Here is a 56,284-nt window from a genome sequence, read left to right on the forward strand (position 1 = left end):
CGACGCCCTCGCCGCCAGCATCTACCTGTGCTGCGGCGGCATCACCATCACGCTACCCACGGCAAGGTGAGGAGTAGCACACATGTTCGAACGGCACGCAACCTGGTGCTGGTGGAATTCGCCTGCAGCGCAAGGTGGTTCGTGGTTCTCCACAGGGAATTCCGGAGATGGTTGGCGCGAAGAAGCGGGCTGGGACTGAGCGCTCCGTCGACCGAAGCAGCAGGGCGACGGCGTGACACAAGTGACGGGGCGGCCACTCGACGGACGGCCGGGGGGCGGGACACAAGTGACGGGGCGGCCACTCGACGGAAAGCCGGGGGCGGGACGCGTCGGGAGAGTTCCGGTCGAGGAAGCACGCTGTCCCACGAGCCCAGCCACGAGGGTGCGTGACACGAGGGACAGGGCGCCCACTCGACCTTGGCGAGATGGCCGGCGGGGGACGGGGCGCAACGCTCGACGCTGGGGACGGGGCTGCCCGACCCCCGCGACGGCCGACCGCGCTCAGCGCTGGTCCCCCCTTTGGGGCAATTCACCAGCCCGGGGTGTGCACGGCACACAGCTGCGGCTTGGGCCGCACCGGGCGCCCGGCAACCGTGCGGGCGATGTGCCGCAGCCGGCGGCGCAGGATCAGCCCGGCGACGAGCAGCCAGCCGGCCAGCGCCCACGCCCGGGGTCCGGGTGGCTGGGCTGGGGCGGGTGGGTACCCACCCGCGGCAAGCCCAGCGGCCTGTTCGAAGTGGTTGAGCTCGTTGGGGTAGAGCGACTGGTCGACGACGTATGCCGTGGGGAGCAGGGTGATGCCGCCGAGCGCCGTCGCGACGGCCCACTGGTCGCTGTGGCGGGCCTCATGCCGGGCGAGCGCCGTCGTCTGGTCGTCGTTGAGGTTCGGCCGCGGGGGCGTGACGAACACGTCGCCGATGGTGCTGCCGGCTGTGGTCCGCGACGCCGGGATGAAGCTCATGGTGAGCGATGGATGGCGGATGTCGCACATGGTGCGGCCCTGCCAGTGGCCGAAGGCCATGGCGAGCCCACCGGCAGGGGCGTCGAGGGCGGCGTGGAGCGGGGCGGGCAGGGTGCCGCCGGCCGGTTGCCGGACGTCCTCGAACGAGGTGCCGGCAGACATCGAGGTGACGGGGCACTTCGGGATGGCCACCTCGTCCTGGGCGACGCGGACCGCGCCGCCGGCCAGGGTCAGGAGGGCAACGGCCACAGACACGGCCACCCAGACCTTCTGGCTGCGTCGGCACATGCCGCACGCCTGCGCCCTGCGACGCCGTGCTTGCCGAAAGAGTGGCGCCATCGCCACCAGACCGAACAGGCCGAAGGCGAGCCCGGCGAGCAGCACGATCGCGCCCGTGGCCACCGATCGTGCGCCACGTCGATCCGGGGCGTACGGACGGCGTGGGTCCGTTGGACTGGGGGTCTCGAGGGTGTCGAGCGCGTCGAGGGTGCGGGAGGGCGCTTCGGCCTCCAGCACCAGGGTGCGTGGGGCCATAAGCCCGTTCCTCCTGAGCACACTGTCGGTGATCCGCGATCTCGCGGCGTCGTTACCATTCCGTTACCCACGACGATCTGGGCCCAAACACGCGAGTTCGCGGGTCGGTCAGGAATCGAGAAGCCCAAGACTCACGAAGCACCTACCGTGGCGCGTATGGACAACCCCAGCCGTATGCCGGGACGACAGACGCTCGAGCGTCTCGTCCCCGCGGCATACCAGCCGGTGCTGGCGAACCGCACCTACCGGCGGCTCGCGCTGGGCTTCGCGGTCTCCTACTTCGGCGATGGGATGAGCTTTGTCGTCGTGGCGTGGCTCGCCATCCAGCTCGCGCCGGCCGCGACGGCGGGGCTCTGGGTGGCCGGTGCGGTCGCGGCATACACGCTCCCGGGCGTGGTCGGAGCGCTCGTCCTGGGACGCCGCCTGCGGCGGGAACCGGCCAAGCGGCTGCTGCTTGCCGACACGGCGGTGCGGGGAGTGTTCCTCGCCGCGATCCCGCTCGCCTGGCTGGCCGGGGCGCTGACGCCGCCGCTGTATGTCGTCCTGCTCGCGCTGTCGTCGCTGCTGCACGCCTGGGGCAGCGCCGGGCAGTACACGCTGGTCGCCGAGATCCTGCCGGAGGCGCAGCGGCTCCCCGGGAACACGCTCATCAGCTCGCTCAACTTCGCCGCGACGATTGCCGGGCCCGCGGTCGCGGGCGTGCTCGTGACGTTCGTCAGCCCCGCCCTCGTGATCGGCCTCGACGCCCTGACCTACGTCTTCCTCGCTGTCGTGGTCCTCACCACGAACCTGCCCGACGGGCAGCATGTGACGCCGGTCGACGGGCGGGCCGCGCGCGGCGGGCTGGCGGTGCTCCGGTCCTACCCGGTGCTGATCGGGCTGCTCCTGCTCACCTGGTTCTTCAACTTCTTCTACGGGCCCGTCGAGGTCGCACTCCCGCTCCACGTGTCCGACGACCTCGATGCCCCGGCGACTCTCCTTGGCCTCTACTGGATGCTGTTCGGCATCGGTGCGGTCGTCGGCGGCCTCACGGTCGGCGCGCTCCGACGCCTGCCGATCTGGCCGGTCACCATCGCGATCGTGGTCGGCTGGGGGATCATGCTGCTGCCCTTCGGTCTCGACGCCCCGCCGGCCGTGTCCGTGACGAGCTTCGCGCTCGGTGGGCTCATCTACGGTCCGTTCGTCGCCCTGTCGGTGACGCTGGTCCAGGGCGCCTCGCCTCCCCAGTACCTCGCCGCCGTTCTCGCGGCCCGGAGCGCGGTTCTGCTCACCGCCTCGCCGCTCGGGACCGCGCTCGGAGGTCCGTTGACGACCGCTTTCGGCCCGCGCGCGACGCTCGTCGGATCCGGGCTGGTCACCGTGGCCCTCGGGCTCGTTGCCGGTGCACTGTTGCTCGCGCGACGTCGCCGTGGAGGGGTCGCTCTCCGGGGCTCGCGGCGCGCCGCCGAGGCCCCACTCTGACCGGCCCGTATGCCGCATCTGCTGCCGCTCTGTCTCGATCTGGCGGCAGATGCGCCTGCACTGATGCGTAGAGGCCGATTCTGCGGCTAGAGTCGCGTCCGTGCCACTGTTTCGGATCAAGGAAGCCGCGTCCCTCCTCGGGGTCAGTGACGACACCCTGCGCCGCTGGGCCGACGACGGTCGGGTCGAGACGAGCACGGACGCCTCCGGCCGGCTCGTGATCGAGGGCGCCGAGCTGGCGCGGTTCGCCGAGGAGGCCGCACACGCGGCCATCTCGGTACCGATGGGCCCGGTCGTCGCCGCGTCCGTGCGCAACCGGTTCACCGGCCTGGTCACTCATGTCGTGCGCGACACCGTCATGGCCAAGGTCGACATTCAGGCGGGCCCGCACCGGTTCGTGTCGCTGCTGAGTCGGGAGGCGGCCGACGAGCTCGGCCTCGAGCCGGGTGTCCTGGCCGTCGCGGCCGTGAAGGCAACCAACGTCTCGGTCGAGCTGCCGAGCACCCGCTGATCTCGCGCCGGCGAGACCTGAGCAAGGAGAACTGATGCGTGCTAGCCGGCTCGCGTGGAGTGCTGCGGCGCTGTTCGTCGTGGCCCTCGCAGGGTGCGGATCGACCAGCGACAACCAGGGTCCTGGCGCGGGGTCGACCGGCGCGGGCTCGACCGCCGCGGGGGCGACAGCGACACAGGGCACGACGTCGGACGCGATGTCGGGCGACATCACGGTGTTCGCGGCCGCGTCGCTGACGGAGTCCTTCACGGAGCTGGGCAAGCAGTTCGAGGCGGCCCACCCGGGCACCACAGTGACGTTCAGCTTCGCGGCGAGCTCCGCGCTCGCGCAGCAGATCAACTCCGGTGCCCCCGCAGACGTGTTCGCCTCGGCGAGCCAGAAGAACATGGACCAGGTCGTCTCGGCGGGGGGTGCTTCGGACGCGAAGGTCTTCGCCAAGAACGTCATGGAGATCGCGACGCCGCCGAACAACCCGGCCGGCGTCATGTCCGTCAACGATCTCGCGAAGTCGTCGGTCAAGACCGCTCTCTGCCAGCCGCAGGTGCCGTGCGGCTCGGTCGCCGAGAAGGTGTTCTCCAACGCGAAGATCACGGTCAAGCCGGTCACGCTCGAGCCCGATGTGAAGTCGGTGCTGAGCAAGGTCCAGCTCGGAGAGGTGGATGCCGGGGTCGTCTACGTCACCGATGTCATGGCCGCCGGCGACAAGGTCAAGGGCGTCGAGATCCCCGCCGACGTCAACGCCTCGACCAGCTATCCGATCGCGGCTCTGACCAAGAGTGGAAACGCCTCAGTCGCAGCGGCATTCGTTGACTTCGTGCTATCGCCGGCCGGGCAGAGCGTGCTGTCCGGGGCCGGCTTCCAAGGGCCATGATCAGCCCGTGGCGGGCCTGTGTGACGGGTCCGGCGGTGGGGGTCCGATGGTGGGAGGTCCGGCCATGAGCGTTCCGGCATCGTCGACGCGGCTGAGTCCGCGCGAACGCGAACGCCGGGGCACCAAAGGGGGGGCCTCGCGATCAGTGCCGGCGCCGTTGCTGGCGCCGGCACTGATCGCGGTCGTGTTCCTGATCCTGCCCCTGATCGGGCTGATCCTGCGGGCGCCGTGGGGTGACCTGTGGTCGATTCTGCGCGGCTCCGCGGCGTCGCAGGCGCTGCAGCTGTCGTTGTGGACGGCGACCGTGGCGACGGCGGTGTCGCTGCTCATCGGGGTGCCACTGGCCTGGATCCTGGCGCGCACAGACTTCCCGGGCCTTCGGCTGCTTCGTGCACTGGTCACGCTCCCGCTGGTTCTTCCGCCGGTCGTCGGCGGCGTGGCGCTGCTGCTGGCGTTCGGCCGCAACGGGTTCGTCGGGCGCTACCTCGACCAGTGGTTCGGGATCACCATCCCGTTCACCTCGACCGCGGTCGTCATGGCCGAGACGTTCGTGGCCATGCCGTTCCTCGTCGTCACGGTCGAGGGGGCCCTGCGCTCCGCCAACCAGGGCTTCGAGGAGGCCGCCGCGACGCTCGGCGCGTCAAGGATGACGGTCTTCCGGCGGGTCACGGTCCCGCTCGTGGCGCCGTCTCTCGGGGCCGGCGCCGTGCTGTGCTGGGCGAGGGCGCTGGGGGAGTTCGGGGCGACGATCACGTTCGCCGGGAGCTATCCGGGCCGGACCCAGACGATGCCGATCGAGGTGTACTACGCCCTCGAGTCCGATCCCGATGCCGCCATCGTGCTCAGCCTGGTGCTTCTGCTGGTGTCCGTGATCGTGCTGGTTACGCTGCGTGACAAATGGCTGCGAGGCGGAACGACCCAGTGACGGCAACCGACGCGAGGCGACGCGCGGCGGCCTCAGCGTCGTCGGCGGCCGCGGCGTCGTCGCAGGCGTCGCCGGGGTCGGACGTCGGTGCGTCCGCTCCGGGTGTCGGCGACGGTCGGGGACTCGAGGTCGACGCGGAGGTCCGCCGGGGGGACTTCACCCTGCGCGTGGCGCTCACGGCCGCACCCGGGGAGGTCCTCGGCATACTCGGGCCGAACGGCTCCGGCAAGTCCACGCTGCTCAACACGGTGGCGGGGTTGATTCCTGTGTCCGGCGGCCAGATCCGGCTGGACGGCCGCGTCGTCGACGACGCCGCGAGCGGCGTCTTTGCCGAGGCTGCCGACCGCCCCGTCGGGTTCGTCTTCCAGAACTACCGGCTGTTTCCCCACCTGAGCGTGCTCGACAACGTCGCGTTCGGCCCCCGCGCGCGGGGAGTGAGCCGGCACGAGGCTCGAGCGACAGCGGAGGAGTGGCTGGCGCGGCTCGGGATCGCCGAGTTCGCGCCACGTCGGCCCTCGGACCTGTCGGGTGGGCAGGCGCAGCGCGTCGCGCTGGCGAGGGCGCTCGCCGGGGACCCGGCTCTGCTGCTGCTCGACGAGCCGCTGGCCGCGCTCGACGCGCGGACCCGGCTCGACGTCCAGACCGAGCTGAACCGCCACCTCTCCGAGTTCCCCGGGCCGTGTCTGCTCGTCACCCACGACCCGCTCGAAGCCCTCGTGCTCGCGAGCCGTCTGCTCGTCCTGGAGGACGGCCGGATCGTGCAGGAAGGCACGCCCGCGCAGGTCGCGCGGCGCCCAGCCACCGAGTACGTCGCCAAGCTCGTCGGCCTCAACCTCTATGCCGGCGAGGTGGACGGTCCCGCTGTGCGGCTGACGGGTGGAGGCACCTTCGTCGTGCCCGACCACGGGCAGCACGGGCACGTCCTCGTCGCGCTGCGCCCGTCGGCGGTGCTCGTCAGCACCGAACGCCCTCATACCAGTGCCCGGAACAGCTGGCCCGCAACGATCGTCGGGCTCACGCTGCTGACCGACCGCGTGCGGGTCGACCTCGACGGCGAGCCTGCGGCGATCGTCGACGTGACCCCCGCCGCGGTGGCCGAGCTCGGCCTGCAGGCTGGCCTCGAAGTGTGGCTCACGACGAAGGCGACCGACCTCGAGGTGTACAGCCAGCACGACGGCGGCGGACAGCGCTGAGGTCGCGCACGGCGCTGAGGTCCGGGACGGCGCTGAGGTCGCGGACGGCATACGGGCTCGGCACGACGTCTTCCGCGAGTGCTCGAGAACCCGTCTCGGACGCGCTCGCGCGCCAATAGAGTGCAAATGGCCTTCGAGGACGGGGTGGTGAGCATGACGGATGTGACTCTGGGCGTGACGGGTTCGACACCTGAGAGCGCGGGGATGTCTGCTGCGGAGGTCGCGGAGGAGTTCCAGCGGACGCGTGGGCAGCTGGAAGGACTGGTGGCCGCGCTGGCCAGCTCGGTCGACGGACGCCAGTTCACCTTCCACGCCTCACTGCAGAACCTGCAGCTGCAGACTGGCGGGTACGTCGTGCTCGAGGATGCCGGGAGCCGTCGGCTCGGGCAGGTGCTCACCCTCCAGTCGGACTACGCGAGCGCCAGCGACCTCGGCCTCGAAGTGCTCCGGGGCGGGGTGCGGATCAGGTTCGCGCGCGGCGAAGGCGTCGTCCTCGACGGGCCGGTCGAGCCGTTCCACGACGCGCGGGTCCGGCCGGCGGAGCCCGAGGAGGTGCGGGCGTGGCTGGCCCGTACCCAGCCTGACCGGTCGGCCTGCCGATCGGGGAGCTGCTGCTGGCGCCCGGGGTGCCGGCGACGCTCGACTCCGGCGGGTTCAACCGGCATACCTTCATGTGCGGTCAGTCGGGGTCCGGGAAGACCTACTCGCTGGGGCTCGTGCTCGAGCGACTTCTGCTCGACACCAGCCTCCGCATGGTCATCCTCGACCCCAACTCCGACTACGTCCGTCTCGGTGAGACCCGCGACGGCGCGGACGCTGAGCTGGCCGAGTCGTATGCCGCTGCCGCCAGGGACGTGGCCGTGTGGACGAACGACAAGAGCGCGCCACACCCTTTGGGCCTTCAGTTCATCGATGTCGACCCGGCCGCTCAGGCGGCGGTGTTCGGGCTGGACCCGATTCGTGACCGGGAGGAGTATGCCGCCTTGGCCGCGATTCTTGCGGTCAGCGAGAAAGGCCGTCCGATCATCAGCGGCCTCGATGCACTGGTGAGCTCCGAGAATCCCGACATTCGCCGGCTCGGGTTGCGAGCGGCGAACCTCGGCGTGCTCAACTGGTCCATCTGGAGCGGCGGGCAGAGCAGGTCCCTCGTCGACGAGCTCGAGGACCCGACGGCTCGCTGTCTTGTCGTCGACCTCGGTTCGCTCAACAGCCACCACGAGCAACGGCTCATTGCCGAGACGGTGCTGGGGACCTTGTGGCGCCACAGAGCGAAGCGCGAGCCGTGCCTGATCGTCATCGACGAGGCGCACAACGTGTGTCCGGCGCAGCCCTCTGATCCGGTGACCGCGATGGCCACGAACTACGCGACGCTGATCGCTGCGGAGGGGCGAAAGTTCGGGTTGTATCTGCTGACCTCGACGCAGCGGCCCCAGAAAGTGCATGACGAAGTGCTTTCGCAGTGCGACAACCTGCTTCTCATGCGAATGAACTCGGAGGCCGACCTCGTGCACCTGCGCGAGGTGTTCTCCTTTGTCCCGGAAGGGCTGATCCAGCGGGCCACGAGCTTCCGGCAAGGCGAGAGCCTCGTGGCAGGGAAGTTCGCCTCGCACCCGACCCTCGTCAGGTTTGGTCAGCGGCTGTCGCAAGAAGGCGGGGCCGACGTGCCTACTTCGTGGGCGGCCAGCCACCGCGCGTAAGCCGAGCACGGCGGGTGCTCCGGGGCTCGGCCGGGCTCTGCCGGGGCTCGGGGCGCCGTCCTGGGTGCCGCGGGGATCTCAGCGGCACCGAGGACGCCGCTTGGTCAGGGTGTAGCGCCGTCGAGCGCGGCTTTGGCCCCAGCCTTGGCTGCTGCCTCGATCTGCGCGACCGTGATGTCCGGCTGGGCCACCAGTGCCTCGAGAGCCGACTTGAGGCCGGCAACCTCGGCGAGCGCCTTCTCGGCGGTGTGCATCGCCTTGCCGGCCTTGACGTTGGCGTTGACGAGCCACGACTGAGCCGTGAACTGCGTCCCGTCGGTCGGCGACTGCATCTGGAACTCCCAGATTTCCTTCGGGGTTGGCATGTCTTCCTCCTCGATTCGTTTGATCTCGCCCTCAGCCCAGGTGATGCCTTCCTCCCAGGTGCGGCGAACGCGTGGTTTGCGATGCGGGTCGCGGCCCCCTTTGCCCGCTGCGCCAAGGCCGTTGAAACCGGCGGCCTGGGCTTCGACCTGGTAGCGCGCGGGTTCGTTGTGCTCGCACTTGTTGAGCACGCCATGCGTGTGGGTGGTGTCGAACGCCGGGCCTTTGAGCCTGATCCACGTCGCAGGTGCCCCCATTTCCCGGGCAACGGCGACGTGCTCGGGCTCTGTCTGGAAGATGTCGAACGCGCCGCCCCAGCGATGGGTGCAGGCCGACGCCGGGGCGTTACCGGTGAGCTGCAGGATGTCGATGTTCGACTTGATGAGGCCGCGGGCGAGCAGCAGCCTCTCGTAGACGGGGAGCCATTTGGCGAGGCAGGTGCACGCAGTCTCCCCCCTGAATGTCGTGAATCCCTCCTTGTCCGGAGTGGCCCTCGGGAAGCCGGGGCAATCGTCGTTTGCCATATGGCGCCTCCTCGTTGATCGTGTGTCAGTGACCGGGCACGGACGTGCCCGTCTCACCGACGGCGCCCACGTGGCTGGTGATACACCGTGGTCGCCGGGTGGCCAACGAGGAGATCGCGCAGCGGCGACTCGGGCAGCGAGATGTCGGGGCTCGGAGGTTCCTGACGCTTCGGCGGCTGCCGCTACTCGCGAAAATCCGCCGTCGCACTGGACATGCCGCTCTTGAAGATGCGGTTGAGGAGCGACATGACGGAGCCATGGTGCATCGTGAGCGTGAGACCGTCCGGGAAGCTCAGCTGAGTGGCGATCAGTCGGTCGCCGCGTGTCTTCTCCCGCCTCGTGACCTCGCCGTCCAGGTACGCGCGCACGCGACCAAGCTGCTCCCGCATCACTTCGCGGTCGTCCGGCTCCTCGTAGCCGAAGTCGGCATAGCTGATGCGGTCGCCGATGCTCAGGACGAAGGCGCCGGTCCCGGTGTCGAGCAGCTCGATCGACTCGGCCGGCTCGGACGTGGTGCGAGTGATGAGGACGTTGCCGTTGCGGGTGAGTGGCTCCAGCGTCCAGGCGTGGCTGTCTGGCGGCAGCAGCTCCGCCGCGATCGCGCGCACGACTCCAGAATCTATGGTGGTCTCCTATGCGCCGATCCTGGGTGTGGGGCTGGGCCAGGTTCGGGCTCGGCATCGGCCCATAAGCGCGGGGTGCCTTGCGATGCGCGTAGCCGCGCCAGCGCCGGTGCGCGGGGTCCCCAAGCGTGGGGCCTCGCGCTGGCCAGTGCCGCGACGTTCACCTGGACGCAGCATGGTCTGCGCGCCAGGAGAAAAGCAACAAATCCGGCGTTTCTGACTCTTCAGTCAAGCCGGCTGAGTCACGGATTTCACCGTTACGCTGCACCTTCCTCGCACCCTGCCTAATCTGGAAGGTGGGCACTTAGGTCGGCGGGGGCCGCCGAGTGTCGTGGTAGTTGCCGGAGCGTCGGGGACACCGTGCAGGTGGTCGGTCCGGCCTCGCTCCGAGTCCTGCCTGGAAGGGTTCGGCCCGGGGCCAGTTGTCAATATTGCGTTCCTTCAATCAGGAGCCATCATGCGTAGGAGCATCACCGCCCTCGCCTGCGCACTCGCCGCGTTCTTCGCAGTCGCGACGCCTGCATGGGCAGGGAGCCCGCACTTCATCAACTCCGCCACCGTCGTGACGGTCAGTGGCAGCACGCTGACTGTCTCAGGAAAGGAAGCTGGACTCGGTGACGAGTCACAGGTCCACGTGGTTCTCACAGCGACGGCGTTGTGCATCAACGGCGGCGGGAACCACCCGAAGGCCGTCAACAAGACATCCGTCGGGGCCGCAGCCGACTTCCCGGTCCAGAACGGCAAGGCCAACTTCTCGCTGAGCGTTACAGCGACCTTCCAACCGTCCTGCAACCCGCCGATGACGGTGGCGTTCACCGACATCAGCTTGACCGATACGACCAACGGCATCAGCCTCAACGTTCCGGGCACGTTCCCGTGACGGGACTGGCGCTGAGGTGACCATTCACACTGGCCCGGGCGATCCGCCCGGGCCAGCTTCATGCGCCTCTCGTGCCGTCAACTCTCCTCGCGCCTTGAGCCTCGAGCCTCGCGCATGGAGGCCAGCGTGGGCCGAGACATGGTCGGTTACGGCTCCACGGTGCGTCGCCGGTCCGCCGGCCCGGTCGTTGGTGCGCATCGGCATCGAGCCGGCCAAGGCGGGAGCCCTTCGGGTGCCCGACGGAATCCCTCTCACCCAGATGATCGACCCGACGGTGTGCTGCCCGATCCACATCAGCTGCATCACCCGTCATCCTGGACGACTGGGTCGCCAGTCACGCCGCCTGGTCATCGAACCCGTGCGTGTGCCCGGCGCCGCGCCGCACCCACGGCACCGCGCCGCAACCACGGCACCGCGCTGCACCCACGGCACCGCCGCGACCACCAGCGCATGCACCCGGCACGACACGCGCGGCTCATCGGCCTCGATCATCATCCGGACCGTGTCCGGATCCAACGCCCGCCACTGCCTCCGCCCGCGATGCGTCGACCAGACCAGCGTGCGCGTCGACGCGGTGCGGGTCGGTCGGCGTCATACACATCAGGACGTGCCCCCGGCAAGATTCGAACTTGCGACACCCGCTTTTAGGAGTCCGACCGGCGTCCAGCGGCTGGTCGGGACAGCCTGTGCCGCAATGATTTTCGCACTGCTCTATAAAAGTTGGCTTTGGCTCATGTCGACGTCGCGGGTACCTCCGAGGTACCTATCTGTCCTCCGCAGCGGTGGAGGTTGGCGCGGCGTGCGCTGGAGCTCGTCCGTCGGAATCGATGCGCGCACGAACACGCTTCTGAATGGCCAGGCCGAGTTTCCCAACGTGAATGGGGTGACCACCCACACGAGCAACCGAAGGTCCGCGTTGTCGATGTGGGCTGCGACCTGCGAAGCCAAGGCGACGCTGCCGAGCACGAGGACGATCCAGCCGGGCACAATGAGCAACCACGTCATCAGTCGACGGTTCTCCGCGGTCACGGTCGCAGAGTACAGGCCCGGCCCGTAGCCGGCTCGGTATCTGTTCTGCCGGGTCCAGCCCGCGCGGACTGTCGCTTGGGCACAAAGAGACACCGAACCGATAGCGGAGCAGTACAGCACGCCGGAGTGGCCGAGTCCAGGGTGGCCGGAGGCCATCGCGTCAGCGACGCCGCAGGCGCTCTTGACGCGGTCCGGAGGCGTGCCGGCAGTGAAGCGTCGGGTCGGCGGCTCGAGGCTCGTTGGCAGAGGGAAAGGCCACCACGCGATCGCTCCATGTTGACAGATCGAGCTTGGCGCTCCACGTGCAGAAAGGGATGCTGTTCGGTGATGGCCTCAAGAGGCTATGTTCGTTTGTGGCTCTGGAATGCAATGAGTACGTGCGAACTGCTTGCTTCGTTCCTGTCCCCAGGACTTAAACAGGTCTTCGGTCGGGCGATGTTGGGCAAAGTCGTCGGCCCACTCCGAGAAGTTCTTCAGGGGGCGCCGGGCTGGCGTGTCTTCAAAGCACAGGGCAAGATGCCACCAGCCCGCGTGTCGTCCGATCAGGGCCGCTGCCAGGGTGTCGTCCAGACTTCCCCGTTCCCGTGCAGCTTCGACGCGCTCGAAATATCGGAGCAGCGCGGCCCGGTCGGCGCCGAGGCCCTTCGCCCGGATCTCCTCTCGCGCCCTGGCCCCATAGGGCTCGCCATTCTTCCGAACGAGGTCCAGGAGGGCTCTCCGGCTGGCTCCAACCTGACCCGTAACGAGCTCACGATGCAAGGCGAGAACGCGATCGACGCGTCTGTCATGAGAGTCATGGCGGTAGGTGATCAGAGCAACCACCAAGGTGATTGCGACGACAATGGTTTGTACCGCGGTGGCATACCCGCCGTACTGCTGACCGTCGAGGAACGGGGCCGCGAGTACCAAGGCAAGCGGAACAAGTACGAGCGCCGCGGCGAGACTTGTGCGCATCTGGCGTCGACCCCAAGGCTCCATGGCTGCACTGTAGATGGTGGGGCGACCTTGAGTAGTCACTTTTGAACAGAACGCGGCCCGTGAAGTACGCGTCCTCCGCCTTCGGTCACCGGCTGCACGCGAGGCGGCGCATTCTGTCGCCAATCGGGGTTGCGTCGGTAAACGCGCGGGGTGCGGTGGGGTGCGCGTAGGCGCGCCAGCGCCGGAGCGCGGGGTCCCCCATCGCGGGGGTCCCGCGCTTCTTCGCGCCGCAGGCGCGTTTGAGCCAGTACAGAAAGTGCTCACGGGGCCGGGAGACACGGGAGTAACGGGAGACAGGGAAAGGCAGACAGGGAACGGGAGACAGGCACAGGGAGACAGGGCGACAACGGGGGGCTAACGCAGAGCGACGAAGCCACTGCGCGCGGGTCGGCTCCGGCTGCCTCGGGATGTGTAGGACGTCGGAGGGCCCTGTGTCGCCCAAGCGCGCGTCATCGACCAAGGCCCGGCAGGCGTTCGACGTCTTGCGGGGTACTCGAGTCACCGATCGCATGGCAGCACGCCCATGCAGCTCCGGGTGGCATCGTGGACGCTGACGGAGAGTCCTTGCCCTTTCCGCGAGTCCGTCGCCGAATCCCTTCCGTGAAGGTTAGTATCTTGTCGCAATGGCGACGCATGAGCAGGTGGTCCAGTGGGCGCGCGAGCAGGCCGACCTCGTGCAGTCAGATATGCGCTTCCTCCCCTCGGAAGGCGGATACGGTGGCTTCTGGACTATGGAGGACGGCCAACTCAAGGGGCGCATGATGGCCCGCGTGGCTTCGGCCCTTGAGTTCATCCGGCAATACGCAGGTGCCGAGTCGGAATGGATGGCGCGGGCTCGTATCGCCTGGGAAAGCCAGGCGGACCGGGCCTCTCTTGAATCGGGCGCGCAGGCAATCGGCGAAATCCTACGCGTTTGGGCGGAGCAAATCGAGCAGGGCTCTGTTCAGCTGCCAGCGGATACAGGTCAAGGGCTCCGCTCGGTGGCCAGTTCCGACATCATGGAACAAGTTCGCACACTGAATTCGGACAAAGCCGTTCACCCGGCCGCATCGATCGTCCTCGCTGGTGCAGCACTGGAAACCGCCCTCAGAGGCGCGGTCGAGCAACTGGAGCTCGACGTGAGGGAAAGACCCGGGATCGCAGCCTATGGAAGGGCGCTACGCACGGCGAACGTCATCACGAAGCAAGACATGAAGGACGTCGACCAAATGGCCGGTTTACGAAATGACGCGGCCCATGGTGATTTCGACCGTCTCAGCCCTGAGCGTGCGGGTCTTATGGAGCAACAGGTCAACCTGTTCCTCGCCCACCTGAGCGAGCGGATGGCAGACGCGAACCCGTCCAACGGGGTCGGCTAGAGGTTTTCGGGAGGCTCTGGGGGACGTGACTTCGCATACGCCCACGGGCGTCGGGTCTGCCAGCTAGGGCTGGCAGATGTCGAGCTTCAGCTGTGCGTGAATGGACGGCTTCCGGGCTGGCTCGCATCCCTGTTTCGGCTGCGGGTGCGGCCTCAGAGTCCGGCGGTGCCTTGGTCCGCGCCCCTTGAAGCTCCCCCGCGCCCGTGCCCTCTTTGGCCGGTTCCTCCCAACACCGCAGCCAGTTCACGGTACCCTCCGCTGCGTGGGAGGCCAGCAGGGGGGAAGTCGTGAGCATTGAGGGCGTACAACCGAGGACGGGCAGGCTCGCCCGCGCTGTGTTGCAGGTCTACCAGTTTGGACCCGTCATGTCGGCACAAGCGCGGGCAAGATTGAATGAAGTCATCCATGCGGGAAAGTGCATGGACTACGCGGAGAGACTTCGCGCGCACACGGATCACAGCGTGACGGGAGCGTTGGCTGAGCAGTACGCCAGTGCCTTGGGGATCGGAAAGTTTGACCTGCGGACGAGCGTGCTGCCGATCCTTAAGGCCGCGGGCGTTATTGACTATCGTGAAGAAGGTGGTCAGCTTGTAAGTGTCGAAGAGTATGTCTCGCTAGCCGCACCATTCCTCGAGCAGGTCGAGAATGTTCTTGAAAAATGCTCGCCATCCGACGAGCAATGGGCGGCCCTCACAAGTGTCCAACTTGGGACGCTGGCACCGCTGGCTCGCCGAGACCATGTTCACAAAATCGCCTCGGAATTTGCAGATCAAATTGCACAGAACGGTGCGACATTAGCCCTTGCATCTGGGGTTCTCAGGCGCGCTAGGTCGTCCGCGCTAAATGAGGATGTCCTTTACAACCCAGCGGTGTGGGGTACTGAAGCTGTAAACATCGCACAATTCCTGCGCGGCCTGCCGGGAGGAGAGCGTGATGCACTGTTGTCCGTCGTGGAATCGACGTCCGCACGACGAGGTCTAGCACTGCCCTCGGCCGCCATACCTGAGAACATTTTGCGCGGCGCGCGTCGTGTTGGCCTTGTTCAGGCGGCGACGGTACGTTCCACGTCGGGCGGCGTGGCTTCTCAGACGTACCTCTTCCCGGCTCTAAACGTCGTGGAGGATGCTGCACGAGGCGTAACCGAGGCGCTACACGAGCGCAAACTTGTTGCGGCTCACTTCATGTTCGGTCACGAACGTGCGCTGGCAGGCCGCGGACGGATTTCTAGTCCGGTGATTTTGGTGGAAAAGCTGCTGGAGCGGGGTCGTGTAGGTCCGGCAAGCAATATCGGCACCGACTATCATCTGCTTGAAGCGGCCGGTATAGTCGCCGTCGATCCTGGCGTTGACCGGCCATTTCTGAGGCTGGTCAAGGAGGACATAGTCGCGGACGCCCTTGGCTGGTTGCGTCAGATCTATGGGAACGGTGCAGAGGCCGACAGCCGCGGTGTCGTGGTGACATCCGGCCCTGGCGTGTTTGTCAGTCCAGAGCGTGATCAGTCCAGCTTGGCGGATGATGGTGCAGCCAACGAGATCGCCGATGCGGCGATACTGTCCCTTCGCGAGGAGATCGCTCGGGTGCAGCGAGGAGAACGAGCGTGAGTGATGCGGAAGGTTCCAGCGTGACAGACGAATCGGAGCCGCAGCTGCCTCTCGAGGATGCGGATACGTCAGACGGAGCGGGGGGCGAGACGCCTAGTGAGGGTGGTGAGCCTGCGCCCACGGGATCGGTCGAGGAGTCCACGAGGCAGCCCGAAGTGGATCAAGCGATCCCGCCTGCGAGTGAGGCAGTACCCTCGCGGACGCCTCCGAGAGACCAGCCTCGCGACCGGGGAAGACTGGCATCCAGGTCAAGTGGCCGGGGCACGGCCTCCAGGTCTCGCCGTCAAGGACCGCCAAGACTTACAGATGGCGAGATCCTGGAGGTTCGTGTAGCAAACACCTGGTACGTTGAAGGCTACTTTGTTCGACGTGCCGTGAGCCTGATGCACGCTGACTTAGGCGAACTCACAGAAGTCACGGACCTCGATCTCATCGCCGTTCATTTTGATGGAGCTTGTCGTACGGTCACGGCAATCGGCGAAAGCAAGAGCGGAAGCGGTAAGAGTGCGCCGGCGGCACTGGATAGAGTCGTGTGGCTCCGAGGACTAATGGAGCTCGTGAAAGCTGAGCGTTCAGAACTGACACTGGCGACTTCTCCTTCTGGCCGATCCCGCAAAGTCGCGGCCGGCCTGGGTGTCCATATTCAGGGTGTGTCCGAGCTTGCGAAGCGGGAAAAGGCTGCGGGCGTCGAGAGGTTACAGGGGAGAGGGCCTCACTCGGAGGCGAATGCCCTGCTGGCGAAGAGGGCTAGGCAGGTGGCGTCGAACGATGTCGAACTTCTTCGCCTTAGCAAACTCCTAACGAGCGATGAGGCGTGGTTGGGAGATGCCTGGCTGTGCATCAAAAGACAACTGACGATACTTCGGCGCCTCTCCGCTCGTTATGCGCCCCAAATCGCCGACGACGAACAGTTTTGCATTCGCTGGCTGCTCGCAGAGGCACTGGTGGCGTTCACATACAACACCGTGCGACTAGCTTGGGTTGCCCTTAGGTACGAGGGTGCGGCTCTAGTCGAGGAAGTCAGCGACAGGCTGTCAGAGGGAGTGGTTCCTCTTCATGAGATGCGGCACATGTCTGACGCGATCGATAGATATATCACGGACATGCTGGCGCGTGCAGGTGCCCAACGCGGATCTATCGTGCAATCGCTAGGTGCATTCTCGCCAACTCCTCCGACTTGGAGTGAGCCATACGCTGAGTTGCTGCGACGGCTGGCGACGGGTATCCCTCACGCGCGGGACCTACCTCGATACACCGATCTCATTGCTAGTGAGCGCTTGTTGAACGGGCGCCCCGAAACGGACGAGATGCTGAATGTCCTGAAGTTCCATGACCCTGATGCTGTTCGATATGCGAATCGGCTGGCGCTGACGTTCTTGAGAGGCCAGGGGGCCATTCCAGAGCAAGTCGCAACAGATCTCGCATAACCTGGATCGCGGGCCATCACGTCCATTGGTCTGTCCGCTTTCGCTCCGAGCGGATGGCTTCCGTCGCGCACCCCGATCGGGGGATAATGGTGCGCCTTCGGCGGCGCAGCGGATTTAGCACTTCAAGGTCTCGTCGGTCGACCGCGCGTCTGGTGCAGGCGGGGCTCCGATCGGGGCCGCCCGGACTGCTGATCGACACACGCCACGTGACTACGGCAAGGCCAGACTTGCGCCCGGTTCGTCAGCGCCGGTGGCAAAGGGCTGCCCGAGTTCGGTCGTTCTGCCCCCTCCGGGTCGCTATGAGGCGTATGGTCCATGGACTGTGCCAAGTTGCGGGGAGGAAGCATGACGCAGGTTGCGGTGGCTGTGGGTCGAGAGCACATAATCAAGCTCATCAAGCCGACCCGGCCGTTCAATGCACTGCTTGAGTTGGTGTCAAATGCGCTCGACGCTGACGCGTCGAACGTCACCATTTCTATGTACAGGTCGCATCTGGGCGGAGTGCACCGAGTCCGCGTGGCCGATGATGGAACGGGCATTTCTCATGTCAGGTTGAAGACTCTCTTTGGCCAGCTCGGTGGGTCGTGGAAGACTGCTGGCACCCGGGAGACTGATTCTGGTAGACAGCTATTGGGACGCGAGGGTCAGGGCCGGTTCAGGGCGTACGCGCTTGGCCACAAGGTGACGTGGACAACTGTTGTCGACGATCCCACCGGTCGGGTGAAGTTTTCAGTGGTTGGTTCGTCGGACGCTCCAGAGACGTTTGAGGTGTCGGATCCCCAGCCGTCCGAAGAGGCAACGGGATGTGTTGTTGAATGCTTCGCCGGCGATGCCTCCATGGGAAGCCTCCTACTAGACGACGTTCGCGAACGCCTTGCCAATCGGTACGCTGGGTATCTTTTCAAGCACAGAGCCGTAAAGATCATCTTCGAAGGTGAGCCACTCGACCTCGCAGACGACTGTGCCATCGAGCAGCGGGTCGACCACGAGCTTCACATTCCTGGGGAGTCCCATCCGGTATCGGTCGAGATTGTCGAATGGCGCAAGAAGAGGCCTCGGGCGATGATTCTCTTTGGAGCCGATCCACGAACACCACTCGCAGAGATTAGCCCTGGGATCCTTGTCCCAGGATTCCATTTCAGTGTCGCGGTGACGTCCCCGGCCTTCGACGATGAGGACGCCACCCTCGCGGATATGGGTCATGAGCGATTCCAGCCGATCATTGATGCGGTTCGAGCGGACTTGCGGGCCTACTTCCAGCAGCGTCAGGACAAGAAGACTCGCGAGCTGGTGGAGAACTGGAAGGCGGCGGACGTCTATCCCTATCGGAATGAGCCCACTGACGACATCGAGGCGGCTTCTCGTGAGCTTTTCAACGTCGTCGCAGTCACGGCATCCATTGGGATTGCTGAAGATGTCGCTTCGCAAAAGCTGTCCCTGCGGCTGCTAAAGGAGGCGCTGGAGACAGCGCCAAGTAACTTGCGCCGGGTGCTTTCCGACGTGCTCGAGCTTCCCCCAAGCGATGTTGACGACTTGGCTGCCGTCCTAGAGCAGACCTCATTGTCTTCAATAATCTCCACATCACGGACGATTTCGGATCGACTGACTTTTCTGCGGAGTCTCGATGTTCTGCTCTTCGATCAAGCAATCAAGAAGTCCGTTTTGGAGCGCAGTCAACTCCATAGGATGTTGGCGGCAGAACCTTGGGTCTTCGGGGAGCAGTATGCCCTGGCCGTTGACGATAAAGGGATCGTTGAGGTGCTGAGACGCCACCTATCACACCTGGGGCGGAGCACGGCGAACCTGGCGCACGTTGAGCTGGAGGATCGCAAGACCGCGATCGTTGATCTAATGCTCACGAAGACGGTCGAGGACAGTCAGAAGCAAAGGCATCTCGTGGTTGAACTCAAGCGCCCAGATTGCACAATTGGATATGATGAGCGTCAACAGATTGAGTCGTATGCCATGGCAGTTGCAAATGACGAGCGGTTCCGGGATGCAAATACGGGATGGGATTTTGTGCTAGTGGCAAACAGGGTCGGACGAGATATTGCTAAATTGGCTACGAAGCGAAACCAACCGCCTGGCTTAATCCACGACGATCCGGATATGGATTTGCGCATCTGGATCCGCCATTGGGGCGGCATTCTAGAAGATCGTAGGAGGGCATTACATTTCGCGAAGGCGCAGCTTGATCTGGATCCGGGGAAGGAGGAGGCACTGGATGCGCTTCGGCAACGGTATCCACAGTTTCTGCCAGACTCGGCAATGTAGCCACGCTTCCTGACTGTCCTCGCCGTGTCGCGCTCGGTTCGCACAGCGGCACGGGTTCGGACCACGCTCCGCGGGCTGTTCCGGTACGCCGTCCGCACCCGCCGTCTCCGAAAGTCACCCGCCGAGGAAGTCCCGCTGCCGCACCCCGACTCGAGGACAGGCAAGGTGGTCGAGGTAGACCCGTTCCCGCTAGAGGTCCTGCTCGCGGTGGTCGAGAAGCAGCGCGAGACGGCGGGCCGGTATGCCGAGGTCACGCTGGTCCTGGCGCTGACCGGGGTTCGGTTCGGCGAGCTGCGCGGCTTGCGGGTCCGGGACGTCGTGGCGGTGCCGTATCCGGGACTGGTGGTCAAGAGGTCGATCCCGCAGTCGGGCAGGACAGGCGCCGTCATCGAGCGGGCGACCACCAAGAGCGGTCGGTCCCGGCTCGTTCCGCTGACTGAGCGGGTTCGTCCAGTTGTCGAGTCCTGGGCCAAGGATCGGGACCCTGACGACCTGCTCTTTTCGGCTCCGGAGGGTGGCTACCTCCACGCGCAGAACTGGCGTCGGGTGGTGCGCTGGACGACCACCAGCCTGGGCCGGCGTCCGCACGATCTGCGGCATACGGCGGCCAGCCTGTGGATCGCGGCAGGCGTCGACATCAAGACGGTGTCGGCATGGCTCGGCCACTCGACCGCGAAACTCACCCTCGACACCTACGGCCACCTCATGGGCACCGACGCTGACCGGGCGGCTCTGGATCGGGTGAACAAGGCACTCGGGCACCCCACGGGCACCCGGCAGGAAACCGAGCCCCAAAAGGACCTGGACGGCGAGGCCGAAAGTGGCCGGTGACCTGCGGAAACGGCGTGGTGCCCCCGGCAGGATTCGAACCTGCGACACCCGCTTTAGGAGAGCGGTGCTCTATCCCCTGAGCTACGAGGGCGGGACAGCATCGGCCATTGTGTCAGGTGACTCGGCCAGCGTCCGAATCGCCCCGCAGGGTCGGACCGGCCGCGACGTACGCTGAACCACAGGGACAACGACAAGGAGTCGCCATGAGCGGGTGGGACGGGCTGATCGAGGTCTTCCAGCCTGGGCACAAGCACCTGGTCGAGGAGATGGAGACCAAGCGCATCGAGGCGCAGATCCCGGGGTCGGAGGCCGACCCGAACAAGACCTACGTCGACCTCGACCGTGGCGTAGTCCACCTGGTTCTGCCCCCGGAGCGCTTCGGCGCCGCATGGTCAGCGGACCCAACCGAGAACGAGCCGGACCCCGACCGCTGAGGCGGCGCCCCGGCATACCGTTGGTTGAAGGTGAAGAGTCGCCGCATCCGGCGACGGAACACCAGCCTCAGGCGGCGCGCCGCAGGCGTAGCACCGGGAGGGTGCGTGTCGTCTTCTTCTGGTAGTCGCCGAAGCCAGGCCGTTCGGCGACGATCCGCTCCCACTGTTCGGTCCGCTCCGCGCCGGCGAGCTCGGTCGCCTCGACGGTGAAGGTCTCGGTCCCCACCTCGACGTCGAACCGGGGATGGGCCTTGACGTTGTGGTACCAGTCCGGGCTCGTCGGCGCGCCACCCTTGGACGCCACGATGAGCATCGCCCCGTCGTCCTCCGGGAAGTAGACCAGCGGCGACACGCGCACGGTGCCGGTCCTCGCGCCGATGTGATGGATGAGGATCATCGGGGCGCCCTCGAAGTAGCCCCCGACTTTGCCGCTGTTCTCGCGGAACTCGCTGATCACGTGGTCGTTCCAACCGCTCATACCGGTGGCAACCCACCCAACCCCTCGCCCATTCCACGCGCGCCGCCGACTCGCGCAAGTCCGCCGCGCCGATGTCGGACCCAGCGCCTAGTCTCGGGACACGCCCGACAAACGGTACGAAGGGAAGTCCAGGTGGACGCGGGATCTTGGATCGCGATCGTCACGGTGCTCGTGACCCAGGGCGTCGTGCTGTTCGGCCTGCGCGGCACCGAGGCCCGCTGGCGGCGCGAGGAGACGATGCGGCTGCTCCGCTGGGCCGCCGAGCTCGCGATCGGCCGGTCCGACAAGCCCGACGAGGCCAGCAACCTCGCCGGACTGCAGATCCTCGACGCCCTGCAGAGCTCGCCGCTGCTGCAGAAGGAGGACCAGAGGTTCATCTCCGCCGTGCTCGAGGCGATCGTCGACCAGGCGGTCGTCGAGGACGACGAAGGCGAGCAGATCGTCGCCGAGCCACCGGCATACACTGGACATGGCGAGGGGAGCGGCATATGAGTGAGAAGCCTGGTCGGCACCGCAACGGCACCGGGCGCTACGTCGTCAAGTCGGCCACACGAGCACAGATCAAGGCCGCACAGATGCTCGTCGCCCGCGAGGAGATGGGGCTGTCCAGCCCCAGCGACAAGGCGCGTGTCCTCGCCGAGGCCGAGCCGAGCGAGCCCGGCGCCGACGCCACCTGAGCGACTGACGTATGCCGCGGGCTGGCCCCCGGGCGGCGCCGCGCGCCGCATCGCCCGGTCCACTGCGGGGGCACCAAGGTTCGTTAGCCTTCTGGAATGACGGAAGCCCCCCGGACCGACCCTGCCCTCCCGGCCGAGTCGACCACGGGCGATCCGCGGGCCGACCGCGTCGCCGCGGCGGTGAAGGTCTGGCAGCGCACCCTCGTCGACCTCGGTGGACGCAACACCCTCCTGTGGTACCGCGACCTCCCGTCCGGGACGCTCGACCTCACCACGGCGCACCCCGGCGGCGTCTCGATGCTCCTCGCCGGACGCCAGACGCGCCTGTCCGACCTGGTCCGTGAGCCCCAGGCGCTGGCCGAAGCCCGTCGGCGCGCCCGCGCGATCCGGGCCAAGGCTCTCGAGCTGCGTGAGGAGCGCGGCATCGCCGCCGCCTTCATCTCGATCGGCATGGCCACCTGGTCCGTCCCCCGTGCCGCCCGGCCCCCGGCCGCGCCGGTGCTGCTGCGGCCCTGCGTGCTCAAGCCGACCGGGGCCGCCCAGGACGACTTCATCATCGACCTCGGTCCCGAGGTCGAGTTCAACCCCGTCCTGCGCGAGTACCTCAGGTCCGAACAGGGCATCGAGATCGACGGCGACGCGCTGGCCGACCTCGCGACCGTCGGCAACTCCTTCGACCCCTATCCCGCGTATGCCGCTCTCGGACACGAGTGCGAACGCGTCGCCGACTTCGCGATCGCGCCGCGCCTCGTGCTCGGGACGTTCTCGTACGCCAAGCTGCCGATGGTGGCCGACCTTGCGCTGCAAGGAGACTCGCTGGCCAACCACGATGTCGTCGCCTCACTGGCCGGCGACGCGTCAGCCCTCGCGGCGGTCCGGCTGCGGCTCCCGGAGGGCGAGCCAGACGCCGACCCGGAGCACGAGTACCTCGTGCTCGACGCCGACTCGTCGCAGCAGGCCGCCATCGACGCCGTCCGCGCAGGCGCGCACCTCGTCATCAAGGGGCCCCCGGGCACCGGCAAGTCCCAGACCATCGCCAACCTCATCGCCGCACTCGCGGCCGAGGGCAAGTCGACGCTCTTCGTCGCCGAGAAACGCGCCGCCATCGACGCGGTCGTCGGCCGGCTCGACCGCCTCGGCCTCGGCGACCTGGTCCTCGACGCGTACGACGGCCCCACCAACAAGCGCGCCACCGCCCAGCAGTTCGCGCGATCGCTCGATGCTGCAGTCGACAACACCGTCGCGCCGCACGACGCCACCACGGCGACTCTCGAGGAGAGTCGTGCGCGACTTCAGGGACACATCAAGGCACTGCACGGCATACGCGACCCGTGGGGGGTGTCCGCCCACCAGGCCCAGGAGGCGCTCGTCGACCTCGGCACGCGCAAGCCTCCGCCGATGTCGCACGTCCGCCTGGGCAGTGGCGACCTCGCCGGGCTCAGCCGGGCCCGTGCGGTCGAGCTCGGCAGGCGGCTGCGCGACGCGGCGGGGCTCGGCGCCTGGAGCCAGGACGGCGACGACCCCTGGTTCGGCGCCCGCATCCTCACTCCCGACGAGGCCGCCCGCGCACTTGACATCACGACGCGACACGGCAGCACCGGCCTCGAAGACGTCGGGCGGCGCCTCAACGAGATCCTCGCGGAATCCCGTGTCCCCGAGACACATTCGCTCACAGAGTGGCAGACAGCCTTCGAGACCATGTCGAAGGTGAGCGAGACGCTCGAAGTGTTCCGGCCCGAGGTCTTCGACATCCCACTCAATGAGCACATCGCCGCCACCTCGACGCGCGACTGGCGCGAGGCCCGCGGCGTCGAGATGGGCTGGCTCGACCGCTGGCGGATCCGGCGGCAGACCCGCCGGCTGCTGCGCCCCGGACGCCCACCCGCCAACCTCCACGACGAGCTGGTCGCCGCGAGCGAGCAACGCCAGCAGTGGTACGCCCTCGTCGGCGGCGGTGGCCGGCCCGAGATCTCACCCCGTCTCGACGAGGGCCTCACCCTGCTCGCCGGCATCACCGGCGACCTCGAGTGGCTCGACGTCCGGCTGCAGCGGGCACCGGGCACCCCCGGGCTGGCCGCGATGCCGCTCGACCAGCTGCGTGGCACCCTCGCCATGCTCGCGAGCCGGCCTGAGCGCATCGCCGTACTCCCGCAGGTGACCAACACTCTCGACGAGCTCCGCGCCGCTGGGCTCGGCCCCCTCATCGACGACCTCGCCCGACGCGGCATACCGCCCGAGCAGGTCACGGCGGAGGTCGACCACGTCTGGTGGGCGTCGCTGACCCAGGAGATCACGGTCCGCGACCCGGCGTACGGCGCCCACCATGGCGCCGGCCTGCGACGCTACGTCGGCGAGTTCGTCGACGCCGACCGGGCCCACCAGGCCGCGACCGTCGAGCGGGTGAGGTGGGCCGTCGCGCGCAACATCAGGGAGGTGCTCGCCGACAACCCCGCCCAGGAGGCACTGGTCCGCGCCGAAGCGGGCAAGGCCCGCCGCCACAAGCCGCTGCGTGACCTCATGCCGCAGGCCTCCACTGCGCTGACGGCGATCAAGCCGTGCTGGGCGATGAGCCCCCTCGTCGTCGCCTCGACCCTGCCGCCTGGGCGCTGGTTCGACGTCGTCATCTTCGACGAGGCCTCGCAGGTGCAACCCGCCCAGGCGATCTCGGCGATCTCGCGGGCCCGACAGGTCGTCGTCTCCGGGGACGAGCGGCAGCTCCCGCCGACGAACTTCTTCACCGTCGTGTCGGACGACGAGTACGCCGTCTCGGCCGGCTCGGACGAGACCCTCACCGAGGGCTTCGAGTCGGTCCTCGACGTGCTCGCCGCTGCGCTGCCCACCCGGAACCTCTCGTGGCACTACCGCAGCCGAGACGAGCGGCTCATCGCCTTCGCGAACCGCACGATGTACGAAGACCGCCTGACCACCTTCCCCGGCACATCGATCGAGTCGTCCGTGACGTTCGAGCCCGTCGACGGACAGGCGGAGGTGCAGCCGGGCGTCGACACCATCGAGACGACAGAGACCGAGGTTGCGCGGGTCGTCGAGCTCGTCCTGCAGCACGCACGGACGCGGCCGAACGAGTCGCTCGGCGTCATCGCCCTCGGCATCCGGCACGCCCAGCGGCTCGACGACGCGGTCACCGACGCGCTGCGCGATGCGCCGGAGCTGGCCGACTTCTTCGACGACGACCGTGAGGAGCGCTTCTTCGTCAAGAACCTCGAGCGGGTCCAGGGCGACGAGCGCGACGCGATCATCCTGTCGATCGGCTACGGCAAGACCCCGCACGGCAGGGTGCTCCACCGCTTCGGCCCCCTCAACATCGACGGTGGCGAGCGGCGCCTCAACGTCGCCATCACCCGAGCGCGTGTCCGCATGACCGTCGTGTCCGCGCTGCGCGCCGCCGACCTCGACCCCTCCCGGCTCAAGGCCCGGGGGGCGCTCATGCTTCGCGACTACCTCCGGTATGCGGAGGCCCGCGGCGGTACCGGCGACGAAGGCACGCTGTCCGCTGCCGCGCCCACGACGGCCGACCCGATCCGCCGCGACCTCGCCGAGCGGCTCCGCCGCGAAGGGCTGACCGTCCACGAGGACTTCGGCTCGGCTCACCACCGCATCGACCTTGCCATCGAGGACCCCTACCACCGCGGCCGCGCGCTCGTTGCCGTCGAGACCGACGGAGTACGGTATGCCGCCCTGCGCAGCACGCGCGACCGTGACCGCCTGCGCCCCGAGCAGCTCGCCCGGCTCGGTTGGACGCACGAGCGGGTCTGGACCACGGACCTGTTCCGGGACCCGGCCCGCGAGATGTCGCGGCTGCTGAACCTCGCGCGCGCGGCGATGCCCCCACCGGCCGAGCCGATCGAGCCGGTCGAGCCGGTCGAGCCGGTCGAGCCGGTCGAGCCGGTCGAGCGGGTCATGGCCAACGCGGGGACGGATGCCGCCGGCTTGCCCGCGAAGGTGAACGGAAGCGTGCGACCCGACCCGTCACGTGACTCCGTCGATCCCGACAACCCAGCCGCACCCACCGAGCCCGCGCGCCGAAAGCGGCGTCGGGTCTTCCGCAAGGGCACCGGCGCCGCGGGTGAGGCCGAGGCAGAGGCGCTGCAGGCGCGGAGGTCGGCCGGGCGCAGCCGCGACGACACCGAGACGGGCTGGAGCGAGTCCGCCGGCTCCGACCACGAGCGGGACCGCTGGCTTCAGGAGCAGCGCCCACCGCACTACGAGTGAGCTCCTCGGTCGCCCGTGCGGCGGCTCGCTTCGGCTGACCCCGTCGGATGGAATGCCGTTCGGGTGTGGGGCGTTGATGGCGGCATGAACATGACGACCCCCTTTGAGCTGCGCCTCTCGTGGGCGCAGGGCCTCTTCGAGCGCGGCGACCACCTCGCCGCTGCGACGGCGCTGGCCGAGCTCGTCGACGAGGTGGAGTCGCCCGGCACGGACACCGTCCAGCAGGGCGACTCGCTGCTGCACGCCACGACCGACCTGCGCCTGCTGCTCGCCCGTGCCTACTTCCACTCGGCCCAGCTGGGCCGAGCCGAGTCCACTCTGCGCCGGATCGTGGAGGAGTCTCCGGCCGACGCCTACGCGCACCTGCTGCTCGGGCGAACCTTGCAGCGGGCCGGCCGGCACTCCGAGGCCGCGCAGCCCCTGGCGCTCGCCGAGATCCTCGGTGGCTACGAGCGCCCCGACGCCTACGGCGCCCCCACCGGCACCGAGGTTGAGGAGACGGCCCCGCGGGCCTGACCGCGCATCACGACGTGGCCACTCGACGTGCAGAAGCACATCGAGTGGCCACTTTCATCCGGATCGGCGCCTGGAATGGCGCTGGGGCTGGTGTGGCTGCGCGCTCACTCGACCTGAGCGGGTCCGCGCGGGGTGGCGCGCAGCGCGTCGCGGATCTCGGTGAGCAGGAGGATCTCCTCGGACGGAGCCGCAGGCTCCGGCTCCTCACCGCGCTTGCGCATCTCGGCGAGCTTGTTCACGGGCAGGATGATGACGAAGTAGATGGCTGCGGCGACGCAGATGAAGGTGAAGGCCGCCGAGAGGATGAGGCCGATCGAGAATTTCGAGCCGTTGATCGTGAACTGCCAGAGCTGATCCAGCTGGGGCTTGCCGAAGATCGCGGCGATGAGCGGGTTGATCAAGCCGTCGACGATCGCGTTGATCAGCTTGGTGAACGCTGCGCCGATGACCACCGCGACCGCGAGGTCGATGACGTTCCCGCGCATCAGGAAGTCCTTGAAGCCCTTGATCATGAAGGTCCCTTTCTGTGCACACCCGTAACCCGGGTGTGGCAGCGGCGCCCGCGACGCGCCTTCGCGCCCGATCGCACATGCCGACTGGTCTGTGTGCTTCTGACTGCGTCCCGTGTGCACGAGGTGCACGACCGTGACCCGTAGTGCGTCACTTGCGGTTGCGTCGAGCCTACTGGGATCCAGTTGCCGAATGCCGGATCGCGACGACGAAGATCTGGCCCGCCTCGAGGGCGCTCAGACTTCGGGCCACATCACCCGCGGCCTGTGGCGTCAGGGCCAGGGTGACCTGCGGCGGCGCGGAGCGTCCGAGACCGGAGCCGTCGGTGCCGCCGCGGACAGCGAGCACGACGGCGTCGCTCGCAGCGAGCCGGCCGGAGCCAGTGGCGAACAGGTCGACGCGGCTCCCAGGCTGAACTCCAACGCCCTCGACATCGAGGACGGGGACGCTCATGGCCACGCGGTCGTCGGGCTGGTCGGCGAGGATGCCGCTGCCGATGAGCCGCGCCCGCGTCACGACCTCCCGCGCGGCCAGCGGGCTCGCTGCCGTGCGACCGACGACGTCGGCGACCGTCGAGAACGCGGCATCGGGACGCTGGCCGTCAGGTCGAGGGACCACAGAGACGTCGTCGGCGCCGACGACCACGCCGGCGGCGACGTCATGGACCATCACCACGGTGGGCACCCCGGCACCGCCGGCCGCGCGTGGTGACAGGGCGTTCAGCGCGACGAACCCGGCTACCGCGGCAAGTGCCGCGGCTATCGACCGCCGAGCCCGGGCCCGCCGGGCGGCGCGCCGGCGCGGACCGTTCGGCCACGTGGCACGGTCCGGTCGTGACCGGCGTCCACGGTCGCCACGGTCGGGTCGTGACCGGCGCTCACGGTGGCGACGGCGGGCGACCCCGACTTCGGCTGCGACCCCGTTGCTCCGGGCCGTCATCAGGGGAGCGCGAATGGCAGCTCGATGCCGTCGAGGCTGCGGCGGCACGGGCAGGTCGCCACGTCGTCGGCCTCGTGCGCAGGCATCTGGCCGATCGCATCCTTCAGCAGGCCCTTGAGGTGCTCGACATTGGTCGCGAAGACGCGAAGCACCTCCTCGTGGGTGACCGCATCGCCGCCCTCGACCCCGGCGTCATGATCGGTGACCATGGCGATCGTCGTGAAACACATTGCCAGCTCCCTGGCGAGGCCGGCCTCCGGCATGGTCGTCATCCCGATGATGGCGAAGCCGGCCGCTTGGTTCGCCAGGGACTCGGCCCGCGTGGAGAAACGAGGCCCGTTGATGACCACGAGCGTGCCGTCGGACACGACATCGAGGCCGGAGAGCCGTGCGGCATCGACCGCGACCTGGCGACCGTTGGGGCAGTACGGGTCGGCGAAGGCGACGTGCACCACGGGGCCCTCGCCCTCGTAGAAGGTGTGAGCCCGGCCCCACGTGCGGTCGACGATCTGGTCCGGCACGACGACGGTGCCGGGCCCGTGCTCCGGGAGCAGCGACCCGACCGCGCACGGAGCCAGCACCTGTCGAACCCCGACGGCACGCAGCGCCCAGAGGTTGGCGCGGTAGTTGACCTGATGGGGCGCGAAGCGGTGTCCCTTGCCGTGACGCGCGACGAAGGCGACCGGCCGACCCTCGACCTCGCCGATGACGAGCGGGTCGCTGGGCGGCCCGAACGGCGTGTCGATCTCGACCGTCTCGTAGTCCTCGAGGAAGTCATAGAGCCCGGACCCGCCGATCACGCCGATCTCGGCTCGGGGGCCGCCGGCCGCGTCGTGGCCGGGCTCGGCCGCTCCGGTGGGCTCGCCCTCGGTCGCGGTGGGTTCACCCTCGGCCGCTGCGCTGGCTCCGCTCGTGTGAGTCGTCATGCTGGAAGCCTAGGACGGGCACGAAGGGTGCCCACCGGCATACGGCGAGGCTGGGGACAACCGTCCCGTGGGTCAGGCGGTTGTGGACGACGCCATCGTGGACGACCCGGACGACCCGGAGGACGAGGACGACCCAGAGGTGCCGTTCGACGACGAGGACGTCGACGGGGCGCCCGACGACGGTGACGAGTCGCCCGCGGAGGAGCTCGACGACGAGCCGTCGGACGAGCCCGTGGTCGCGCCGACGGACTCCTTCTTCTCAGGCGAGCCGTCCGAGCTCGCGCCCGACCCGGCACCAGCGCGCGAGTCGGTCTTGTAGAAGCCCGACCCCTTGAACGCGATCCCGACCGGGTGGATCACCTTGCGCAGCGTCGTGGCACCGCACTCCGGGCACACCGTCAGGGCGTCGTCCGAGAACGACTGGCGGATGTCGAAGGCGTGACCGCACTCGGGGCACGCATAGGAGTACGTGGGCATAGGTGGGACCTCAGGCGTCGGGGGAGAAGTGGACCGGGGACCAGTTTACGGCCACCCGGCGAGTCGACCGCCACGGCTGATGGCGCGGATGCGCTGCTCAGTGCGGGCCCGCGCCCGGCTGGTGGTCACGACGAGCAGCTTGTCGCCGTGCTTGACCGTCGTGTGCGGCTCGGGCACGAAGCTCTCACCCTCACGCACCACGAGGGTGACCATGGCTCCGCGGGGCAGCCGCAGCTCGAAGATCGCGACGCCGTGCAGTCGCGACTCGTGACCGACGCTGACCTGCAGGACGTCGGCCCCGATCTCGATGAGCGAGGTGCTCTCGAGGTCGACGTCGACCGAGTGGACCTGCTCGGTGAGTCCGAGCCGCCGCGCGACCCACGGCAGCGTCGGGCCCTGCACGATCGTGAAGATCACGACCAGCATGAAGACGAGGTCGAAGACCCACCGGGTGTCTGCGGGATGCGAGGTCAGCGGCACGGTGGCGAGCACGACGGGCACGGCCCCACGCAGGCCCGCCCACGACAGGAACGCCTGGTCGCGCCAGGGCACCCGGAACCACGTGGTGGAGGCCATCACCGACAGGGGCCGCGCGACGAGCAGGAGCACGATGCCGATGACGAGAGCGTTGCGGAGCTGTTCGTCGAGCCGGGCGGGGTCGGCGAGCAGCCCGAGCATCACGAACAGCCCGATCTGGGCGATCCAGCCCAGTGCCGTGGCGAAGCTCTGGAAGGCCGTCCGGTTCGGCAGGCCCATGTTGGCCAGCACGAGTGCCGCCAGGTACGTCGCGAGGAAGCCGGAGACGTGGAAGGCGGCGCCCACGGCATACGCGAGCACGGTGAGCGCGATGACACCGATCGAGAAGAGAGCGGACGACCCGCCCGCGACCCGGCGCAGCACCTGGCCGCCGAGCCAGCCGATGGCGATGCCCACGACCGCACCACCGGCGAGCTCGAGCGTCGCCATGCCGAGCAGGTGGTACCAGGGCTCGATCTCCGCACCCGGTAGACCTTGGGCAGTGAAGGCGACGACGAGGATGACGACCGGGGCGTCGTTGAAGCCGGACTCGGCCTCGAGCATGCCCGAGATGCGTTTCGGCAAAGGGACGTTGCGCAGCACGGCGAAGACTGCGGCGGCGTCGGTCGAGGAGATGATGGCGCCGATGAGCAGCGAGGTGGTCCAGTCCAGCGGCAGGAACGTGTGGGCAGCGACGGCCACCACGGCCACGGACACGACGACACCGAGGGTCGCCAGCACCGCGGCGGGCGCGATCGACTGCCGGATGTTGTCCCACGACGTCGTCAGTCCGCCCTCGGCGAGGATGAGCACCAGCGCGGCGTAGCCGAGCAACCGCGTGATCGGCGGGCTGTTGAAGTCGATCCCGACGGGGCTCGAGCTCCCGAGGGCGATCCCGAGGCCGAGGTAGATGAGCAGGGACGGCAGGCCCGATCGAACGGAGAGCCGCACCGCTGCGACGGCCACGAGCAGGACCAGCGAGCCGAGCAGCAGCACACGCGTCAGGTCGTCGAGGCTCATCCCCGGCGACGTGCTGGACGCGAGCGAGATCACGGGCGGCTCCTGAGGTGTCTGCCAATCCAACCATCCCGTCGGGGCGCGGCCGGGTGCCGTCCGCGAGCCGGGCGGGGAGCCGGGCGAGGGGGTCGCTCCCGGGCATTCGAGGGGGCCGAGCCCCCGTTCCGTATGCCGTCAGGCCGGGTCACCTCGCACGCCGGCTTTGCCCGTGGCGGCCCTCTCGATGACTCAGATGCGGCTCGGCGCGCCTGTGGAGAGGCGGGCGGGTGCGGTCCTGACGGTGCCCTAGGCTCTTTGCGTGCCACGCTTGAAGCGCGCCAGCCGCATCGCCCTGTTCATCGCCGTCCTGCTCGTCATGGCGATGGTCGGGGTCGGGATCCTCGGCATCTCGATCGTGCGGCAGTCGTTCCCGCAGGCGACGGGCCAGCTCCAGATCGAGGGCCTGACGAGCACGGTCACCGTGCAGCGCGACGACCACGGCATCCCGACGATCACGGCGGAGAACGCGACGGACCTCTTCCGGGCGCAGGGGTTCGTCAGCGCGCAGGACCGGTTCTTCGAGATGGACCTGCGCCGGCACATCACCGCCGGACGCCTGTCCGAGCTCGTGGGCAGCGCGGGGATCGACAGCGACCGGGCGATCCGCACGATGGGCTGGCGCCGGGTGGCCGAGCAGGAGCTTCCCAAGCTCGCGCCGGAGACCAGGCAGTACCTCCAGGCCTACGCCGACGGTGTCAACGCCTACATCCGGCAGGCCGAGTCACCGGAGAAGATGTCGCTGGAGTACACCTTCCTGCAGCGCACCAACCCCAGCTACCGCGTCGAGCCCTGGAGCCCGGTCGACTCGCTGGCCTGGCTCAAGGCCATGGCCTGGGACCTGCGGGGTGACTACAAGGACGAGCTGGCGCGCGCCAAGCTCTCGCGCGGCAACACCAAGTCGATCAAGCAGATCCTCATGCTCTACCCGCCCTACCCGGTCGACCGCAACCAGCCGATCCTGTCCGACCAGGACTGGCAGCCGTCGGCCTCGGCGGACGACCAGGCCGCCAGCGCCGTCCCTGCCGTCTGGAAGCAGCTGCACACGGCCGGCGGGCAGTCGGCGATCGACTCGGCGATCAAGACTGTCGACGCCGTGCCCACGACCTTGGGCCGCGGGTCCGACATCGGGTCCAACTCCTGGGTGGTCTCGGGCTCGCGGACGACGACGGGCAAGCCACTGCTCGCCAACGACCCGCACCTGTCCCTGTCGATCCCGGGGATCTGGACGCAGGTCAACCTCCAGTGCCGACAGGTGACACAGTCGTGCCCGTTCCAGGTGTCCGGCTTCACGTTCTCCGGGGTGCCCGGCGTCGTCGTCGGGCACAACCAGAAGATCGCCTGGGGGGTGACCAACCTCGGCCCCGACGTCACCGACTTCTACCTCGAGCAGGTCACCGGCGACACCTACCTGCGGGACGGCCTCGCGGCCCGCATCGAGAAGCACCAGGAGACGATCAAGGTCGCCGGCGGCGCCGACGTGACGATCACGGTGCGCAGCACGGTGCACGGTCCGATCCTGTCCGACGCGGTCTCCGACGTCGACGAAGCCGGGGACCGGGTCGTGGTCCGCGGGGCTCCACAGGCCAACCACTTCGCCGTGTCGCTGGCGTGGACCGCGCTGACGCCGGGCACGACCGGCGATGCGATCTTCGCGCTCAACCGGGCCCAGAACTGGTCGGACTTCCGCAAGGCGGCCGCCCTGTTCTCCGTCCCGTCTCAGAACCTCGTCTACGCCGACACCTCGGGTCACATCGGCTACCAGGCACCCGGCATGATCCCGGTCCGGCGCTCCGCGACGCCCGGCTCGCCGCCCGGCTTCTGGCCGGCGCCCGGCTGGGACAGCCAGTGGGACTGGAAGGGCTACGTGAAGTTCGACGACCTGCCGAGCACCTACGACCCTCCCGAGGGCTTCATCGTCACGGCGAACCAGGCGGTCACCGCCAGCCCGACCCCCTTCCTCACCTCGGAGTGGGACTACGGCTTCCGTGCCCAACGGATCCGCTCGCTGCTCTCCGCGACTGCGAAGGTGTCGCCCGAGCAGATGACCCAGATCCAGGGCGACACCCACAACACCTATGCGCCGGGCCTCGTCGAGCGGCTGCTCGCCGTCCAGGTCGACGACTTCACCGCCCAGGCCCAGCGCCTGCTCAGCGGCTGGGACGGCAACCAGCCCAACGACAAGTCGCGCGACTCGGCCTCCGCTGCCTACTACAACGCGGTGTGGAAGCACCTGCTGGAGTACACCTTCGACGAGCTCCCGCCCGAGATCGCACCCGACGGCGGCAGCCGCTGGATGATCGTCATCGAGCAGCTGCTCAAGGACCCGAAGAACGACTGGTGGGACGACAAGACCACCCCGGGCGTCACCGAGGGTGCGGGCGAGATCCTGAAGCGGGCGCTCGTCGAGGCCCGGCTGGACCTTGCGCGCGAGCTGGGCAAGGTGCCGTCATCGTGGCGTTGGGGCCGCCTGCACCAGCTCAACCTCAAGCACCCGGTGATGGGCACGGACTCCGTGCCGACGCTCGTCCAGGACATCTTCAACCGCGGCGGCATCGAGCTCGGCGGCGGCAACTCCATCGTCAACGCCAACTCGTGGAACGCCTCGCTGCCGGGATACGACGTCACGGCCGGGCCGTCGATGCGCATGGTGGTCGACCTGTCCGACTTCGACCACTCGACCTGGGTCAACTCCACGGGCCAGTCCGGTCACGCCTACGACGACAACTACTCCGACCAGATCGACGCCTGGGCGGCCAACGAGACGTTCCCGTGGCAGTTCAGCCAGACCGCGGTGGCCGACGCGACCCAGGACGAGCTGACGCTCGTGCCACCAGGCACGCCGACGCCCTGAGCTGAGCCGGCGTGCCCGGCGGGCCTCACGGACCGCCACCAAGCCCAGCCCCGAGGGCAGCGGGCAGCGGCCGGGTCGCATGCGCTGTCGTGGCGGTCCAACGGCCCCGACCGAGCGGTGTGGGGGCCCTAGCGGCGCCTCAGCGGAGGCGGACGAAGCGGCCCGCTGTCGTGAGGTAGCCGTCCACCGGCAGGTCGTGCTCGTCGTGAGGCAGGTCGGTGGCGCTCTGCTCGCCCTCGTGGAGCAGCGCGATGACGAGCGCGTCCGGGCGGCGGTGCACCAGCGCCCGGTCGTAGCACCCGCCGCCCTGGCCGAGACGCACGCCGTGCTCGTCGACCGAGAGCCCCGGGGTCACGACGAGGTCGCAGCCGGCGAGCGCGTCCGAGCCGAGCCAGCTGGCCTGCTCGGCCTCGCTCGGCGGTCCTGAGTGCCGCGTGACCGTCGCGCGGTCGCCCACGGTGCCCGCAGCGGCATACCTCCACTGGAGGGAGAAGTCCTCGAGCACCACGGGCACGATGACCTCGTGCCCGGAGGCGAGCAGTGCCTCGACGAGGCGGCCGGTGGGAGGCTCCTCCGGCAGTGACTCGTACGCCGCAACGCGCGACGGCCGGGTCAGCAGGGTGAGGACGGCCTGTGCGATCGCCTCACCGGCGGCCCCTCGGTCCATCGTGGCGGCGAGCGCGCGCCGCCTGGCCCGTGCGGCGTGACGCACGTCACGCTTGCTCACCGGGCTCACGGCGTCCACATTCGTCGCTCTCGGCTGACGCACATGTGGCCCATCGTAAGGTGAAGGGCATGAGCGACCAGGGGCTCCACGCGGCCGTCGAGCTGATGCACCGGCGGGGCCTCGGGCCAGAAGCGATCACCGTCTTCGAGCACTACTACCGGCAGCTGGAAGGCGGCGCGGAGGGCACCATCCCCGAGGCGAGCATCGAGCCGCTGGGCGAGGTGCAGACGCTTCGCGAGGTCAACGTCACCGACGAGGAGGCGCGGCGCGCGCTGTCGCAGACGGCGGTCATCAAGCTCAACGGCGGCCTCGGCACGGGCATGGGCATGACGGGCGCCAAGTCCGCGCTGGAGGTCAAGGACGGGCTGACCTTCCTCGACATCATCGCCCAGCAGGTGCTGGCGCTTCGCGAGCGGTGGGACGTCGAGCTCCCGCTCGTGCTGATGAACTCCTTCCGCACGTCGGAGGAGTCGCTGAAGATCCTCGCCAAGTACCCCACCCTCCCGGTCGAGGGCCTCCCGCTGGACTTCATCCAGAACGCCGAGCCCAAGCTCCGGCCCGACGACCTCATGCCGGTCGAGTGGCCCCGCGACCCCGAGCTCGAGTGGTGCCCGCCGGGGCATGGCGACGTCTACGTCTCGCTGGTCACGTCGGGAGTGCTGGATGCCCTGCTGGACAAGGGGATCCGCTACGCCTTCCTGTCCAACTCAGACAACCTCGGCGCGACCTGCGACCCTGACGTCGCGGCGTGGATGGTCGAGCACGGTCTGCCTTTCGTCGCCGAGGTCTGCAAGCGCACCAAGAGCGACCGCAAGGGTGGCCACTTCGCGGTCCGCAGGTCCGACGGCCGCCTGATCCTGCGCGACACGGCCATGGTGGCCGAGGGCGAGGAGCGGCACTTCCGCGACACCAAGCGGCACAACACGTTCAACGCCAACAACGTGTGGATCGACCTGCGGATGCTGCGGGAGCGGATGACCGCGCGGCAGGGCGTGCTCGGGCTGCCGATCGTGGTGAACCACAAGAACGTCGACCCCGCCGACCCGGGCTCGCCCGAGGTCATCCAGATGGAGTCGGCGATGGGCACCGCCATCGAGGTCTTCGAGGGGTCCGAGGTCATCCTGGTGCCGCGCACCCGGTTCCGCCCGGTGAAGACCACCAACGACCTGCTCGTCATCCGCTCCGACTTCTTCTCGCTCGACAGCAGCTACCACGTCGTCGCCGCGTCCGAGGGCCCCGAGCCGTATGTCGACCTCGACTCCGCCTACCGGTTCGTGCCGGGTTTCGAGCAGCGCTTCCCGCACGGCGTCCCGTCGATGAAGGAGTGCACGAGCCTGCGCGTCATCGGCGACCCCGTGTTCGGCGCCAACGTGCGCTGCGTGGGGGAGGTCCTCATCGACGGGTACCGCCGCGTGCTCGACGACTCGGTGCTCGGCGAGCTTCCCGCTCCCGCGACCGAGGAGCGGCAGGTCGGCGAGATCCGCACCGTCGACGAGCACCTCAAGGCGATCCTCGCGACTCTCGAGCCGGCTCCCACGGAGTGGACGCCGCTCATCGACGCGCTCGGGCTCGTCGTCGCCCGCGACGTGCGTGCCAAGGTCAACCTCCCGCACTTCGACAACTCCTCCATGGACGGGTATGCCGTGTGCTCCGCCTCGCTCGAGCGCGCGGGAGAGTCGCCGGTGCGCTTGCGCATCGTGGGCGAGGTCGCGGCCGGCGCCATGCCCGGCTTCACCGTCGGCCCCGGTGAGGCGGCCCGGATCATGACCGGCGCCCCGATGCCGGCCGGCGCGGACTCGGTCATCGCGGTCGAGGACACGAACGGGGCCGCGGCCGGTGAGGTCGAGTGCCGCGTCGCGGTCCCGCGCGGCCGCTACGTCCGCTCGGCCGGTGAGGACGTCCGGTCCGGCGAGGTCATCGTCTCGGCGGGGGAGGTCGTGGGGCCGCGCACCATCGCACTGCTCGCGGCCTGTGGCCACGCGGACGTCGAGGTGCACCGACGTCCTCACGTCGTCGTGCTCTCCACGGGCGACGAGCTCGTCGAGCCCGGGAAACCGTTGCGGGCCGGGCAGATCCACGACTCGAACTCCTCGATGCTGTGGGCGGCCGCGGTCTCCGCGGGCGCCTCGGCCGAGATCCGGGCGGCGGTCGGCGACTCAGATGCCGAGCTGCTCGGCGTCCTCGACGAGGTCGTCGGGACGGCCGACGTCGTCATCACCAGCGGCGGCGTCTCGATGGGCGCCTACGACGTCGTCAAGAGCGCGCTGCGCTCGGAAGGCATCGACTTCGTCAAGGTCGCCATGCAGCCGGGCAAGCCGCAAGGCTTCGGGCTGCTGCGCGGGCCCGGTGGCAAGGCGGTGCCGCTGTTCGCGCTGCCGGGCAACCCGGTCTCCTCGTTCGTGTCGTTCGAGGTCTTCGTGCGCCCGGCCCTGCGCCGGCTCATGCGCCTGTCGCCCGAGAAGCGCAGGCTGCGTCCGGCCACCCTGATCTCCGGCGTACGCTCCTTCGGGGGCCGCCGCCAGTTCGGCCGGGCCATCGTGTCACGGTCGTCTGAGGGCACCCTCGTCGCGGTGCCGGTCGCCGGCCAGGGATCGCACTTCGTCGCGGACCTGTCCCGCGCCAATGCGCTGTTCGTGGTCCCCGAGGAGGTCACCGAGCTGGTCGCCGGTGAGGTCGTCGACGTGCTGGTGCTCGACAAGGAGGCATGAGGTGTCGCAGGTCCCAGCGCGCGGCGGCGACCCGGCATACCCAGCGGATGCGGCGCGCCCGGGCGACCCGGCATACGGGGACGAGACCGGGAGCCCGGCCCGGCCGGTCTCCGGCCTCACACACGTGCGCGACGACGGCACCGCCCACATGGTCGACGTGTCGGCCAAGGCCGTCACGGCCCGCGAGGCGAGCGCCGCTGGCCGGGTGCTGCTCTCGGCGGACGCGGTGGCGGCGCTGCGCTCGGGGACCGTCCCCAAGGGTGACGCTCTGGCGGTGGCGCGGATCGCCGGCATCCAGGCGGTCAAACGCACCCCTGAGCTCATCCCGCTGGCGCACCCCATCGCGGTGCACGCCGTGGCGGTCGACCTGAGCGTGGCCGACGACGGTGTCGACATCGCGGCGACGGTGCGCACGGCCGACCGCACCGGCATCGAGATGGAGGCGCTCACGGCCGTCTCCGTCGCGGCCCTGGCTCTCATCGACATGGTCAAGGCAGTCGACAAGCACGCGCGCATCACCGATGTCAGGGTGACTGCGAAGTCCGGCGGTCGCTCGGGTGACTGGCATGAGTGACGGCGCGACGGCCGACTTCGGTGCGGGCCGGCGCGCGGTCGTCATCACGTCGTCCACGCGCGCCGCGGCCGGGGTCTACGCCGACAAGTCGGGCCCGGTCATCGTGGAACGCCTGCGGCAGTGGGGGTTCGAGGTCGGCGACCCGGTGGTCGTCCCGGACGGCGACGAGTTCGGGCGGGCGCTTCGGGTGGCCCTCGGCAGCGAGCCCGAGGTCGTGCTGACGACCGGTGGCACGGGGCTGACGCCGGCGGACGTGACACCGGAGCAGACCGCACCGGTGCTCGACCGGGGCGTGCCGGGCGTTGCCGAGGCGATCCGGGCGGCGGGCGTCGCCAAAGGCGTGCCGACGGCGATGCTCTCGCGCGGCCTCGTCGGCCTGGCCGGTCGCACCTTCGTGGCCAATCTGCCAGGCTCGCGCGGTGGGGTCTCGGATGCGCTCGACGTCCTCGAACCCGTCCTCGGCCATGCGCTCGACCAGATCGGCGGAGGCGACCACTGACCCCTAGGTCTCGCAGCGCGCCTGCGATGCTCGACCCCCGCCCGGACCGCAGAACCCGCACCGAAGGTGAACTCATGAGAATGCCCTGGCGACCGCTTCGTTCGGAGCGGGCCAGCTGGCCGATCGTGCTGCGAGACGCGTCGGTGGCCCCGCCTGTCGTGCTCCGGCCGCTGCAGCTGGCCGACGAGCGCGAGTGGCAGCGGATCCGGCGCGAGAACGCCTCGCACGTCAAGCCATGGGAGCCGACCTTGCCGCCCGGCGCCGATCCGCAGTCGCCGGTGTCGTTCCGCCAGTTCGTGCGTGACCTCGACGGCGAGGCGCGCGCGGACCGGGCGATGCCCTGGTGCATCGAGGTCGAGGGCCGGATCGTGGGCCAGGTGCACCTGTTCGGCATCGTGCGGGCGGCCCAGCAGTCGTGCGCCGCGGGGTACTGGGTCGCGGAGCACTACACCCGACGGGGCATCGCCTCGCATGCGCTCGCGATGGCCATCGACTACGCCCTCGGGCCGGCCGGGCTGCACCGGGTCGAGGTGAACATCCGGCTCGACAACGACCGCTCGCTGCGCGTCGCCGAGCGGCTCGGGCTCCGCGACGAGGGCGTCCGGGAGCGCTACCTCCACATCGACGGCGCCTGGCGCGCGCACCGGTCTTTCGCGGTGACCACGGAGGACCTGGCGGGCTCGACCCTCGTGACTCGTCTGTCACAGGCGTAACACCAGCCTCTTGCGCGACACGCATCGAATGTGCATGGCGGTCGCTGGGCATCGCCCTACCGTGTAGTACGTGCCTGTCAGCAGCCTGATCTTTCTCGTCATCGTGGCGATCTGGGCTGCCTACTTGCTCCAGCACTGGGTGCGCCGCCGGGAGGACGCCGCGGCCACCCGCTCGGTCGACGGCTTCACCGAGGCGATGCGCGTGCTCGAGAAGAAGCCGATCCTGCCCCGCACCGAGCTGCGCGAGCCGCGGCCTGACTCGTATGCCGTCCAGCCGGCGCGCGACTCACGCCCGACGGTGGACGTCAAGCGCGCAGTGCCTGCAGGCACCTCCCGGCGGCACTCGCCGCTCGTGGCCCGACGAGCCACCGAGCACCAAGCCCCAGGGTCCGCGCACGACTCGGCACCGGGGCAGGAGTACGCCCCCGCCGACGACTACGCCGACTACTACGCCGAGGACTACGCCGACCTCGCTCCCGACTCCGTTGAGGTGCACTCGATGGCCGAGCACCACCACGATCACGACCACTCCCGCGACGACCGGCGAGACGGTCGCCGTGCGCCCGAGCACGCTGCTCACGCTTCTCACGAGGCACACCCCCGAGGCCGAGTCTCCCTGGCGCAGAGGCGACTTCGTGCTGTGCTGCTGCTCGTCGCGCTTGTCTGGGTCCCGGTGTCGGTCTGGCTGGCGGTCACCGGGGTGCTGCTGTGGGTCTCCGTGCCGTTCTCGGTCGTGACCGTCCTCGCCGTCCTCGTGTGGCTGCGTGCCGAGGCACAGTCCGACCGCCAGCGCCGGCAGCGTCCTGAAGGCCGTGTGCGCAGCTCGGCGGAGATCGTCGCGCAGATCGACGACGTGGAGGCGGAGCCGGTCATCCTCTCCACCGAGGTGACCCAGGTCATCCACCACAGCTCCGTCACGCAGGTGCGCCCCGACCACCAGGTGAGCGCTCAGGACGTCATCTTCGACCTCGAGGCGGTCGCCACCGGCCCCGTGCCGGTCGTGCAGACGCCTGTGGAGGACCTGCCGCCCGGCAGCTGGAGCCCGGTCCCGGTGCCGAAGCCGACGTATGTGCTCAAGGCCAAGGCCGAGCCGCGCTACACCGAGAGCGGCATCCCGGCCGATGTGTTCGACACGCCGGAGTTCGCCGAGGAGGCCGAAGAGCTCGACGAGCGCGCGCGGTTCGCCCGGCGCGCCGCCTCGCAGTAGCCCGACGCCGCCCGCTCGTTTCAGGCTCAGTGGGCGAGGGATCCGTTGTCGGCGGCCTCGGCCGCCTCGGCCGACCCACTCTCCGGGCCGACCTCAGGTTCACCGCCGCCGCCGTCGTCTGCGTCGGTGGCGGCGTCGCTGTCCGGGGCGCGGCCGAGCAGGTGCTTACCGACGGCGTTCGAGACCGCGGCGAACGGGACCGCAACGAGCGCTCCGACGATCCCAGCGATGATCGAGCCGCAGGCGATGGCGACGATCACGGCGAGCGGGTGGACGCTCACGGCCTTGCCGAGCAGGAACGGCTGGAGCACGTGCGACTCGAGCTGCTGCACACCGATGACGACCGCGAGCATGATGAGCGCCACGCCCGGGCCGTGCGCGACGAGCGCGAGCAGCACAGCCACGGCACCGGACAGCAGCGCACCGACGATGGGGATGAAGGCGAGGAAGAACACGAGGATGCCGATCGCAAACGCGAACGGCACATCGAGGATCGCCGCACCGACGGAGATGCCGATCGCGTCCACGAGTGCGACGATCATCGTCGCCCGCACGAACGCCGACAGCTGCTCCCACGCGATGAGCCCGGACGAGTTGACCCGCTCGCGAGCCCCCCGAGGGAAGAGTCCCACGATCCACTTCCAGATCCGGGGACCCTCATAGAGGAAGAAGAACAGCGCGAAGAGGGCGATGAACAGGCCGGCGACGAAGTGGGTTGCCGTCAGGCCGATCGAGGTGGCCGTCTGGCCGAGGTTGCCGCTCTGGCTGACCTGCTCGCGGATCGTGTCGAAGTACTCGTTGAACTGCGTGTCGGTGATCTTGAACGTCAACCGGACCCAGTCGCGGATCCGCTCGAGACCGGTGGCCACCTGGCTGGTCAGGTCCGCGAACCCGGTCGTGAACTGCGTGCCGACGAGGGTGAGCAGCCCACTCACCACGATGATCGTCCCGACCACCGTGATCCCGGCGGCAGCCACGGCAGGCATCACGCTGCGAAGGCGCAGGAACAACGGCCGCAGCAGTGCCGTGATGAGCACGGCGATCGCCAGCGGCACGATGACCTCGGACACCTCGCGCAGCGCGAGCGTCAGGGCGAACACCGCAGCGGCGATGATGAGCAGCCGCCAGGACCACTCGCTCGCCGCGCGCACGCCGGGCGGGACGGTCGAGGCCGGCGCTGCGGCCCTCCCGTCGGCCTGCGGGTCCGCGGTCGTCCGGGGCGCCTGGTCCACCGTGGGGTCCTGCGGCTCGGCCTTCAGGTTCTCGGTCACGTGCACACCGTATGCCGTGGGGCCGACGTTCCGAAGGCAAGCGCCCCATCGTGCCGCATGCCGTCTCCGACGCGGCTGCCTAGGATCGACAGGGTGGACACGGAGCAGACGACCCCCACGCTCGGCGTGACCGGTGCAACCGGCTGGTTGGGCGGACTTGTGGCCCAGGAGCTTTCGGCGCGGGAGGTCCCGCAACGGCTGCTCGTGCGCGACGTGGGCAGGGCACCCGACCTCGCGGGAGCCGTGCCGGTGTCGTGCTCGTATGCCGACCGACTGGGCAATGCGCGAGCGCTCGCCGGTGTCTCCACCCTGCTCATGGTGTCTGCATCGGAGAATGCCGAGCGGGTCCAGGAGCATGGCGCGTTTGTCGATGCGGCCGCGGAGGCTGGGGTCCAGCATGTCGTGTACATCTCGTTCGCCGGGGCCGCCCCGGACGCGACCTTCACCCTGGCGCGGGATCATTTCGCGACCGAGGAGCGCATCAAGGCCGCTGGGATGGCCTGGACCTTGCTTCGCGACAACCTCTATCTCGAGTTCCTCGAGCACATGGCTGGGCCGGACGGCGTGATCCGAGGTCCGGCGGGCGAGGGTCGCGCAGCCGTCGTTGCCCACGCGGACATCGCCCGAGCCGCCGTCGCGGTGCTGCTCGACCCTGCGGCGCATGCGGGCCGCACGTACACGCTGACCGGGCCCGAGGCGCTGACCGTGTCAGAGGCCGCCGCGGTCGCGACCGAGGTCACCGGCCGCCCGTTCTCGTTCCACGACGAGACGGTGGAGGAGGCGTATGCGTCACGTGCGGCATACGACGCTCCTGGCTGGCAGGTCGACGCGTGGGTCTCCACCTACACAGCGATCCGCGCCGGCGAGCTCGCCGAGGTGACCAGCGACGTCCAACGGCTCACGGGACGGCGGCCCACCTCGCTGCGCGAGTATCTCGAGCAGCAGGCAGCCTCTGGGTGAGCGGCCCGAGCGGCCTGGTCAGCGAGCGGCCTGCGCGACGACGTCCGCCGTCTGCCGCGCGATGGCGAGCTCCTCGTTGGTCGGCACGACCGCGACCGTCACGGGCGAGCCGTCCGGCGAGATGACCCGAGCCGCCGACGTGCGTTCCTCGTTGCGTGCACCGTCGACCCTGATGCCGAGCCCCTCCAGCCCGTCTGTGACGGCGGCCCGAAGGGGCGGGCTGTTCTGACCGATGCCGGCGGTGAAGGCCAGCACGTCGATGCCGCCGAGGACGGCGATGTAGGCACCCACGTAGTGCTTGAGCCGGTGCACGAAGACGTCGAAGGCGAGGCGCGCGGCCTCGTCGCCGGACCCGACCCGGTCGACGAGCTCGCGGAAGTCGTTGACGCCGCTGAGGCCGAGCAGGCCCGACCTCTTGTTGAGCATGGCGTCGATCTCGTCGAGCGAGAGGCCCGCCTCACGGTTGAGGAACGCATGCAGGCCCGGGTCGACGTCACCCGATCTCGTGCCCATGACGAGGCCCTCGAGCGGGGTCAGTCCCATGGACGTGTCGACGGCCTTGCCCCCGTGGACTGCCGACGCCGAGCACCCGTTGCCCAGGTGCAGGACCACCTGCCGGAGATCGCCGACCGGCCGCCCGAGCAGGTCTGCCGTTGCCCGCGAGACGAACTGGTGCGAGGTGCCGTGGAAGCCGTACCGGCGGATCGAGTGGCGGCGGGCGAGGTCGGCGGGGACGGCATACGTCGACGCTGCCGGTGGGAGCGTCGCGAAGAACGCCGTGTCGAAGACGGCGACGTGCGGCACGTGGAACCGCGCACGCGCCGCAGTGATGCCCACGACAGCAGCCGGGTTGTGCAGCGGCGCAAGGGGGTTCAGCGACTGGATACGCTCGAGCACCCGGTCGTCGATGACGACCGGCGTCGAGAAGTCCGGGCCGCCGTGCACGACTCTGTGGCCGACCGCACGCAGCGGCACGTCCGCCAAGTCGACTCCCTGCTCGCGCAAGCGCGCCCGCATCGCCGCAAGTGCCGCGACATGGTCGGCCACGTCGCTCCCGCTCTCCCCGATCCGCTCGACGAGGCCGCTGGCGCGGACCTCCGCGGTCTCGGGCACGACGAGCTGGTACTTCAGCGACGAGGAGCCGGCGTTGAGGACGAGGACAGGATCAGGGGCGCTCACGCCACCTCACCGCCATCTGCAGCGCCCGAGCTCCCTTGCGCCTGAACGGCGGTGATGGCGACAGTGTTGACGATGTCGTCGACGAGCGCACCTCTGGAGAGGTCGTTGACGGGCTTGCGCAGACCTTGGAGGACCGGCCCGATCGCCACGGCATGGGCGCTGCGCTGGACCGCCTTGTACGTGTTGTTGCCGGTGTTGAGGTCGGGGAACACGAACACGGTGGCGCGACCGGCGACGTCGGAGCCGGGCATCTTGGCTCGACCCACCACCGGGTCGACCGCCGCGTCGTACTGGATCGGGCCGACGAGACGCAGGTCCGGCGCTCGCTCGGCGACGAGCTCCGTTGCGGCCCGGACCTTTTCGACATCGGCGCCACTGCCGCTCGAGCCCGTCGAGTAGGACAGCATCGCCACACGAGGGTCGATCCCGAACTGCTGCGCCGTCTGGGCCGACGAGATCGCGATGTCGGCGAGCTGCTCGGTGGTCGGATCCGGGATCACGGCGCAGTCGCCGTAGACGAGGACGCGGTCGGCGAGGCACATGAGGAAGACGCTCGACACGGTCTTGACGCCGTCCTTGGTCTTGACGAACTCCAGGGCCGGCCGGATCGTGTGCGCGGTCGTGTTGACGGCCCCGGACACCATGCCATCGGCGAGGCCGAGGTGGACCATCATCGTGCCGAAGTACGAGATGTCCGTGACGATCTCGCGCGCCCGGTCGACGACCATGCCCTTGTGCGCCCGCAGGTCCGTGTAGGTCTGGGCGAACCGCTCGACGAGCTCGGGGTCTACAGGCGACACGATCCGCGCCTCGTCGATGTCGAGCCCCAGTGCCGAGGCGCGCGCGCGCACCTTGTTCTCGTCACCGAGAAGGGTGAGGTCGGCGACGCCGCGTCGCAGCAGCACATCGGCGGCCTGGAGGATCCGGTCGTCCTGGCTCTCGGGCAGGACGATGTGCCGACGGTCGGACCGCGCCCGCTCCATGAGCTGGAACTCGAACATCAGCGGCGTGCGCACCTCGGACGCCGACACGTCGATCGCCTCGAGCAGCGCCGCCTGGTCGACCTGCTCGGAGAAGATGCGGCGCGCCGTCTCGATCTTGTTGCGCGCGGTCTTCGTCATCGGCCCCCGCACCTGCATCGCGCGCTGGGCCGTGCTGAACGTGTCGTCGGACGTCAGGGCGATGGGCAGGTCCTGCTGCACGCCGGCCGACAGGCGGGCGATCGTCTCGGGGATCTCGTAGCCGCCGGTGAGGATGATCCCGGCGAGACCGGGGAACGTGCCTGACTGGTGCGCCAGGACGAGACCGGGCACGAGGTCAGTGCGGTCGCCGGGAGAGATGACGGTGACATCGGTGCGAAGCCGGGCCAGGACGTTGGGCAGGCTCATCGCTGCAACGAGCAGACCAAGGCTGTCGCGGTCCATCCAGGCCTCGTTGCCGAGGACCAGCCGGCCGTGCACGGCCTCGACGATCGCGCGGAAGCTCGGCGCGGCGAGGAGGGCGTTCTCGGGCAGGGCCGCGGTCACCGGGAACGCCATCTCGGCCAGGGTCGCTCGCACGGCCTCGAGGTCGTCCGGCTCGACGCGGTTCGCGATGACGGCGACGGTGTGCGCGTGCTGCGCCTTGAGCTCGGCGAGCGCGCTGTCGGCGGCGACCCGGATCTGGTCCGGGGTGCGGTCGCGGCCGTGGACGACGAGCACGACCGGTGAGCCGAGGTTGGCGGCCACCCGCGCGTTGAACGACAGCTCCGTGCCGGTCGAGACGTCGGTGTAGTCCGAACCGAGGACCAGCACGACCTGGAACCGCAACGCGAGCCGCCCGAACCGCTCGACGATGACGTGCAGGGACTCGTCGGGGTCCTCGTGGGCCTGCGCGTACGTGACGCCGATGGCCTCGTCGTAGGTCTGGGCCATCCCTGGCTGGCTGACAAGCATGTCGATGATGTGGTCGACCTCGTCGTCCGGCCCGCTGCCCCCCAGGGTCGTCAGCGGCCGGAACACCCCGACCGAGCCGACCTCACGGATCAAGGCATCGAGCAGGCCCAGGGCGACTGCGGACTTGCCGGTCAGTCCCTCGGGTGACGCGACGTAGACGCTGCGGCTCACGTCACGAACCTATCGGGCCGGCCGGCATACGGCCCAAACGGCCACCCCCGGCCGTGAGCTCCGGTCGCTCGGGCTCGTCACGGAGCGCCGGCGCTCGTGCGCCGCTCGAGGGACTCCAGCCGGCCGCGCAGGTCGTCGTGCATCTCGGTGATCAGCGCGAGCTGCTTGGTGGTGATGTGCAGCAGGGTCTCGACGTCCTGCTTGGCGGCGACGTTCGTGTCGTAGTCGTGCTGGGCGAGCTCGGCCGTGACGGCGTCCTGGCGCTTGGCGGCGATGAGCAGGATCGCTCCCTGCAGACCGGCCAGCATCGACAGGAACAGGTTGAGCAGGATGTAGGGGTATGGATCCCACCCCGTACCAATGGAGTTGACCGTCGCCCACGCGATCATGAACGCGAGGAAGGCGAGGACGAAACCCCAGCTGCCCATGCCGTTGCGCATGACGTCGGCGGCTCGCTCGCCGAAGGACAGGGACTCTTGGTGAGCCTGGTGCCAGTTCTTGTCGGGGACGAGCCGGGCGCTCGCCGGTGGGATGCGCCAGCGGCGCTCGTGCTCGCTCATGTCCTTGTTCACTCGTCGTCCTCGATCTCGGATCTCGTTGTGGCCGTGGATGGTTCGGGGGTGTCACCCGCCTGTCGCGGGGAAGGGGCCGCGCCGAGGAGCTCGAGCAGGCGGACCGCATCATGCGGAGCGTGGCCCAACGCGTCGTTGTCGAAGTAGACGAAGACGTCATGGCCCGCGTCGGCCCAGGCCGAACACTGCGTGGCCCAGCGTTCGAGCGACTCGGTGGTGTAGCCGCTGGCGTAGAGCTCGGTCTCGCCGTGGAGCCGGACGTAACGGAAGTCGCTCGTGGCGTCCCGCATGGTGGGCCACCGTCCGGCGCTGTCGGCCACGACGAGGGCGATGTCGTGGTCGGCGAAGAGCGACCGGGCCTCGTCCGTGTCGAAGCTGGGGTGCCGTGGCTCGAGGGCGTGGCGGATCGGACCCTCGAATTCCGTTGTCGTCAGGGCGTGGTCGTCGTCGAGCTTATCGTCGTGATGGCCGGCGAGGTCGGCTGCGGCGGTTGTCGAGCGAGGGAGAAGGTCGAAGAACGCACCGATCCGGTCAGGGTCGTAGCGCACGCGCTCGGGGAGCTGCCACAGGATCGGCCCCAGCTGCTCGCCGAGCGCCAGGAGTCCCGAGGCGAAGAAGTTGGCCAGAGGCGCCTCGACATCACGGAGCTGCTTGAGATGGGTGATGAACCGACCGCCCTTCACGGCGAAGTCGACCGAGGGCGGCACCGCGGCCCGCCACGCGGCATACGAGCTGGGTCGTTGAAGGGAGTAGAACGACCCGTTCAGCTCGACGGACGTCATCCGCTCAGCGGCATACGTCAGCTCGAGACGCTGAGGGAGCCCGCGCGGGTAGAAGTCGCCCCGCCACGTGGGGTAGCGCCATCCCGACGTGCCGACGTGGAAGCGCCCCATCCTCGGAGCCTAGGCGGGCCCGCTCCTGCGTGGTTACGGGACGCGCGGGCCGGCTGGACCCGCCGGCGGACTGCCGGGGCCGTCGGGACCGTCGGAGTCGCCGGGCGGTTCGGGGGTCTCCGTGGTCTCCGGGGTCTCCGGGAGCTCGACGGTCGGTGCCTCGGTAGCGGGTGCCTCCGCGGTCGGCGCCTCGGTGGTTGGCAGGACGGCCGTCGGGGTATCCGGGGCATCCGGTGCGGCCGGCGGCGGCCCGTCGTCGATGGGGTCCGAAGACCCGTAGGTGGCACCGGTCGCGCCCGCTGCCCCGGTGGTGCCGGACGGGCCGGTGGTGGCCAGTGCTGCCTCGACCTCGCCCACGATGTCGGCCAGGTCCGTGGCGAGTGTCTCGTCCGGCCCCGTCGTGGTGACGACATCCATCCGCTCGCGTGCGGAGCGCGTCGTGTCGCGCAGGAGGCGGGACTGCTCACGCGTGATGTCGTCGGGGGCAGAGGCGTTGAGCGTGGTGAGCCGGTCCTCGGCGGCCACCACACGGGCGGACGACACGGCCCAGCCGCCGGCGGCCTGCTGCCGGGACCCGGTCCGCCGGAGCTCGGGGATGAGCTGCCTTGCGAACCAAGCCATCTCGGCCCTGGCGGCCTGCACGTCCGCCTGCCACTGCTCACGCCTCCGGCGGCGCAGGATCAAGGGGATCGCGATGGCGAGCGCGATGATGATCGCGGCCAACAGCCACCACACCCAGGCAGGGACGCCGGACGTCTCGGCGCCGGCGTTCTCGGCGGGGACCGTGCTCGGAGCGGTCGGCTCGGCCGTGGTCGTCGTGGTGGTCGGCGACGGGGTCTCGGTCGTGGTGGTCGGCGAGCTCGTCTCCGTCGGCGTCGGGGACTCCGTGGGCGTCGTCTCGGTCGGAGTCGGTGTCGGCTTCTCCGATGTCGGGGTCGGCTCCGGCGTCGTCTCCGTCGGGGTGGGCGTCGGCTCCGCCGTCGGCGTCTTGGTGGGCGTCGGGCTCGGTTCAGCCGTCGGCTCCGTCGTCGGCTTCGTCGCGGTCGGGATCGAGGCCGTGGGCAGGGCCACGGTCGGCACCGTCACTGCGGGGAGCGTGACGGTCGGGACAGTCACCGTCGGGATCGTCACCGTGGGCAGCGCAGCTCCGGTGGCCGGCGGGCTGATCGTCGGCCGGTTGATACCGCCACCCTCGCCGCAGGCGGCCAGGAGCGTGACACCGCCGACGAGCAGGACGGCGGCGCGAGTGGAGAACTGCAGCTTCATCGAAGACCCTCTCCGGTGCAGACATGGGTGCGGCGAGCCGGTTGGTGCGATTCGAGCAAAACCCTGCTTGGCATCGTGCCGGATCAGCGGCGTTCAGGGAGCGTTTCGCCGTCATCGGGGTTCGTCAGGGACCGCCGGCACTCAGTGGGAGACGTCGGCAGTCACCGGTGGGCATCGGCTGGGAGTCCTACACTCCGAACCAGGTCGGAGGAGATGGGATGCGTCCGGAGACCAAGTACGTCAAGTCCGCTGGGGGCTACGTGGCCTACCAGGTCTTCGGCGACGGCCCGCGCGACATCCTCTGGGTCACCAACTGGGGGACGAACCTCGACGCCATGTGGGAAGAGGCGGCGCTGGCCGACTTCTTCCACCGCCTCGGCCGCATCGGCCGCGTCATCTGCTTCGACAAGCGGGGCACCGGCGTCTCCGACCCCGTGCCGCTGACGTCACTGCCGACGCTCGAGGAGTGGATGGACGACGCACGGGTCGCGCTCGACGCCGCCGGGTCACGGCAGGCCGCCGTGATCGGTGACACCGAGGGCGGGCCGATGGCCATGCTCTTCGCGGCGACGTTCCCCGACCGCGTTGGGGCCCTTGTGCTGCTCAACACGTTTGCGCGGTGGCGCCGCGCCGCGGACTACCCGATCGGTATGCCGGAGCCCACCTGGCACCGGCTCGTCGCGCGGTACGAGACCCACTGGGGACAGAACCCCGCGATGCTGGCGCTCACCGCTCCCAGCCAGGCCGGCGATGCGCGGGCGGAGGAGTGGTTCATGCGGTACCAGCGGCTCTCGATGCCGCCGGGGGCCGCGACCCGGATGTACCGATGGGTGACCCAGCTCGATGTGCGCAGCGTCCTGCCGGCGATATCGGCGCCGACGCTCGTGCTGCACCGACAGGAGAACCAGCACTACCGGCTGGCCTTCGGGGAGTACCTTGCCGCGCACATCCGCGGTGCGCGGTTCGTCGAGCTGCCCGGGGCCGACTGCTACCCGTTCTACACGACGGACAGTGACGCGGTGATCGCCGAGGTGCGGGACTTCCTGACCGGCACGAGGGACACGCCACGGGCCCGGCGGGAGCTGGCGACGGTGCTGTTCACCGACATCGTCGGCTCGACGGACCTGGCCGCCCGCCTCGGCGACTCTCGCTGGCTCGAGGTCCGCTGGGCGCACGACGAGGTGGTCCGTCGCGGTCTCGCGGCCTTCCGCGGTCACGAGGTCAAGACGACCGGCGACGGCTTCCTTGCGACGTTCGACGGACCGGCCCGTGCGGTGCAGTGCGCGGACCGGATCCGCGACGCCATCCGCTCGCTGGGCCTGCAGGTCCGGGCCGGGCTGCACACCGGAGAGATCGAGGTCCTCGACGGCGACGTCGGCGGCATCGCGGTGCACCTCGCCGCACGGATCATGGGACTCGCGGGTGGGAGCGAGATCCTCGTCTCTGGAACGGTCACCGATCTGGTCGTGGGCTCCGGCATCACCTTCGCCGACCATGGTTCGCATGAGCTCAAGGGCGTGCCCGGAGCCTGGCAGCTCTTCCAGGTGATCGGCGTCCCCTGACGTGCCTGGCCGTCCCGTCGGACATAGCAACCCGACTCAGCCGCGCGCGGACGAGCCTGCCCGCGGACTTGATATGTCGCACGGGACGGAGGGCGGCCGCCGGACGGCGTCCCGCGTCAGGGGTGGCGGGGGAGGACGCAGAACTCGTTGCCGTCGGGGTCGGTGAGGACGACCCGGTCGCCTTCGCCACGGCCGGGGTCGAGCCGGGACGCCCCGAGCGACACGAGCCGCTCCACCTCGGCCTGGACGGTGCTGTCCGCCGTGGGCATCAGGTCGAACTGCAGCCGGTTCTCGCCCAGCTTCGGGTTCACCGGAGGACCGCCCCAGGTGACCTTCGGGCCGCCGTGGGGCGAGCGGATCGCCGTCTCTTCGTCCTGGTCCCAGACGAGCGGCCAGCCCAGTGCCGCGCTCCAGAAGTACCCGACGGCCTGCGAGCCGTCGCACGCGAGGGCCCCGACGAAGCCGCAGTCGGCGAGGAACCTGTTGCCCGGCTCGATGACACAGAACTCGTTACCCTCCGGGTCGGCGAGCACGACGTGCTCCTCCTCGGGGAGCTGTCCGACGTCCGTATGCCGCCCGCCGAGCTCGAGCGCCCGGGCCACCGTGGCCTGCTGGTCGCTGAGCGAACCGCTCGTCAGGTCGAAGTGCATCCGGTTCTGGCCGAGCTTGCTGGCGTGGCTCGGCACGAACCGCAGCCGGAACCCGGTGTCGTCGCACGGCACCAGGGCCCGAGCGCCCGGTTCGGAGTCGTCAGTCGGCGCCCAACCGAGCACGCCGGCCCAGAAGCCCTCCAGCCGGTCAGGCTCGCTCGCCTTGAAGGACAGTGCGAAGAGCTCGAGACCCACGGGAACTCCAGTCGTCGGGTCACTGGTCGAAACAGTGACATCACGGACATCGGCCCGTCCACGCTAGGACGGCCATCACGAGCATCGCAACGCGATTACCCGGCGAAGGTCGGCGGCGGTTGCTCCTGCATAGAGCGGTGCCCGGGACCAAGGGTGGTGGTCCCGGGCACCGGGTGACCGGTCGGCCCATCAGGTATGCCGGCCGGTCGCGGCCCAGCGGTTCGGTCGTCGCGCCTCGGCGCCCCCTCTTGACGCTGATCGAGGCTGACCCTCCTCTCCTCCCCGCGGCCGCAGTCACGATGGCTCCCAGGATGGTGGGAGCACCACGTTCTCGATGCAGTTGACAGGTGAGCCCTGGGGAGGGCCCAGGGCTCACCTGCTCTTCTCTGGTGTCAGCGCACGTCGTACGCGCGGGTGATGGTCTGCAGCACCTTCGCGCCGTTGGCGTCGGTGAGCTCGACCCGCAGGTTGACCTGCTTGCCCGACTGACCGGTGTGGTCCACGACGAGGCTCGCACCGGTAGCGGTGAGGGTCGCCGTGCCCGGGACCCACGTGTTGCCGGCGTCGACCGAGGTCCACACCTTGGCGTCGACGATGGCGCCGGAGTCGTAGCCAGGGTTGACCTGGACGCGGGCCGGGATCGTCATCGGTCCTGCCGCGACGGTCTTGAGGCCGTCGGTCGGGACGTCGAGCCGCGGCAGGAGCATCGGCAGCGCGCGGCTGTAGACGTCGGGCTCCTCGTGCGAGTTGAACGACCACGTGGTGTCGGTCGCTGCCGAGCGCTTCCAGTACTTGAAGCTGGAGCTGGTGGCCTTCTCGACGTGCAGCGTCAGGTCGTACCGCGCGTCGTCGGACGGGACCGTGAAGACGCCGTACGGGTCGTAGCTGTACCCGATGTCCGTGCCGTTGCGCTTGAGCGTGAGGTTGCCCAGGTCGCCGAAGCCTCCCTGGTCGGCGTAGTGGTCGGCGCTGTCGCCCCAGACCATCGGGGCGACCCCGATGAGGGTGCCTTGACGCTCGCCGATCATCTGCGGCGTGCCGCCACTGTCCTTGCGCACGGAGGGCGTGAGCGCCCCGCCGTACCACGAGTCATTGACCTCCTGGCCCGGGGTGAAGGTGCGCCACTTGTCGTTCATGACCTCGGCGAACCCGAAGCTCGACTGGACCGACTTGTACCACTTGCTGCCGTCGCTGGTGGTGAAGCGCTCCGTGCGGGTGCTCGGTGTGGCGACGAAGTCGAGGCCGAGCGAGAAGGCCACCGTGCTGGGGCGCTGCACCGCAGTCATGTCGAGCATGTCGGTCGCGACACCCATGCTCGCGAAGCTCGCGTCGATCTGACCCAACGAGGCGTCGGTCACGTCGTGCTTCTGGGCGGTGACGAGCTGGCCGTCGTTGAAGAAGCCGAGCGTGTACGCGTACGGCGTCTTGTTCTGCGCCGACCACGTCAGTGTGGACGGGCCGGCCGCGAGCTCGGCCCCGAGCGCAGCACCCTCACCACTCGGCAGGGTGTAGGTCGGCAGCTGAGCGGCGGCGTTGGTGCTCGACGACGCGAGCCACGTGCCGGGGTCGTCGCGGTACAGCAGGAGCGCCTTGGCGCCGCCGGTCTTGGCCCGCGAGGCGATCGAGAAGTCGTCCGCGCCGAGGGCGACATGGGCGACGGCGACCTTGCCGGTGACGACGACGTTCTTGAAGTCGTTCGCGGTGCCAGCCCCAACCGAGACCACGTCGGCGGTGCCATCGCCGTCGAGGTTGCCGATCCCGAGCTTGGCCGACAGCGGGTGCAGGTCGAGCCCACCCGAAGTGGTCATCGACGTGACCGGCGGCGCGACCATCCGGCTGTAGTCACCGAACTCGAACGAGCCGTCGCCCTTGGCGACCTTGCCGTCGATCTGGGCGTAGAACTCCTTGGTGCCGGCGGTGGTGCCCACGGACCCGGCGTAGTACCGGTTGGTGGGCCAGAGCCGCTCGAAGGTCAGGACGGTCGTACGCAGCTCGCTCCGCTGCTCCGTCGAGACCGTGAGCGGGTGGGCTTGGCGGGCGTCGAGGACGATCGTGGTGTCCTTGTCGATGGTGATCTCCGGCTTGGCCAGGTAGGTCATCGACTGCGCAGCCGCGCGGCTGTTTGCGGCCGTGCCCGGAGTGGGCGTGCTCACGAACGAGCTGAGGAAGTACTTGCCCGGGCGGAGGGTGTAGGTCTGGTCCTTGCCCGCGACGGATCGGTTCTCGCCCTTGGACGTGTCGGTGTTGACCATGACAACCGACGACGTGCCGGTGGCGGGGTTGCCGTTACGGTCGATGACCGACACCTTGACGGTCACCGCGGGGGCGGTGGCATACAAGTTGAACGCGGTTGACACCCGCTGGTTGCCGTCGGTCGCGACGATGCGGGCGGTGATGTCACCCAGCGCGCTGGCCGGGATGTTGGCCCCGAGCTGAACGGTGACCGGGACGTCCGCCGTGCCGTGCGCCGGGACGACAACGTGCTGCGGGGTCCGGATGAGCGGCGTGTTGATCGGGTTGTTGTCGTTGCCGAGCACCTTCTCGACGGACAGACGGAGGTCGATCGCCGCATCGCCACGGTTGGTGTACTTGAGCGTGCTGGGCGCGTAGGCGTGGGTCTGCGGGTAGTCGAAGGCGCCGCCGTAGACGGTCGACTGTGCGGTGACGGTCTGGGAGATCATCCGCGCGACGTCGAGACGTCCGGCCCCGACCTCCTGCGCACCACCCGGGACCGTCGGGTCCGCCGAGGAGGTGAGCAGCTGCTTCAGCTCGGCACCGGTCAGGGACGGGTTCTCCTCGTGGGCGATGGCCGCGGCTCCGGCGACGTGCGGCGTCGCCATCGAGGTGCCGGACATCCTCTGGTATGCGTACTGCCCGCGTCCGCCGGCGTTGGCGGCGAGGATGCTGACGCCGGGGGCGGCGATCTCGGGCTTGGTGAGGTGGTTGGTGCCGGCCGGGCCGCGGCTGGAGAAGTATGCCGTCGCGTCCGCTGAGTCGACCGCGCCGACCGTGAGGGCGGAGGTCGCGCACCCGGGGCTCGAGACCGTGTTCGGGCCGGAGCCCATGTTGCCTGCCGCGATGACGAACAGGCTCTTGCTCGATGCCGACAGCGCGTTGACGGCCTGGGCGATCGGGTCGTCGCAGGCGGTGGCCGGCGTCGGAGCGCCGAGGCTCATCGAGATGACGTCGGCCTTGTTGTCCACCGCCCACTGCATGCCGGCGATGATGTCGGCGTCGTAGCCGGCGCCGGAGTCGCCGAGCACCTTGCCGATGAGCAGGCTGGCACCGGGGGCGACACCGCGCTCCTTGCCGCCGCTCGCGGCGCCGGTGCCGGCGATCGTCGAGGCGACGTGCGTGCCGTGGCCGACGAGGTCGTTGGTCCCGTTCGGGGAGCGGGTGAAGTCCTTCTTGTCAGCGATCTGGTCCGCGAGGTCGGGGTGGCCCGCGTCGACACCGGTGTCGAGGATGGCCACCTTGCTGCCCTTGCCGTCGAGGCCTGCCTGCCAGGCCACCGGGGCGCCGATCTGCTTGGTGGAGTCGGCCATCGTGGCGCGCACCGGGCGGTCGAGCCAGAGCTTGGCCAGGCCGCTGCCGGAGGCCGAGGCCGCGTCCGTCAGGTCCGCCCAGGCGGCCTGCGTGTCCGACTTGTCCACGGCATACGCGAGGGAGTTGACCGAGTCCAGCGGCGTGGTCTCGCCGGCGCCGGTGGGCGCGGGAGTCGCGTCGGAGACGGTAACGCTGTCCTTGTCGTACTGCGCGATGACCCGGATCGCGTCCGCGTGGGCGTCGTCGAAACCGGCCGCGACGAGGCCGGTCACGTTGAACAGCTCCTTGTCGACCAGGTTGGCCGCGAGGGCCTCGGTGGTCGATGCGGGGAAGACGTACAGGCTGTCGCCGTCGCGCAGGGTCTGGTACTCGGGGACCGTTCCGTCCTCGCCGGGCAGCAGCTGGGCGACCGGCTGGCCGTCCGAGGTGCGGGTGACCCGGACGCGGTCGCCCGAGATCAGGGTCACCGTGGCCGACTTCTGGGCCGCGGCCTGGTCCGCCGAGCCGACGATGGGCTTCGGGTCGGAGGCTGCCGAGGCGCCGAGGACGGATGGGGACAGAGCGGTTGCGGCGATGGCAAGGATGCCAGCGGACGCGAGGGTATGACGTCGCCAGGTGCGGCGCATGGGAGGACCTCCGTGAGGATGGAGCCGGGCGTGGTACCCGGTTTTGGGAGCACGGCGCGGCACCGGTCAGGCGCCCTCGCCGCGGCAGGCCCCGAGGGGGTTGGGGCCATCGCCACGAGAAGGGTGACAAGAGGCCCCCGACTCGCGGAACCCCTCCGGGCAGGCGGAGAATCGACATGTCGTGTTCTCGACAGCCCAGCATTTGCGCCGGGCGGACCGGGCCGGGGTGAGAGGGAGCCGTGCATGAGCCCTGAGGTGGACCTCACAGCCCTCGGGCTGAACGCCGCACAGCAGCTCAACTACCACTCGCTCGTCGTCCAAGGCGGTGGCACCGAAGGGGACCTGGCGGCCCGGTGGAGCTCTTCCCCTGAGGACGTCCACAACGTCCTCTGCTCGCTGCGCGACCTCGGGCTCGTGGAGAGGACGACGCTCCCGGGGGAGCCGCCGCTGTGGTTCCCGACGGCCCCTGACGTGGCGCTCCAGGGCCTGCTCAACTCGCACCGGCACGCCCTGTCGGTGGCGGAGACGTCGGTTGCCCAGCTGACCGAGCTGTTCCGACGGGACGTCAACCATGCGGGCGTCGGCGACCTCGTCGAGGTCGTGCTCGGAGCCGAGGCCGTCGGGGCACGATTCCTCCAGCTGGAGCTCGGTGCCCGCGAGGAGGTCTGCGCCTTCGTCGATGCGCGCCCCGTCGCCGTCAGCTCGGAGGAGAACCAGGCGGAGGAGCAGGCGCTCCTGCGCGGCGTCACCTTTCGGGTCGCCATCGAGCGGGCCGCCCTCGAGGATCCCGCGACGGCCGGTGAGGCGCGCGACGCGCTCGGCGCGAATGCGCTCGTCCGCACCGTCCACAAGGTCCCGAGCAAGCTGATCGTCACGGACGGAGCCGTCGCGATGGCCCCGCTCTCTGTGCGCGGCCACGACGCCGCCGCGGTAGTCATCCGTGCCCCGAGCCTGGTGCGCTCGTTGGTCTCGCTGTTCGAGTTCGTCTGGGCCGCAGGGGTTCCCGTCGTCCTGGGATCAGACGAGAGCGTCGAGGAGGGGCTCGCTGCGGGTCCCGACAGCCATGACATCGCGCTCGTCTCGCTCATGCTCGGCGGGCTCACCGACGAGGCTGTCGGCAAGCAGCTGGGGATGAGCGGCCGGACCGTCCAACGCCGCCTCAAGGCGTTGATGGACTACACCGGCGCCACCTCCCGTATGCAGCTCGGCTGGGAGGCGTCCGAGCGCGGCTGGGTGACCCGGGGGTCCGACGGCCGCTGAGCCTATGGCGCCCGGCGGGTGGTGCTGCTGTGACGGGGCGCCCACTCGACCGTCGAGTGGGCGCCCCGTCACAGGTCGAGTGGGCGCCCCGTCACAGGTCGAGTGGGCGCCCCGTCACAG

The 56,284-nt window shown here is 69.2% G+C and carries 47 protein-coding genes, 1 tRNA gene and 1 pseudogene; 27 read left to right on the forward strand and 22 right to left on the reverse strand.

What is annotated here, in order from left to right:
* Positions 1–529 precede the first annotated feature (529 nt).
* Positions 530–1,495 carry a hypothetical protein gene (locus ACWEOW_RS23265; RefSeq protein ID WP_452271631.1) on the reverse strand — a complete coding sequence of 322 codons (966 nt, stop codon included), beginning with the start codon at positions 1,493–1,495 and terminating at the stop codon, positions 530–532.
* A gap of 156 nt (positions 1,496–1,651) precedes the next feature.
* Here ACWEOW_RS23265 and ACWEOW_RS23270 point away from each other — a divergent pair, with 156 nt between their 5' ends.
* The 5 genes from ACWEOW_RS23270 to ACWEOW_RS23290 all read left to right on the forward strand — a co-directional run bounded on the left by ACWEOW_RS23270 (position 1,652) and on the right by ACWEOW_RS23290 (position 6,456).
* On the forward strand, positions 1,652–2,956 hold the full coding sequence (locus ACWEOW_RS23270) for an MFS transporter (protein WP_452271632.1): 1,305 nt from the start codon (positions 1,652–1,654) through the stop codon (positions 2,954–2,956).
* Between the two features lie 100 nt (positions 2,957–3,056).
* Entirely contained in the window at positions 3,057–3,467 is a 411-nt protein-coding gene (locus ACWEOW_RS23275) for a TOBE domain-containing protein (RefSeq protein ID WP_452271633.1), read from the forward strand.
* A 34-nt stretch (positions 3,468–3,501) separates the two neighbouring features.
* Positions 3,502–4,338 (forward strand): molybdate ABC transporter substrate-binding protein, encoded by an 837-nt coding sequence (gene modA, locus ACWEOW_RS23280; RefSeq protein WP_452271634.1) that lies wholly within the window; start codon positions 3,502–3,504, stop codon positions 4,336–4,338.
* A gap of 64 nt (positions 4,339–4,402) precedes the next feature.
* Complete coding sequence (locus ACWEOW_RS23285) at positions 4,403–5,263, forward strand: ABC transporter permease (protein ID WP_452271635.1); 861 nt, start codon at positions 4,403–4,405, stop codon at positions 5,261–5,263.
* Positions 5,236–6,456: an ABC transporter ATP-binding protein gene (locus ACWEOW_RS23290; protein WP_452271636.1), complete on the forward strand. Its 1,221-nt coding sequence runs from the start codon at positions 5,236–5,238 to the stop codon at positions 6,454–6,456. Before ACWEOW_RS23285 ends, ACWEOW_RS23290 begins: the two co-directional genes overlap by 28 nt.
* A 315-nt stretch (positions 6,457–6,771) precedes the next feature.
* Here the strand turns inward: ACWEOW_RS23290 and ACWEOW_RS23295 are convergent, their stop codons facing one another.
* Positions 6,772–6,975 carry a hypothetical protein gene (locus ACWEOW_RS23295; protein WP_452271637.1) on the reverse strand — a complete coding sequence of 68 codons (204 nt, stop codon included), beginning with the start codon at positions 6,973–6,975 and terminating at the stop codon, positions 6,772–6,774.
* An 89-nt stretch (positions 6,976–7,064) separates the two neighbouring features.
* Between ACWEOW_RS23295 and ACWEOW_RS23300 the strand changes: the two genes are divergently transcribed.
* Positions 7,065–8,153: an ATP-binding protein gene (locus ACWEOW_RS23300; protein WP_452271675.1), complete on the forward strand. Its 1,089-nt coding sequence runs from the start codon at positions 7,065–7,067 to the stop codon at positions 8,151–8,153.
* 104 nt (positions 8,154–8,257) lie between these two features.
* On the opposite strand, the gene ACWEOW_RS23305 is transcribed toward ACWEOW_RS23300, so the two are convergent.
* Together ACWEOW_RS23305 and ACWEOW_RS23310 are read right to left on the reverse strand one after the other, a co-directional pair.
* Entirely contained in the window at positions 8,258–9,040 is a 783-nt protein-coding gene (locus ACWEOW_RS23305) for a hypothetical protein (protein ID WP_452271638.1), read from the reverse strand.
* A gap of 182 nt (positions 9,041–9,222) precedes the next feature.
* Positions 9,223–9,648, reverse strand: coding sequence for a hypothetical protein (locus ACWEOW_RS23310; protein ID WP_452271639.1), 426 nt, complete (start codon positions 9,646–9,648; stop codon positions 9,223–9,225).
* Positions 9,649–10,120: 472 nt separating this feature from the next.
* Between ACWEOW_RS23310 and ACWEOW_RS23315 the strand changes: the two genes are divergently transcribed.
* Entirely contained in the window at positions 10,121–10,543 is a 423-nt protein-coding gene (locus tag ACWEOW_RS23315; protein WP_452271640.1) for a hypothetical protein, read from the forward strand.
* Between the two features lie 711 nt (positions 10,544–11,254).
* Here the strand turns inward: ACWEOW_RS23315 and ACWEOW_RS23320 are convergent.
* Together ACWEOW_RS23320 and ACWEOW_RS23325 are read right to left on the reverse strand one after the other, a co-directional pair.
* Positions 11,255–11,572: a hypothetical protein gene (locus tag ACWEOW_RS23320; RefSeq protein WP_452271641.1), complete on the reverse strand. Its 318-nt coding sequence runs from the start codon at positions 11,570–11,572 to the stop codon at positions 11,255–11,257.
* A gap of 333 nt (positions 11,573–11,905) precedes the next feature.
* Positions 11,906–12,550 (reverse strand): hypothetical protein, encoded by a 645-nt coding sequence (locus ACWEOW_RS23325; RefSeq protein WP_452271642.1) that lies wholly within the window; start codon positions 12,548–12,550, stop codon positions 11,906–11,908.
* Positions 12,551–13,173: 623 nt separating this feature from the next.
* Here ACWEOW_RS23325 and ACWEOW_RS23330 point away from each other — a divergent pair.
* The 5 genes from ACWEOW_RS23330 (at position 13,174) to ACWEOW_RS23350 (ending at position 20,041) form a co-directional block, all read left to right on the forward strand.
* The gene (locus tag ACWEOW_RS23330) at positions 13,174–13,908 is read left to right on the forward strand and encodes a hypothetical protein (RefSeq protein WP_452271643.1); all 735 of its coding nucleotides are present in this window, start codon (positions 13,174–13,176) and stop codon (positions 13,906–13,908) included.
* 335 nt (positions 13,909–14,243) lie between these two features.
* Positions 14,244–15,509, forward strand: a complete 1,266-nt coding sequence (locus tag ACWEOW_RS23335; RefSeq protein ID WP_452271644.1) for a hypothetical protein — start codon at positions 14,244–14,246, stop codon at positions 15,507–15,509.
* A gap of 374 nt (positions 15,510–15,883) precedes the next feature.
* A complete protein-coding gene (locus ACWEOW_RS23340; protein WP_452271645.1) occupies positions 15,884–16,936 on the forward strand; it encodes a hypothetical protein in 1,053 nt (350 codons plus the stop codon).
* A gap of 345 nt (positions 16,937–17,281) precedes the next feature.
* Positions 17,282–19,210: an ATP-binding protein gene (locus ACWEOW_RS23345; protein ID WP_452271646.1), complete on the forward strand. Its 1,929-nt coding sequence runs from the start codon at positions 17,282–17,284 to the stop codon at positions 19,208–19,210.
* Positions 19,211–19,375: 165 nt separating this feature from the next.
* The gene (locus ACWEOW_RS23350; RefSeq protein ID WP_452271647.1) at positions 19,376–20,041 is read left to right on the forward strand and encodes a tyrosine-type recombinase/integrase; all 666 of its coding nucleotides are present in this window, start codon (positions 19,376–19,378) and stop codon (positions 20,039–20,041) included.
* Positions 20,042–20,056: 15 nt separating this feature from the next.
* Here the strand turns inward: ACWEOW_RS23350 and ACWEOW_RS23355 are convergent.
* A tRNA-Arg gene (locus tag ACWEOW_RS23355) sits at positions 20,057–20,132 on the reverse strand.
* 112 nt (positions 20,133–20,244) lie between these two features.
* Between ACWEOW_RS23355 and ACWEOW_RS23360 the strand changes: the two genes are divergently transcribed.
* Positions 20,245–20,475 carry a DUF6191 domain-containing protein gene (locus ACWEOW_RS23360; protein WP_452271648.1) on the forward strand — a complete coding sequence of 77 codons (231 nt, stop codon included), beginning with the start codon at positions 20,245–20,247 and terminating at the stop codon, positions 20,473–20,475.
* 67 nt (positions 20,476–20,542) lie between these two features.
* Here the strand turns inward: ACWEOW_RS23360 and ACWEOW_RS23365 are convergent, their stop codons facing one another.
* Complete coding sequence (locus ACWEOW_RS23365) at positions 20,543–20,953, reverse strand: nitroreductase family deazaflavin-dependent oxidoreductase (RefSeq protein WP_452271649.1); 411 nt, start codon at positions 20,951–20,953, stop codon at positions 20,543–20,545.
* Between the two features lie 132 nt (positions 20,954–21,085).
* On the opposite strand from ACWEOW_RS23365, the gene ACWEOW_RS23370 reads away from it, so the two are divergent.
* The 4 genes from ACWEOW_RS23370 to ACWEOW_RS23385 all read left to right on the forward strand — a co-directional run bounded on the left by ACWEOW_RS23370 (position 21,086) and on the right by ACWEOW_RS23385 (position 26,376).
* Positions 21,086–21,445, forward strand: coding sequence for a hypothetical protein (locus ACWEOW_RS23370; protein WP_452271650.1), 360 nt, complete (start codon positions 21,086–21,088; stop codon positions 21,443–21,445).
* Positions 21,442–21,630 (forward strand): hypothetical protein, encoded by a 189-nt coding sequence (locus ACWEOW_RS23375; RefSeq protein WP_452271651.1) that lies wholly within the window; start codon positions 21,442–21,444, stop codon positions 21,628–21,630. The genes ACWEOW_RS23370 and ACWEOW_RS23375 overlap by 4 nt, the downstream gene beginning before the upstream one ends.
* Positions 21,631–21,726: 96 nt before the next feature.
* Complete coding sequence (locus tag ACWEOW_RS23380) at positions 21,727–25,860, forward strand: AAA domain-containing protein (RefSeq protein WP_452271652.1); 4,134 nt, start codon at positions 21,727–21,729, stop codon at positions 25,858–25,860.
* A 90-nt stretch (positions 25,861–25,950) separates the two neighbouring features.
* A complete protein-coding gene (locus ACWEOW_RS23385; RefSeq protein WP_452271653.1) occupies positions 25,951–26,376 on the forward strand; it encodes a tetratricopeptide repeat protein in 426 nt (141 codons plus the stop codon).
* Positions 26,377–26,480: 104 nt separating this feature from the next.
* Here the strand turns inward: ACWEOW_RS23385 and mscL are convergent, their stop codons facing one another.
* The 3 genes from mscL to ACWEOW_RS23400 all read right to left on the reverse strand — a co-directional run bounded on the left by mscL (position 26,481) and on the right by ACWEOW_RS23400 (position 28,751).
* Positions 26,481–26,888, reverse strand: a complete 408-nt coding sequence (mscL, locus tag ACWEOW_RS23390; RefSeq protein ID WP_452271654.1) for a large conductance mechanosensitive channel protein MscL — start codon at positions 26,886–26,888, stop codon at positions 26,481–26,483.
* A 169-nt stretch (positions 26,889–27,057) separates the two neighbouring features.
* Entirely contained in the window at positions 27,058–27,570 is a 513-nt protein-coding gene (locus tag ACWEOW_RS23395) for an SAF domain-containing protein (RefSeq protein WP_452271655.1), read from the reverse strand.
* Between the two features lie 254 nt (positions 27,571–27,824).
* Positions 27,825–28,751 carry an S-methyl-5'-thioadenosine phosphorylase gene (locus ACWEOW_RS23400; protein WP_452271656.1) on the reverse strand — a complete coding sequence of 309 codons (927 nt, stop codon included), beginning with the start codon at positions 28,749–28,751 and terminating at the stop codon, positions 27,825–27,827.
* Positions 28,752–28,818: 67 nt separating this feature from the next.
* Between ACWEOW_RS23400 and ACWEOW_RS23405 the strand changes: the two genes are divergently transcribed.
* Positions 28,819–29,070, forward strand: coding sequence for a hypothetical protein (locus tag ACWEOW_RS23405; protein ID WP_452271677.1), 252 nt, complete (start codon positions 28,819–28,821; stop codon positions 29,068–29,070).
* Positions 29,071–29,084: 14 nt separating this feature from the next.
* Here the strand turns inward: ACWEOW_RS23405 and ACWEOW_RS23410 are convergent.
* Together ACWEOW_RS23410 and ACWEOW_RS23415 are read right to left on the reverse strand one after the other, a co-directional pair.
* Positions 29,085–29,228 (reverse strand): annotated as a pseudogene (locus tag ACWEOW_RS23410) (FmdB family zinc ribbon protein); the annotation flags it as partial.
* A 45-nt stretch (positions 29,229–29,273) separates the two neighbouring features.
* Positions 29,274–30,797 carry a potassium/proton antiporter gene (locus ACWEOW_RS23415; protein WP_452271657.1) on the reverse strand — a complete coding sequence of 508 codons (1,524 nt, stop codon included), beginning with the start codon at positions 30,795–30,797 and terminating at the stop codon, positions 29,274–29,276.
* Between the two features lie 262 nt (positions 30,798–31,059).
* Between ACWEOW_RS23415 and ACWEOW_RS23420 the strand changes: the two genes are divergently transcribed.
* Entirely contained in the window at positions 31,060–33,651 is a 2,592-nt protein-coding gene (locus tag ACWEOW_RS23420) for a penicillin acylase family protein (RefSeq protein ID WP_452271658.1), read from the forward strand.
* A 139-nt stretch (positions 33,652–33,790) separates the two neighbouring features.
* Here ACWEOW_RS23420 and ACWEOW_RS23425 read toward each other — a convergent pair whose 3' ends face one another.
* Positions 33,791–34,387: a 5-formyltetrahydrofolate cyclo-ligase gene (locus ACWEOW_RS23425; RefSeq protein ID WP_452271659.1), complete on the reverse strand. Its 597-nt coding sequence runs from the start codon at positions 34,385–34,387 to the stop codon at positions 33,791–33,793.
* A 59-nt stretch (positions 34,388–34,446) separates the two neighbouring features.
* Here ACWEOW_RS23425 and ACWEOW_RS23430 point away from each other — a divergent pair, with 59 nt between their 5' ends.
* From ACWEOW_RS23430 to ACWEOW_RS23450, 5 genes are all read left to right on the forward strand, one after another.
* Positions 34,447–37,086, forward strand: a complete 2,640-nt coding sequence (locus tag ACWEOW_RS23430) for a UTP--glucose-1-phosphate uridylyltransferase (protein ID WP_452271660.1) — start codon at positions 34,447–34,449, stop codon at positions 37,084–37,086.
* A gap of 148 nt (positions 37,087–37,234) precedes the next feature.
* Complete coding sequence (moaC, locus tag ACWEOW_RS23435) at positions 37,235–37,660, forward strand: cyclic pyranopterin monophosphate synthase MoaC (RefSeq protein WP_452271676.1); 426 nt, start codon at positions 37,235–37,237, stop codon at positions 37,658–37,660.
* Positions 37,653–38,159, forward strand: a complete 507-nt coding sequence (locus ACWEOW_RS23440) for a MogA/MoaB family molybdenum cofactor biosynthesis protein (RefSeq protein ID WP_452271661.1) — start codon at positions 37,653–37,655, stop codon at positions 38,157–38,159. The genes moaC and ACWEOW_RS23440 overlap by 8 nt, the downstream gene beginning before the upstream one ends.
* Before the next feature lie 74 nt (positions 38,160–38,233).
* Positions 38,234–38,872: a GNAT family N-acetyltransferase gene (locus tag ACWEOW_RS23445; protein ID WP_452271662.1), complete on the forward strand. Its 639-nt coding sequence runs from the start codon at positions 38,234–38,236 to the stop codon at positions 38,870–38,872.
* Positions 38,873–38,942: 70 nt separating this feature from the next.
* Complete coding sequence (locus ACWEOW_RS23450; RefSeq protein ID WP_452271663.1) at positions 38,943–40,079, forward strand: hypothetical protein; 1,137 nt, start codon at positions 38,943–38,945, stop codon at positions 40,077–40,079.
* 26 nt (positions 40,080–40,105) lie between these two features.
* On the opposite strand, the gene ACWEOW_RS23455 is transcribed toward ACWEOW_RS23450, so the two are convergent.
* A complete protein-coding gene (locus ACWEOW_RS23455) occupies positions 40,106–41,350 on the reverse strand; it encodes an AI-2E family transporter (protein ID WP_452271664.1) in 1,245 nt (414 codons plus the stop codon).
* Positions 41,351–41,443: 93 nt separating this feature from the next.
* Here ACWEOW_RS23455 and ACWEOW_RS23460 point away from each other — a divergent pair, with 93 nt between their 5' ends.
* Entirely contained in the window at positions 41,444–42,310 is an 867-nt protein-coding gene (locus ACWEOW_RS23460; protein ID WP_452271665.1) for an SDR family oxidoreductase, read from the forward strand.
* A gap of 18 nt (positions 42,311–42,328) precedes the next feature.
* On the opposite strand, the gene ACWEOW_RS23465 is transcribed toward ACWEOW_RS23460, so the two are convergent.
* From ACWEOW_RS23465 to ACWEOW_RS23485, 5 genes are all read right to left on the reverse strand, one after another.
* Positions 42,329–43,489: an acetate/propionate family kinase gene (locus tag ACWEOW_RS23465; RefSeq protein ID WP_452271666.1), complete on the reverse strand. Its 1,161-nt coding sequence runs from the start codon at positions 43,487–43,489 to the stop codon at positions 42,329–42,331.
* Positions 43,486–45,594, reverse strand: coding sequence for a phosphate acetyltransferase (gene pta / locus ACWEOW_RS23470; RefSeq protein WP_452271667.1), 2,109 nt, complete (start codon positions 45,592–45,594; stop codon positions 43,486–43,488). The genes ACWEOW_RS23465 and pta overlap by 4 nt, the downstream gene beginning before the upstream one ends.
* A 77-nt stretch (positions 45,595–45,671) precedes the next feature.
* Entirely contained in the window at positions 45,672–46,166 is a 495-nt protein-coding gene (locus ACWEOW_RS23475; protein ID WP_452271668.1) for a DUF1003 domain-containing protein, read from the reverse strand.
* On the reverse strand, positions 46,163–47,059 hold the full coding sequence (locus ACWEOW_RS23480; protein WP_452271669.1) for a DUF72 domain-containing protein: 897 nt from the start codon (positions 47,057–47,059) through the stop codon (positions 46,163–46,165). Before ACWEOW_RS23480 ends, ACWEOW_RS23475 begins: the two co-directional genes overlap by 4 nt.
* A gap of 33 nt (positions 47,060–47,092) precedes the next feature.
* Positions 47,093–48,325 carry a hypothetical protein gene (locus ACWEOW_RS23485; RefSeq protein ID WP_452271670.1) on the reverse strand — a complete coding sequence of 411 codons (1,233 nt, stop codon included), beginning with the start codon at positions 48,323–48,325 and terminating at the stop codon, positions 47,093–47,095.
* 218 nt (positions 48,326–48,543) lie between these two features.
* On the opposite strand from ACWEOW_RS23485, the gene ACWEOW_RS23490 reads away from it, so the two are divergent.
* Entirely contained in the window at positions 48,544–49,887 is a 1,344-nt protein-coding gene (locus ACWEOW_RS23490) for an adenylate/guanylate cyclase domain-containing protein (protein ID WP_452271671.1), read from the forward strand.
* Positions 49,888–50,003: 116 nt separating this feature from the next.
* On the opposite strand, the gene ACWEOW_RS23495 is transcribed toward ACWEOW_RS23490, so the two are convergent.
* Both ACWEOW_RS23495 and ACWEOW_RS23500 read right to left on the reverse strand, forming a co-directional pair.
* Positions 50,004–50,732: a VOC family protein gene (locus tag ACWEOW_RS23495; protein WP_452271672.1), complete on the reverse strand. Its 729-nt coding sequence runs from the start codon at positions 50,730–50,732 to the stop codon at positions 50,004–50,006.
* A 392-nt stretch (positions 50,733–51,124) separates the two neighbouring features.
* The gene (locus tag ACWEOW_RS23500; protein ID WP_452271673.1) at positions 51,125–54,904 is read right to left on the reverse strand and encodes a S8 family serine peptidase; all 3,780 of its coding nucleotides are present in this window, start codon (positions 54,902–54,904) and stop codon (positions 51,125–51,127) included.
* A gap of 243 nt (positions 54,905–55,147) precedes the next feature.
* Between ACWEOW_RS23500 and ACWEOW_RS23505 the strand changes: the two genes are divergently transcribed.
* Positions 55,148–56,164: a helix-turn-helix transcriptional regulator gene (locus ACWEOW_RS23505; protein WP_452271674.1), complete on the forward strand. Its 1,017-nt coding sequence runs from the start codon at positions 55,148–55,150 to the stop codon at positions 56,162–56,164.
* Positions 56,165–56,284: the final 120 nt, after the last annotated feature.

Source organism: Monashia sp. NPDC004114 (assembly GCF_053603855.1).

Bases quoted from the DNA above. Each gene is read 5' to 3' on its own strand.
- ACWEOW_RS23265 (WP_452271631.1), bottom strand. From the start codon at position 1,495: ATGGCCCCACGCACCCTGGTGCTGGAGGCCGAAGCGCCCTCCCGCACC.
- ACWEOW_RS23270 (WP_452271632.1), top strand. From the start codon at position 1,652: ATGGACAACCCCAGCCGTATGCCGGGACGACAGACGCTCGAGCGTCTC.
- modA (WP_452271634.1), top strand. From the start codon at position 3,502: ATGCGTGCTAGCCGGCTCGCGTGGAGTGCTGCGGCGCTGTTCGTCGTG.
- ACWEOW_RS23285 (WP_452271635.1), top strand. From the start codon at position 4,403: ATGAGCGTTCCGGCATCGTCGACGCGGCTGAGTCCGCGCGAACGCGAA.
- ACWEOW_RS23290 (WP_452271636.1), top strand. From the start codon at position 5,236: ATGGCTGCGAGGCGGAACGACCCAGTGACGGCAACCGACGCGAGGCGA.
- ACWEOW_RS23305 (WP_452271638.1), bottom strand. From the start codon at position 9,040: ATGGCAAACGACGATTGCCCCGGCTTCCCGAGGGCCACTCCGGACAAG.
- ACWEOW_RS23315 (WP_452271640.1), top strand. From the start codon at position 10,121: ATGCGTAGGAGCATCACCGCCCTCGCCTGCGCACTCGCCGCGTTCTTC.
- ACWEOW_RS23325 (WP_452271642.1), bottom strand. From the start codon at position 12,550: ATGGAGCCTTGGGGTCGACGCCAGATGCGCACAAGTCTCGCCGCGGCG.
- ACWEOW_RS23330 (WP_452271643.1), top strand. From the start codon at position 13,174: ATGGCGACGCATGAGCAGGTGGTCCAGTGGGCGCGCGAGCAGGCCGAC.
- ACWEOW_RS23345 (WP_452271646.1), top strand. From the start codon at position 17,282: ATGACGCAGGTTGCGGTGGCTGTGGGTCGAGAGCACATAATCAAGCTC.
- ACWEOW_RS23360 (WP_452271648.1), top strand. From the start codon at position 20,245: ATGAGCGGGTGGGACGGGCTGATCGAGGTCTTCCAGCCTGGGCACAAG.
- ACWEOW_RS23365 (WP_452271649.1), bottom strand. From the start codon at position 20,953: ATGAGCGGTTGGAACGACCACGTGATCAGCGAGTTCCGCGAGAACAGC.
- ACWEOW_RS23375 (WP_452271651.1), top strand. From the start codon at position 21,442: ATGAGTGAGAAGCCTGGTCGGCACCGCAACGGCACCGGGCGCTACGTC.
- ACWEOW_RS23380 (WP_452271652.1), top strand. From the start codon at position 21,727: ATGACGGAAGCCCCCCGGACCGACCCTGCCCTCCCGGCCGAGTCGACC.
- ACWEOW_RS23385 (WP_452271653.1), top strand. From the start codon at position 25,951: ATGACGACCCCCTTTGAGCTGCGCCTCTCGTGGGCGCAGGGCCTCTTC.
- mscL (WP_452271654.1), bottom strand. From the start codon at position 26,888: ATGATCAAGGGCTTCAAGGACTTCCTGATGCGCGGGAACGTCATCGAC.
- ACWEOW_RS23400 (WP_452271656.1), bottom strand. From the start codon at position 28,751: ATGACGACTCACACGAGCGGAGCCAGCGCAGCGGCCGAGGGTGAACCC.
- ACWEOW_RS23430 (WP_452271660.1), top strand. From the start codon at position 34,447: ATGAGCGACCAGGGGCTCCACGCGGCCGTCGAGCTGATGCACCGGCGG.
- moaC (WP_452271676.1), top strand. From the start codon at position 37,235: ATGGTCGACGTGTCGGCCAAGGCCGTCACGGCCCGCGAGGCGAGCGCC.
- ACWEOW_RS23440 (WP_452271661.1), top strand. From the start codon at position 37,653: ATGAGTGACGGCGCGACGGCCGACTTCGGTGCGGGCCGGCGCGCGGTC.
- ACWEOW_RS23445 (WP_452271662.1), top strand. From the start codon at position 38,234: ATGAGAATGCCCTGGCGACCGCTTCGTTCGGAGCGGGCCAGCTGGCCG.
- ACWEOW_RS23480 (WP_452271669.1), bottom strand. From the start codon at position 47,059: ATGGGGCGCTTCCACGTCGGCACGTCGGGATGGCGCTACCCCACGTGG.
- ACWEOW_RS23485 (WP_452271670.1), bottom strand. From the start codon at position 48,325: ATGAAGCTGCAGTTCTCCACTCGCGCCGCCGTCCTGCTCGTCGGCGGT.
- ACWEOW_RS23490 (WP_452271671.1), top strand. From the start codon at position 48,544: ATGCGTCCGGAGACCAAGTACGTCAAGTCCGCTGGGGGCTACGTGGCC.
- ACWEOW_RS23500 (WP_452271673.1), bottom strand. From the start codon at position 54,904: ATGCGCCGCACCTGGCGACGTCATACCCTCGCGTCCGCTGGCATCCTT.
- ACWEOW_RS23505 (WP_452271674.1), top strand. From the start codon at position 55,148: ATGAGCCCTGAGGTGGACCTCACAGCCCTCGGGCTGAACGCCGCACAG.